This is a genomic window from Luteimonas campi, assembly GCF_051162505.1.
GTDB lineage: Bacteria > Pseudomonadota > Gammaproteobacteria > Xanthomonadales > Xanthomonadaceae > Luteimonas.
The window spans coordinates 910,445-965,642 of the sequence record NZ_JBNWEM010000001.1 but is presented as its reverse complement, the minus strand read 5'-3'; the positions used below and the strand labels follow the sequence as shown (position 1 = coordinate 965,642).

Annotated in this window: 52 protein-coding genes, 2 pseudogenes and 1 riboswitch (2 of these 55 cut by a window edge); of the genes and pseudogenes, 33 read left to right on the top strand and 21 right to left on the bottom strand. The window is 70.2% G+C overall.

Translation table 11 applies throughout. The features are described 5' to 3' along the window. Positions 1-414, bottom strand: partial view of a transglycosylase SLT domain-containing protein gene (locus tag ACQYVW_RS04355; protein ID WP_434946150.1) — the 5' portion only. 63 nt of this gene lie to the left of the window's left edge; only the first 414 of its 477 coding nucleotides appear in the window; its start codon is at positions 412-414; its stop codon lies beyond the left edge, outside the window. A gap of 174 nt (positions 415-588) precedes the next feature. Here ACQYVW_RS04355 and ACQYVW_RS04350 point away from each other — a divergent pair, with 174 nt between their 5' ends. The 4 genes from ACQYVW_RS04350 to ACQYVW_RS04335 all read left to right on the top strand — a co-directional run bounded on the left by ACQYVW_RS04350 (position 589) and on the right by ACQYVW_RS04335 (position 5,726). After that, complete coding sequence (locus tag ACQYVW_RS04350) at positions 589-897, top strand: hypothetical protein (protein WP_434946149.1); 309 nt, start codon at positions 589-591, stop codon at positions 895-897. Positions 898-1,075: 178 nt separating this feature from the next. Beyond that, on the top strand, positions 1,076-2,593 hold the full coding sequence (locus tag ACQYVW_RS04345) for an ATPase domain-containing protein (RefSeq protein WP_434946148.1): 1,518 nt from the start codon (positions 1,076-1,078) through the stop codon (positions 2,591-2,593). Beyond that, positions 2,580-4,253: an ATP-binding protein gene (locus ACQYVW_RS04340; RefSeq protein WP_434946147.1), complete on the top strand. Its 1,674-nt coding sequence runs from the start codon at positions 2,580-2,582 to the stop codon at positions 4,251-4,253. Before ACQYVW_RS04345 ends, ACQYVW_RS04340 begins: the two co-directional genes overlap by 14 nt. Positions 4,254-4,421: 168 nt before the next feature. Next, the gene (locus tag ACQYVW_RS04335) at positions 4,422-5,726 is read left to right on the top strand and encodes an MATE family efflux transporter (protein ID WP_434946146.1); all 1,305 of its coding nucleotides are present in this window, start codon (positions 4,422-4,424) and stop codon (positions 5,724-5,726) included. Here ACQYVW_RS04335 and ACQYVW_RS04330 read toward each other — a convergent pair. Next, complete coding sequence (locus ACQYVW_RS04330) at positions 5,716-5,907, bottom strand: hypothetical protein (RefSeq protein WP_434935427.1); 192 nt, start codon at positions 5,905-5,907, stop codon at positions 5,716-5,718. The genes ACQYVW_RS04335 and ACQYVW_RS04330 overlap by 11 nt on opposite strands. A gap of 174 nt (positions 5,908-6,081) precedes the next feature. Between ACQYVW_RS04330 and ACQYVW_RS04325 the strand changes: the two genes are divergently transcribed. Both ACQYVW_RS04325 and ACQYVW_RS04320 read left to right on the top strand, forming a co-directional pair. Then, positions 6,082-6,270 carry a hypothetical protein gene (locus ACQYVW_RS04325; RefSeq protein WP_434946145.1) on the top strand — a complete coding sequence of 63 codons (189 nt, stop codon included), beginning with the start codon at positions 6,082-6,084 and terminating at the stop codon, positions 6,268-6,270. Between the two features lie 63 nt (positions 6,271-6,333). Further along, positions 6,334-7,224, top strand: coding sequence for a DUF72 domain-containing protein (locus tag ACQYVW_RS04320; protein WP_434946144.1), 891 nt, complete (start codon positions 6,334-6,336; stop codon positions 7,222-7,224). A gap of 144 nt (positions 7,225-7,368) precedes the next feature. Here ACQYVW_RS04320 and ACQYVW_RS04315 read toward each other — a convergent pair whose 3' ends face one another. From ACQYVW_RS04315 to ACQYVW_RS04305, 3 genes and pseudogenes are all read right to left on the bottom strand, one after another. Then, entirely contained in the window at positions 7,369-7,734 is a 366-nt protein-coding gene (locus tag ACQYVW_RS04315; protein WP_434936396.1) for a response regulator, read from the bottom strand. Further along, a complete protein-coding gene (locus tag ACQYVW_RS04310) occupies positions 7,731-8,711 on the bottom strand; it encodes a sensor histidine kinase (RefSeq protein WP_434946261.1) in 981 nt (326 codons plus the stop codon). Before ACQYVW_RS04310 ends, ACQYVW_RS04315 begins: the two co-directional genes overlap by 4 nt. Next, a pseudogene (locus ACQYVW_RS04305) lies at positions 8,708-9,086 on the bottom strand (PAS domain-containing protein); the annotation flags it as partial. The gene ACQYVW_RS04310 and the pseudogene ACQYVW_RS04305, both read right to left, overlap by 4 nt. 217 nt (positions 9,087-9,303) lie before the next feature. On the opposite strand from ACQYVW_RS04305, the gene ACQYVW_RS04300 reads away from it, so the two are divergent. From ACQYVW_RS04300 to ACQYVW_RS04270, 7 genes are all read left to right on the top strand, one after another. Further along, positions 9,304-10,734 carry an MFS transporter gene (locus ACQYVW_RS04300; RefSeq protein WP_434946143.1) on the top strand — a complete coding sequence of 477 codons (1,431 nt, stop codon included), beginning with the start codon at positions 9,304-9,306 and terminating at the stop codon, positions 10,732-10,734. A gap of 76 nt (positions 10,735-10,810) precedes the next feature. Further along, on the top strand, positions 10,811-10,984 hold the full coding sequence (locus ACQYVW_RS04295) for a hypothetical protein (protein ID WP_434946142.1): 174 nt from the start codon (positions 10,811-10,813) through the stop codon (positions 10,982-10,984). Positions 10,985-11,013: 29 nt separating this feature from the next. Then, complete coding sequence (locus ACQYVW_RS04290) at positions 11,014-11,223, top strand: hypothetical protein (protein WP_434946141.1); 210 nt, start codon at positions 11,014-11,016, stop codon at positions 11,221-11,223. Between the two features lie 70 nt (positions 11,224-11,293). Next, positions 11,294-11,698: a host attachment family protein gene (locus tag ACQYVW_RS04285; protein ID WP_434936388.1), complete on the top strand. Its 405-nt coding sequence runs from the start codon at positions 11,294-11,296 to the stop codon at positions 11,696-11,698. After that, on the top strand, positions 11,695-12,033 hold the full coding sequence (locus ACQYVW_RS04280; protein ID WP_434946140.1) for a thioredoxin family protein: 339 nt from the start codon (positions 11,695-11,697) through the stop codon (positions 12,031-12,033). Before ACQYVW_RS04285 ends, ACQYVW_RS04280 begins: the two co-directional genes overlap by 4 nt. A 74-nt stretch (positions 12,034-12,107) precedes the next feature. Then, positions 12,108-12,875, top strand: a complete 768-nt coding sequence (locus tag ACQYVW_RS04275; RefSeq protein WP_434946139.1) for a histidine phosphatase family protein — start codon at positions 12,108-12,110, stop codon at positions 12,873-12,875. A gap of 50 nt (positions 12,876-12,925) precedes the next feature. Beyond that, complete coding sequence (locus ACQYVW_RS04270; protein ID WP_434946138.1) at positions 12,926-13,786, top strand: NAD(P)H-hydrate dehydratase; 861 nt, start codon at positions 12,926-12,928, stop codon at positions 13,784-13,786. Between the two features lie 123 nt (positions 13,787-13,909). On the opposite strand, the gene ACQYVW_RS04265 is transcribed toward ACQYVW_RS04270, so the two are convergent. Both ACQYVW_RS04265 and ACQYVW_RS04260 read right to left on the bottom strand, forming a co-directional pair. Beyond that, positions 13,910-16,084 carry a catalase gene (locus ACQYVW_RS04265; RefSeq protein WP_434946137.1) on the bottom strand — a complete coding sequence of 725 codons (2,175 nt, stop codon included), beginning with the start codon at positions 16,082-16,084 and terminating at the stop codon, positions 13,910-13,912. Between the two features lie 165 nt (positions 16,085-16,249). Then, positions 16,250-16,981: a TorF family putative porin gene (locus ACQYVW_RS04260; RefSeq protein WP_434946136.1), complete on the bottom strand. Its 732-nt coding sequence runs from the start codon at positions 16,979-16,981 to the stop codon at positions 16,250-16,252. Positions 16,982-17,132: 151 nt separating this feature from the next. Between ACQYVW_RS04260 and ACQYVW_RS04255 the strand changes: the two genes are divergently transcribed. From ACQYVW_RS04255 to ACQYVW_RS04235, 5 genes are all read left to right on the top strand, one after another. Next, positions 17,133-18,281: a polyamine ABC transporter substrate-binding protein gene (locus ACQYVW_RS04255; RefSeq protein WP_434946135.1), complete on the top strand. Its 1,149-nt coding sequence runs from the start codon at positions 17,133-17,135 to the stop codon at positions 18,279-18,281. 261 nt (positions 18,282-18,542) lie between these two features. Next, on the top strand, positions 18,543-19,688 hold the full coding sequence (locus ACQYVW_RS04250; protein WP_434946134.1) for an ABC transporter ATP-binding protein: 1,146 nt from the start codon (positions 18,543-18,545) through the stop codon (positions 19,686-19,688). 128 nt (positions 19,689-19,816) lie between these two features. After that, positions 19,817-20,674, top strand: coding sequence for an ABC transporter permease subunit (locus ACQYVW_RS04245; RefSeq protein ID WP_434946260.1), 858 nt, complete (start codon positions 19,817-19,819; stop codon positions 20,672-20,674). Beyond that, positions 20,671-21,480 carry an ABC transporter permease subunit gene (locus tag ACQYVW_RS04240; RefSeq protein WP_434946133.1) on the top strand — a complete coding sequence of 270 codons (810 nt, stop codon included), beginning with the start codon at positions 20,671-20,673 and terminating at the stop codon, positions 21,478-21,480. The genes ACQYVW_RS04245 and ACQYVW_RS04240 overlap by 4 nt, the downstream gene beginning before the upstream one ends. A gap of 210 nt (positions 21,481-21,690) precedes the next feature. Further along, positions 21,691-22,248 (top strand): cupin domain-containing protein, encoded by a 558-nt coding sequence (locus tag ACQYVW_RS04235; RefSeq protein ID WP_434946132.1) that lies wholly within the window; start codon positions 21,691-21,693, stop codon positions 22,246-22,248. A gap of 31 nt (positions 22,249-22,279) precedes the next feature. Here ACQYVW_RS04235 and ACQYVW_RS04230 read toward each other — a convergent pair whose 3' ends face one another. Together ACQYVW_RS04230 and ACQYVW_RS04225 are read right to left on the bottom strand one after the other, a co-directional pair. Next, on the bottom strand, positions 22,280-22,705 hold the full coding sequence (locus ACQYVW_RS04230) for a type II toxin-antitoxin system death-on-curing family toxin (RefSeq protein ID WP_434946131.1): 426 nt from the start codon (positions 22,703-22,705) through the stop codon (positions 22,280-22,282). A 7-nt stretch (positions 22,706-22,712) separates the two neighbouring features. After that, positions 22,713-22,934 (bottom strand): AbrB/MazE/SpoVT family DNA-binding domain-containing protein, encoded by a 222-nt coding sequence (locus ACQYVW_RS04225; RefSeq protein ID WP_434946130.1) that lies wholly within the window; start codon positions 22,932-22,934, stop codon positions 22,713-22,715. Between the two features lie 121 nt (positions 22,935-23,055). Between ACQYVW_RS04225 and lexA the strand changes: the two genes are divergently transcribed. From lexA to ACQYVW_RS04200, 5 genes and pseudogenes are all read left to right on the top strand, one after another. After that, complete coding sequence (lexA, locus tag ACQYVW_RS04220; RefSeq protein ID WP_434935847.1) at positions 23,056-23,661, top strand: transcriptional repressor LexA; 606 nt, start codon at positions 23,056-23,058, stop codon at positions 23,659-23,661. Next, positions 23,637-24,266: pseudogene (gene imuA, locus ACQYVW_RS04215) on the top strand (translesion DNA synthesis-associated protein ImuA); the annotation flags it as partial. The gene lexA and the pseudogene imuA, both read left to right, overlap by 25 nt. A 539-nt stretch (positions 24,267-24,805) precedes the next feature. Further along, positions 24,806-26,224, top strand: coding sequence for a Y-family DNA polymerase (locus tag ACQYVW_RS04210; protein WP_434934530.1), 1,419 nt, complete (start codon positions 24,806-24,808; stop codon positions 26,222-26,224). A gap of 273 nt (positions 26,225-26,497) precedes the next feature. After that, positions 26,498-29,743 (top strand): error-prone DNA polymerase, encoded by a 3,246-nt coding sequence (locus ACQYVW_RS04205; RefSeq protein ID WP_434946129.1) that lies wholly within the window; start codon positions 26,498-26,500, stop codon positions 29,741-29,743. Then, the gene (locus ACQYVW_RS04200; protein WP_434934534.1) at positions 29,743-30,342 is read left to right on the top strand and encodes an alpha-ketoglutarate-dependent dioxygenase AlkB; all 600 of its coding nucleotides are present in this window, start codon (positions 29,743-29,745) and stop codon (positions 30,340-30,342) included. Before ACQYVW_RS04205 ends, ACQYVW_RS04200 begins: the two co-directional genes overlap by 1 nt. 316 nt (positions 30,343-30,658) lie before the next feature. Here ACQYVW_RS04200 and ACQYVW_RS04195 read toward each other — a convergent pair whose 3' ends face one another. Beyond that, positions 30,659-31,294 carry a glutathione S-transferase family protein gene (locus tag ACQYVW_RS04195; RefSeq protein ID WP_434934536.1) on the bottom strand — a complete coding sequence of 212 codons (636 nt, stop codon included), beginning with the start codon at positions 31,292-31,294 and terminating at the stop codon, positions 30,659-30,661. A gap of 111 nt (positions 31,295-31,405) precedes the next feature. Here ACQYVW_RS04195 and ACQYVW_RS04190 point away from each other — a divergent pair, with 111 nt between their 5' ends. Continuing rightward, entirely contained in the window at positions 31,406-32,416 is a 1,011-nt protein-coding gene (locus ACQYVW_RS04190) for a helix-turn-helix transcriptional regulator (protein WP_434946128.1), read from the top strand. 11 nt (positions 32,417-32,427) lie between these two features. Here the strand turns inward: ACQYVW_RS04190 and ACQYVW_RS04185 are convergent, their stop codons facing one another. Next, positions 32,428-32,970, bottom strand: coding sequence for an NADPH-dependent FMN reductase (locus tag ACQYVW_RS04185; RefSeq protein WP_434934540.1), 543 nt, complete (start codon positions 32,968-32,970; stop codon positions 32,428-32,430). Between the two features lie 159 nt (positions 32,971-33,129). Between ACQYVW_RS04185 and ACQYVW_RS04180 the strand changes: the two genes are divergently transcribed. Together ACQYVW_RS04180 and ACQYVW_RS04175 are read left to right on the top strand one after the other, a co-directional pair. Continuing rightward, complete coding sequence (locus ACQYVW_RS04180) at positions 33,130-33,495, top strand: cupin domain-containing protein (protein ID WP_434946127.1); 366 nt, start codon at positions 33,130-33,132, stop codon at positions 33,493-33,495. Positions 33,496-33,693: 198 nt separating this feature from the next. Next, entirely contained in the window at positions 33,694-36,660 is a 2,967-nt protein-coding gene (locus ACQYVW_RS04175; protein ID WP_434946126.1) for a bifunctional diguanylate cyclase/phosphodiesterase, read from the top strand. A gap of 185 nt (positions 36,661-36,845) precedes the next feature. On the opposite strand, the gene ACQYVW_RS04170 is transcribed toward ACQYVW_RS04175, so the two are convergent. Both ACQYVW_RS04170 and gcvP read right to left on the bottom strand, forming a co-directional pair. Continuing rightward, a complete protein-coding gene (locus ACQYVW_RS04170; protein WP_434946125.1) occupies positions 36,846-37,016 on the bottom strand; it encodes a hypothetical protein in 171 nt (56 codons plus the stop codon). A gap of 401 nt (positions 37,017-37,417) precedes the next feature. After that, positions 37,418-40,315, bottom strand: coding sequence for an aminomethyl-transferring glycine dehydrogenase (gene gcvP, locus ACQYVW_RS04165; protein WP_434946124.1), 2,898 nt, complete (start codon positions 40,313-40,315; stop codon positions 37,418-37,420). Positions 40,316-40,452: 137 nt separating this feature from the next. Continuing rightward, positions 40,453-40,570, bottom strand: a riboswitch (glycine riboswitch). 204 nt (positions 40,571-40,774) lie between these two features. Here gcvP and ACQYVW_RS04160 point away from each other — a divergent pair. Both ACQYVW_RS04160 and ACQYVW_RS04155 read left to right on the top strand, forming a co-directional pair. Beyond that, positions 40,775-41,524 (top strand): hypothetical protein, encoded by a 750-nt coding sequence (locus ACQYVW_RS04160; protein ID WP_434934548.1) that lies wholly within the window; start codon positions 40,775-40,777, stop codon positions 41,522-41,524. Between the two features lie 14 nt (positions 41,525-41,538). Continuing rightward, positions 41,539-42,786: a multidrug effflux MFS transporter gene (locus tag ACQYVW_RS04155; protein WP_434934550.1), complete on the top strand. Its 1,248-nt coding sequence runs from the start codon at positions 41,539-41,541 to the stop codon at positions 42,784-42,786. Positions 42,787-42,795: 9 nt separating this feature from the next. On the opposite strand, the gene ACQYVW_RS04150 is transcribed toward ACQYVW_RS04155, so the two are convergent. From ACQYVW_RS04150 to ACQYVW_RS04120, 7 genes are all read right to left on the bottom strand, one after another. Beyond that, on the bottom strand, positions 42,796-44,280 hold the full coding sequence (locus ACQYVW_RS04150) for a trypsin-like serine peptidase (RefSeq protein ID WP_434946123.1): 1,485 nt from the start codon (positions 44,278-44,280) through the stop codon (positions 42,796-42,798). A gap of 80 nt (positions 44,281-44,360) precedes the next feature. Further along, entirely contained in the window at positions 44,361-46,385 is a 2,025-nt protein-coding gene (locus tag ACQYVW_RS04145) for a M2 family metallopeptidase (RefSeq protein WP_434946122.1), read from the bottom strand. An 83-nt stretch (positions 46,386-46,468) separates the two neighbouring features. Then, positions 46,469-46,975: a hypothetical protein gene (locus tag ACQYVW_RS04140; RefSeq protein ID WP_434934339.1), complete on the bottom strand. Its 507-nt coding sequence runs from the start codon at positions 46,973-46,975 to the stop codon at positions 46,469-46,471. A gap of 666 nt (positions 46,976-47,641) precedes the next feature. After that, the gene (minE, locus tag ACQYVW_RS04135) at positions 47,642-47,905 is read right to left on the bottom strand and encodes a cell division topological specificity factor MinE (protein WP_434934338.1); all 264 of its coding nucleotides are present in this window, start codon (positions 47,903-47,905) and stop codon (positions 47,642-47,644) included. A 3-nt stretch (positions 47,906-47,908) separates the two neighbouring features. Further along, a complete protein-coding gene (gene minD, locus ACQYVW_RS04130; RefSeq protein WP_434934337.1) occupies positions 47,909-48,718 on the bottom strand; it encodes a septum site-determining protein MinD in 810 nt (269 codons plus the stop codon). A gap of 25 nt (positions 48,719-48,743) precedes the next feature. Further along, positions 48,744-49,517, bottom strand: a complete 774-nt coding sequence (minC, locus tag ACQYVW_RS04125) for a septum site-determining protein MinC (RefSeq protein ID WP_434946121.1) — start codon at positions 49,515-49,517, stop codon at positions 48,744-48,746. Continuing rightward, positions 49,514-50,101 carry a GNAT family N-acetyltransferase gene (locus tag ACQYVW_RS04120; RefSeq protein ID WP_434934335.1) on the bottom strand — a complete coding sequence of 196 codons (588 nt, stop codon included), beginning with the start codon at positions 50,099-50,101 and terminating at the stop codon, positions 49,514-49,516. The genes minC and ACQYVW_RS04120 overlap by 4 nt, the downstream gene beginning before the upstream one ends. A gap of 178 nt (positions 50,102-50,279) precedes the next feature. On the opposite strand from ACQYVW_RS04120, the gene ACQYVW_RS04115 reads away from it, so the two are divergent. The 5 genes from ACQYVW_RS04115 (at position 50,280) to ACQYVW_RS04095 (ending at position 54,858) form a co-directional block, all read left to right on the top strand. After that, positions 50,280-51,521 carry a sensor histidine kinase gene (locus ACQYVW_RS04115; protein ID WP_434934334.1) on the top strand — a complete coding sequence of 414 codons (1,242 nt, stop codon included), beginning with the start codon at positions 50,280-50,282 and terminating at the stop codon, positions 51,519-51,521. After that, the gene (locus tag ACQYVW_RS04110; RefSeq protein ID WP_434934333.1) at positions 51,518-52,159 is read left to right on the top strand and encodes a response regulator; all 642 of its coding nucleotides are present in this window, start codon (positions 51,518-51,520) and stop codon (positions 52,157-52,159) included. Before ACQYVW_RS04115 ends, ACQYVW_RS04110 begins: the two co-directional genes overlap by 4 nt. Before the next feature lie 418 nt (positions 52,160-52,577). Then, positions 52,578-53,729 (top strand): polyketide cyclase, encoded by a 1,152-nt coding sequence (locus tag ACQYVW_RS04105; RefSeq protein WP_434946120.1) that lies wholly within the window; start codon positions 52,578-52,580, stop codon positions 53,727-53,729. Between the two features lie 82 nt (positions 53,730-53,811). After that, positions 53,812-54,177 carry a DUF423 domain-containing protein gene (locus ACQYVW_RS04100; protein ID WP_434934331.1) on the top strand — a complete coding sequence of 122 codons (366 nt, stop codon included), beginning with the start codon at positions 53,812-53,814 and terminating at the stop codon, positions 54,175-54,177. A 6-nt stretch (positions 54,178-54,183) separates the two neighbouring features. Continuing rightward, complete coding sequence (locus ACQYVW_RS04095) at positions 54,184-54,858, top strand: DNA-3-methyladenine glycosylase family protein (RefSeq protein WP_434934330.1); 675 nt, start codon at positions 54,184-54,186, stop codon at positions 54,856-54,858. 80 nt (positions 54,859-54,938) lie between these two features. On the opposite strand, the gene ACQYVW_RS04090 is transcribed toward ACQYVW_RS04095, so the two are convergent. Continuing rightward, positions 54,939-55,198: the end of a M15 family metallopeptidase gene (locus ACQYVW_RS04090; protein WP_434934329.1), read on the bottom strand. 538 nt of this gene lie beyond the right edge of the window; 260 of the gene's 798 nt are visible here — the last part of the coding sequence; the start codon falls outside the window, past its right edge; it ends in the stop codon at positions 54,939-54,941.

The following is a 55,198-nucleotide window of genomic DNA, read 5'->3' as shown; positions in this document are numbered from 1 at the left end:
CGGCGGCAGCGCGACGCGGCGCTCGGGCATCGGGCCATCGGCCGAGGCGCGCAGCGCCAGTGGCCGCGACCAGCCGACCTTCGGCTTCCAGGGCGAGTCGGGATGATGTCCACCGATCACCGCATGCAGGCGCGCCCGTTCCAGGTCGCCCATCAGCGCGTCGTGGTTGCCGGGCAGCCAGGTGAGCCGGTAGCCGTGGGCGTCGGCATAGCGCCTGATCAGGTCCGCCTCCGGGCCGCGCACCTCGCCATCGACCACGCGCACCCAGGGCGGATCGTGGCTGGCGCCCACGCGCATGCCCTGCTGCGCGGCTTGCCCGGTCAATCCGTCGGCATCGCGCGGATAGTCGCTGCAACCCGGGAGGGCGAGCAGGGCGGCCAGTGCAGCGGCGAGGGTGGGCGGGACCTTGGACATGGCGGCCTTATGGACGCTGGCGGGTGAACGGGCTGTCACCTCGCCATGCGATGGCGCGCCGGTGTGCGCTTCAGGCCCGCCGACGGCGACGGCACCGGGTGGTCACAACCGGCTGCGACGTGGCGGCCACGCCCGGTGTGGGATGCTGCCTGCACACCGCCACCGGTCTCCCGCATGCATCTGGTCCAGCTGTTCCTGCCGCTGCGCGACAACGAGGGCCAGGCCTTCGACCGGTCGCTGTTCGCGGCCGTGCGCGACGAGCTCACCGACCAGTTCGGCGGGGTGACCGCATTCGTGCGCGCCCCGGCGGTGGGGGCCTGGGAGGACGACGCCGGACGGGTCCAGCGCGACGAGGTCGTGCTGGTCGAGGTGATGGCCACCCAGCTCGACCACGGCTGGTGGGCGGCCTACCGCCTCCAGCTGCAGCGCCGCTTCCGCCAGGACGAGGTGCTGGTGCGGGCGATGGGGATGGAACGCTTGTAGGCGCGCGTCGGGGACCGTAGCGGACACCTGCGCGTGGTGGCGGAACGGGCGTCCGCCGCCATCTCGTCTTCACATTCGCCCGTTCATAGTTTTCTACACAAACCTGTACAGGCGGGCTGAAGCGGATGCCCGTCCCACTCAAACGACGATCGCCACAAGACACTGGAAGGTAGGCCAGATGCCAGCCCAGCAAGTTCCGAACGACCCCGATCCGCGGCGTGTGTCCACCGGCAACGCCGGCCTGGACGACATCCTCGGCGGCGGGCTGGATGCCGACCGCATGTATCTCTACGAAGGCCGCCCCGGCGCCGGCAAGACCACGCTGGCGCTGGAATTCCTGCTCGAGGGCGCGCGCCGCGGCGAGCCGGTGCTCTACGTCACCCTGTCGGAGACCAAGCGCGAACTCGAACTGGTGGCGCAGCGCCACGGCTGGGACCTCACCGGGGTGGAGATCGTGGAACTGGTGCCGGCCGAAACCCTGCTCGACCAGGCCCAGGAGATCACCCTGCTGCATCCCGCTGAACTGGAGCTCGGCGAAACCACGCGCATGATCCTGGAGCGCGTCAGCAGCCTCAATCCCAGCCGGTTGGTGATCGACAGCCTGTCGGAGCTGCGCCTGCTGGCGCAGAATCCGCTGCGCTACCGTCGCCAGGTGCTGGCGCTCAAGCAGTTCTTCGCCAGCCGCAGCTGCACGGTGGTGCTGCTGGACGACATGACCTCGCACCAGAACGACCTGCAGTTGCATTCGATCTCGCACGGGGTGGTGATGCTGGAGCAGCTGGTGATCGACTACGGCGCCGAGCGCCGCCGGCTGCGCGTGATCAAGATGCGCGGCATGGAGTTCCGCGCCGGCTTCCACGACATGAAGATCGTGCGCGGCGGGATCGAGGTCTATCCGCGCCTGGTCGCATCGGAACACCACACCCGGTTCTCCGGCGACTACACGCCCAGCGGCAACGCCGAACTGGACCGGCTGCTGGGTGGCGGGCTGGAACGTGGCACCAATGCGCTGCTGATCGGCGCCGCGGGCGTGGGCAAGTCCTCGCTGGCGCTGACCTATGCCATCGCAGCCGCCGGCCGCGGCGAGCGCAGCGCGATCTTCGCCTTCGACGAGGGCCGCGGCACCATCGACGCACGCGCCAGGGCGCTGGGCCTGGACCTGCCCAGCGCGATCGACGACGGGCTGGTGGTGTTCCAGCAGATCGACCCGGCCGAGATGTCGCCGGGGGAGTTCGCCGCGATCGTGCGCAGGCGCGTGGAGCAGGACGGCGCGCGGGTGGTGGTGATCGACAGCCTCAACGGCTATCTCAACGCCATGCCGGACGGACGCTTCCTGATCCTGCAGATGCACGAGCTGCTGACCTACCTGGCGCAGCAGGGCGTGGTGACCATCCTGGTGCTGGCACAGCACGGCATGGTCGGCCCGGCCGAAACCCCGCTGGACATCAGCTACCTGAGCGACGCGGTGCTGATGCTGCGCTACTTCGAGCATGCCGGCATGGTGCGACGCGCGCTGTCGGTGGTGAAGAAGCGCAGCGGATACCACGAGCAGACCATCCGCGAGTTCAAGCTGGGGCCGCGCGGCCTGGTGCTGGGCCCGCCGCTGCAGGAGTTCAGCGGCGTGCTCGCCGGTCATCCCGTCTATACCGGCAGCGGCGAGCCGCTGTTGCGCGACGCCACCCGTGACGGCCCCTGAGGCCGCGCCGCCGCTGGTGCTGGTGTTCGCGCCCACCGGGCGCGACGCGAGCGCGGCCTGCATCCTGCTGCAGCAGGCCGGCATCGCCACGCGCGTGTGCGGCGGCTATGCCGACCTCGTCGCGGGACTGGGCGACGCGGCGGCGGTGTTCGTGGCCGAAGAGGGCCTGATCGGCCAGTCTTCCGACGAACTGGCTGCGTGGGTGGCACGGCAACCGCCCTGGTCGGACCTGCCTTTCGTGATGCTCACCAGCGGGCGCGACCATCCCCGCCTGGCCGCCTGGCGCGAACGGCAGGTCCAGCGCATGGGCAACGTGGCCCTGATCGAGCGGCCGGTACAGCCGATCACCCTGGTCAGCGTGCTGCGCGCCGCGCTGCGCGCGCGTGGCCGACAGCTGGAAGTGCGCGACCTGCTGGAGGCGCTCGAGTCCGCGGCCAGCACGCTCGAGGGCCAGGTCCAGAGCCGCACGGTGCAGCTGCGCGATGTGAACATGCGCCTGCGCGACGAGATGGCCGAGCGCGCGCGGGTGGAGGAGTCGTTGCGGCACGCGCAGAAGATGGAGGCGCTGGGCCAGCTGACCGGCGGCGTCGCGCACGACTTCAACAACCTGCTGATGGTCATCAACGCGGGCGTGGACATGCTCGAACGGCAGGAAGACCCGGTACGCCGCGCGCGCTACATGGCCGCGATGCGCCAGGCCTCCGAGCGCGGCGCGGCGCTCACCCGCCAGCTGCTGACCTTCTCGCGCAGCCATGCGGTACGCGCCGAAGTGGTGTCGCTGCCGCGGCTGATCGGCAACATGAGCGAGCTGCTCGACCGCAGCCTGCGCGGCGATGTGCAGGTGGACGTGAGCCTGTCCCCGGACCTGTGGCCGGTGTTCGTGGATGCCGGCGAGTGCGAGCTGGCCATCCTCAATCTGGCGGTCAACGCGCGCGATGCGATGGACGGCAGCGGCAGGATCACCATCGCCGCGGAGAACAAGACCGAAGCCCCCGACGAGCACGGCCGCGAGATGGTGCGGCTGACGGTGCGCGATACAGGCTCGGGCATGTCCGACGAGGTCAAGGCGCGCGTGTTCGAACCGTTCTTCACCACCAAGGACGTGGGCAAGGGGTCGGGCCTGGGCCTGGCGCAGGTCTACGGTTTCGCCAAGCAGTCCGGTGGCCAGGTGCTGATCGACTCGGTGGTGGGCAAGGGCACGGCGATCAGCCTGCTGCTGCCGCGTTCGCACCAGGCGCTGGATGCGCCCGCACCGGCGGCGCAGCGCGCTGAGGCGGCGGTCGCCGTGTCGGGCCATTGCGTGCTGCTGGTGGAAGACGATCTCGAGGTGGCGACCCTGGTCGAGGAGATGCTGCGCGACATCGGCTGCGAGGTGGTGCATGCGCGCAACGCGAAATCCGCGCTGGGCGCCCTGGCCGATGGCCGCAGGATCGACCTGGTGTTCTCCGACGTGATGATGCCCGGCGGCACCAACGGGATCGAGCTGGCGAAAGAGGTGCGCCGCCGCCGGCCGGGCATGCCGATCGTGCTGAGCAGCGGATTCGCCGAGTCGGTGGCCGGGGAGGCGCATGCGCTGGCCATCCCCCTGCTGCGCAAGCCCTACCAGGTCGAGGAGCTGCGGCAGGTGGTGCAGTCGCAGCTGGCGGTGTCGGCCGACTGAGGCTACCCGCCGGGTCGCGTTCTGTCCCTGCGGCCCGGCGGCCCCGTCCCCGGAGCGACGACGCGCACCCGCGTTCGCGACAGGCGTCGCGCGCCCTGCGGCATCATGGTGCCGATGCAGTCATCCACGGCCCAGTTCCCTTCCCTCACCCGGACCGGCATCGCTCGCATGGCCTGGCCGGTCATCCTGGCCAATGCCTCGGTGCCCCTGCTGGGCCTGGTCGACACTGCGGTGATCGGCCATTACGGCGGTGCCTCCGACCTGGGCGCGCTCGCGCTCGGTGCGCTGCTGTTCAATTTCATCTACTGGAGCTTCGGCTTCCTGCGCATGAGCACCACCGGCTTCGTGGCCCAGGCCGACGGTGCCGGCGACGAGGCGGAGGTGCGCGCCACGCTGGCGCGGGCCCTGCTGCTGGGGCTGGCGCTGGGCGCAGGCACGATGCTGCTGCAATGGCCGCTGGGCGCTGCCTACTTCGCGCTGATGGACGCGAGCGCCGCGGTCGACGAGGCGGGCAGCGCCTATTTCCAGGCGCGGATCTGGGGTGCGCCGGCGGCGCTGGCGCTGTATGCCTTCAGCGGGGCGTTGATCGGGCTCGGCCACAGTCGCAGCCTGCTGCTGGTGCAGCTGCTGCTCAACGGGCTCAATGCGGTGCTCGATGTCTATTTCGCCGGCACTTTGGGCCTGGGCGCGCGCGGCATCGGCCTGGGCACCGCGATCGCCGAATGGACCACGTGCCTGGTGGCCGCGCTGCTGCTGTGGCGGGTGCTGCGCGCGCGCCATGCCGATGCGGGGCCGTTCCTGTCGTGGACGCGCCTGGTCGACCGCGCGCGGCTGCGCAGGATGCTGGCGGCCAATGGCGACATCATGCTGCGCACGCTGTGCCTGCTGGGCGGCTTCGGCTGGTTCGCCAGCCAGGGCGCCCGGTTCGGCGACGTTGCCCTGGCTGCCAACCATCTGCTGCTGCAGCTGGTGTCGTTCAGCGCGTTCTTCCTGGATGGCTATGCCTTCGTCGCCGAGGCCCTGGTCGGCGGCGCGGTGGGTGCGCGCGACCCGGTGCGGTTCCGGCGCGTGGTGCGGCTGTCGAGCGAGCTGGCGCTGGCCACCGCGGCGGCGCTGGCGCTGGCGATCGCGTTGCTGGGCGCCGCGGTGCTGGCGCTGCTGACCACGCTGCCGGAGGTGGGCGAGGCGGCGCGCGCGCACCTGTCGTGGGCGGCGCTGTACGTGCTGCTGTCGGTGGCCGCGTTCCAGCTCGACGGCGTATTCATCGGGGCCACGCGCACGCGCGAGATGCGCAATGCCGCGCTGCTGTCGTTGGCCACGTTCCTGCTCTGCGCCTGGCCGGCGGTGGCGCTCTGGGGCAACCACGGTTTGTGGGCGGCGTTCGTGGTGTTCGTGGTGGCGCGGGCGGCGGCGCTGCTGCCTGCCTACCGGCGGCTGCAGCGGGACGTCGCGCCGGCGACGCTCAGGCCTTGACCGACGCCTGCAGCGCGGCCGCGAGCGCGGCATCGCCGTTGAGCAGATCCTGCCAGCGCAGCACCAGGCCCTTGCGCCGGCCCTTCTCCACCAGCTTCAGGCCTTCCGGGTCGAGGGTCAGCGTGTAGGCGACGCCGTCGACCTCGAGTTCGCGGCGCAGGGGTTTGTCGAGTGGCGTCATGGCGGACTTCGCAGGAAACGGCACACGTGGCCGGCCGTGCATCTTCGCCCGTCGTACCCGCCGGGGGAACCGTGGCGGATGCGCGCGTTGGTGCCGCGGCCGGCCCGTGCGCGCGTGGCCGGGGTCTTCACGGACCGGGGGATAGCTTCGGCGCTCCAGAGCGAGGAGCGCGACATGCCAGAGGACAAGCGCAGGACGGACGGGACGCCGGACGACGAGCGGCAACGGCAGGATGACGCCCCGGCGCCGGCGCCCGATCCGGCGGCCGGCCTGGATCGCGAGGTCGGGGATCTCGAGGATCCGGATGCGGAGGACGGCGGTGCCCTGCCCGGACGCGTGGGCGGGGGGCTGGCCGGCGGCTGAGGTGGCCGTGGCCGGTCTCCGGCGGCGCGCATGCGGATGGCGCGGCCGAGCGCGGTGGCGGGCATGACCGCCGAAGGCCGGATCCGGATCGGCATCTCCGGCTGGCGCTATCCGCGCTGGCGCGGCAACTTCTATCCCGCCGGGCTCGCGCAGCGGCGCGAGCTCGAATACGCCTCGCGCTGCTTCTCCACCATCGAGCTCAACGGCAGTTTCTACTCGCTGCAGCACCCGGACAGCTTCCGACGCTGGCATGACGAGACGCCGGACGGCTTCCAGTTCGCCATCAAGGGCAGCCGCTACATCACCCACATGCTGCAGTTGCGCGGCGTCGAGCAGGCGCTGGCCACCTTCTTCGCCCAGGGCGTGCTCGCGCTGGGGCACAAGCTCGGGCCGTTCCTGTGGCAGTTCCCGGAACGCATGCGTTTCGATGCTGCGCGCATGCAGGCCTTCCTCGACCTGCTGCCGGCCGACACCGGGGCCGCGGCGCGGCTGGCGCGTGGGCGCGATGCCGGTCGCCTGAAGGGACGGGCGGTGCTGACGCCACGCGAACACGGGCCGCTGCGCCACGCCTTCGAGGTGCGCCACGACAGCTTCATCGACACGCAGTTCCTGGACATGCTGCGCGCGCGGGGCATGGCCCTGGTGGTGGCCGATACCGCCGGGCGCTGGCCGCGGGTGGAGGAGGCAACCGCGGACTTCATGTACCTGCGCCTGCACGGCGATGCGGAACTCTACGTCAGCGGCTACGGCGAGGATGCGCTGGACGACTGGGCGCGCCGCATGCGCGCCTGGCGGCGCGGCGGCCAGCCGCGCGGCGCGCACCGCGCCTCCCGCACGCCGGTGCCGCGCACCCCGCGCGACGTGTACTGCTACTTCGACAACGACGCCAAGGTGCATGCGCCGTTCGACGCGCGGGCGCTGGCGGCGCGGCCGGGCATGGATGGGAGCGCGTGAGGATTCGCACGAGGCGAACCAGGCACGGCGGGTGCGCCGTGAGAGAGGCACCGGTGTACCGGCCCGGCTCCCGCGCGTCGCGGGGGCTGCGGGATCGAACCTGCGACGAGATCGCGCGGGTCGGCCCGGCGGCGGCTTGCGCCTTCAGCCGTCGATGGCGCGACGCGGTGGCAGCTGCGCAAGCGCGGTCGCTAGCTCGTGGCGACCGTAGGGCTTGGGCACCAGCGGCGCGTGCGAGTGCCGGTCGGGCAGGATCGATTCGCCATAGCCGGAGGCGAACACGAAGGGAATGCCGCGGATGGCGAGCGCGTCGGCGACCGGGAAGGACCGCGTGCCGCCCAGGTTGACGTCGAGGATGGCCATGTCCGGCTCGTCCGCCTCCAGCGCTTCCAGCGCGGAGGCCACCGAGTGGGCGGAGGCGACGACCTCGTAACCGAGCTCGGGCAGCATGTCCTCCAGCACCATCACCAGCAGCGATTCGTCCTCGACCAGCAATACCCGGCGCGTCATGTGGGGTCCTGTGCGTTGGGGAGGGGCGCGTCGATACGGCAGCGCAGGCCCTCCGGGTTGAAATCGAGTATGACCTTTCCGCCCAGATCGTGCTGCAGGCCGCGCTGCAGCAGGCGGGTGCCGAATCCCCCGCGCTCCGGCGGACGGGTCGGCGGCCCGCCGCTCTCGCGCCACTCCAGCAGCAGCCGCGCGCCAGCGGCCTCGTCCTCCAGGCTCCAGTGGATGCGGACCCTGCCTTCGGCCACGGACAGGGCGCCGTACTTGGTGGCGTTGGTGCACAGCTCGTGCAGCGCCATCGACAGCGCGACCGCGCGCCGGGGGTCCAGCTGCACCGTCGGTCCTTGCGCGTCGAGGCGGGGCGAGCCGGCCTCCAGGCACTGGCCCATCGCCACCCGCACGATCTCCTCGACCGAGGCGCCGGCCCACTTCTCGCGCGTCAGCATGTCGTGGGTGGTGGCGAGGGTGCGCAGCCGCGATTCGATCAGCGCGGTGGCCTGGGCGCCGTCGGCGCAGTTGCGCAGCGTCTGCGCCACCAGGGACTGCACGATCGCCAGGGTGTTCTTCACCCGGTGGTTGAGTTCGTCGACCATCAGCCGCAGGTGTTCTTCGTGGCGCACGCGCTGGGTGACGTCGGTGGCCGCGCCGAACCACTCGACCACGTTCCCGTCGTCGCCGTGCACCGGCACCGCGCGCGACTCGATCCAGGTCCATTCGCCGGCGCGCAGGGTCACGCGATGCTGCGACTGGTAGGGCGTGAGCGTCTGGCGCGCGCGCTGCATGGCCTCGAGGGCGCGATCGCGGTCGTCGGGATGGATGCGGTCGGCCGACCACGCGATGGCGCGGCCGCGCGGCAGGTCGGTGACCGCGCGGCCGCCGACGATCTCCAGTTCCTGCCAGCCCGGACACAGCCGGTAGATCAGGTCCGAACTGGCGTCGACGATGGCGCTGAGTCTCTGTTCGCTACGGCGCAATGCCACTTCCTGCTGTTTGCGTTCGGTGATGTCGCGGGTGGTTCCGGCCACGGCCTCGACCTCGCCATCGGGCCCCAGCACCGGGATGAAGATGTAGTCGTAGACGCGCCAGCCCAGCGTGCTGTGATGGAACGGCACATCGTTGCGGATCGGCTTGCGGGTCGCCACGACGCGATCGATCTCCTCGTCGTGCATGGCCGCATGCCAGGGCGCGTAGCCGAGTTCCAGGCAGGTTTTCCCTCGCGCCTGCTCCCATTCCAGGCCCCACATCGTGAGCAGGGCATCGTTGGCATAGATGAAGCGGTGCTGCAGATCGAACACGTACAGCAGGTCGGGAACGGCCCGCAGCACGGTTTCGTAGAGGCGCAGCGTGGCGCCCAAGGCGTCGTCGCGCGGCGCTTCTCGCGGAGTGTCCAATCGCGCTCCGCGCAGTGGGGGTGGACCCGCAAATCTACGTTTCCGCCGTGGCGATGCCGTGAAGGCGGCCGACGAATGCGGGCCGATGCCCGTGGTGCCCGTCTACGCGGCGCAGCAGCGCTCACGCCACGCCACCCGCCGGTGAGGGCACACTAGCGCGCCGTGCCATCGTCTTCGAGTCTTGTCGCCACAACGCCTGCTTCCGCTGATCATCGCCACCGCCCTGTTCATCGAGAACATGGATTCCACGGCGATCTCCACCTCCCTGCCGCAGATCGCGGCGGACCTCGGCGTGGAGCCGGTGGCGCTGAAGCTGGCGCTGACCACCTACATGCTGGCGCTGGCGATCTTCATCCCGGTCAGCGGCTGGGTGGCCGACCGCTTCGGCGCCAAGCCGGTGTTCATGGGCGCGATCGGCGTGTTCCTGCTCGGCTCCCTGGGCTGCGCGGCCAGCGACGGGCTGGGCGAGCTGGTGGCGGGGCGCTTCGTGCAGGGCGTGGGTGGGGCGATGATGGTGCCGGTCGGGCGGCTGGTGCTGCTGCGCAGCGTGGAAAAGTCCGAACTGGTGCGGGCGCTCAGCTGGCTGACCGTGCCGGCGATGCTCGGGCCGATGCTGGGCCCGGTGCTGGGCGGCGCGATCACCACCTACACGCACTGGCGATTCATCTTCCTGATCAATATCCCGATGGGCCTGCTGGGCATGTGGCTGGCCTGGCGGCACATCCCGATGTTGCGCCAGCCGGTGGGGCCGCTGGACTGGCGCGGCTTCCTGCTTTCCGCGAGCGGCCTGGCGTTGGCGATGTTCGGATTGTCGGCGATCGGCCGGGGGCTGGTGCCGGGCTTGGCGCTGGCCGCATCGATGCTGCTGGGCGCCGGCCTGCTCGCGCTCTATGTGCGCCACGCAGCCGGGCATCCGCACCCGCTGCTGCGGTTGGACCTGCTGCGCGTGCCGACCTACCGCGCCGGCGTGCTGGGCGGTTCGCTGTTCCGCATCGGCATCGGGGCCACGCCGTTCCTGCTGCCGCTGATGCTGCAACTGGGCTTCGGCCTCGATCCGCTGGAGTCGGGCCTGGTGACCTTCACTTCGACCGCCGGCGCGATGCTGATGAAGGTGGTGGCGCCGCGCATCCTGCGGATCTTCGGCTTCCGGCCGGTGCTGGTGTGGAACGGCCTGTTGGCATCGCTGATGCTGTGCGGCTTCGGCCTGTTCCGCGCGGATACGCCTTATCCGCTGATGGTGGGCGTGCTGCTGACCAGCGGCTTCCTGCGTTCGCTGCAGTTCACCAGTATCAATGCCATCGCCTACGCCGACATCGACCCGTCGCGCCTGAGCCAGGCCAGCAGCCTGGCCGCGATGATGCAGCAGCTGTCGCTGGCCCTGGGCGTGACCCTGGGCGGCTTCGCGCTGAGCGTCGCCGGCAGCCTGACCGGAGCCGGCGACGATGCGCCGATCAACTTCACGTTCGCGTTCCTGACCGTGGGGCTGGTCTCGCTGGTGTCGGTGCTGCAGATGCGCAAGCTGGCGCCGGACGCGGGTGCGGAGATGTCCGGTCGCGCCGAGGCCGGCCAGGAAGTCGCCGAACCCAAGGCCGAGTCGCGGCCGCAGGCCTGAGCGGCGCCGTGCCGTCACGTGCCCTGCATGGCGGGCAGCGCAACGTGCGGCGCATCGAGTCCGCAGGAAGACGCGCATGAGGCCCCGACACGACGACAACGGCCTGGAGCAGGAACCGCCGCGGCGGGAGGATCCGCATCCGGCCAATCCCGAACGCCAGGCGCCGGGACAGCAGCCCGGCCAGCAGCCGCGACAGGATCCGGGCAGCGGTCCCGATCGCGCACCGGACCGGCGGCCACGGCAGGACTGACAGCGGCCGTACGCGGCCAGGAGTTGGCGATGAACCGCAAGCACGATGACGCATCCTCGGCCGGGCAGGGCGACCTGCCGGAGCGCGAGCAGCGCGAGTACCCGCACGGCAGCGGCGATCGCAACAGTTTTTCTCCGTTCGGCAAGGACCGCATGCCGAGGCACGAAGGCGGCGCCCAGCGGCACGCGCCGCCCGATGCGGACGCCGAAGGCGTGGAGGACGGAAAGCAGGGCGACTGAAGGCCCGGGTCACGCGGCCTTGATGGCGACTCGGAGATGGTGGCTGTCCGATCCGCATCATGGAGACAGCATGGCCCTGATTCCTTCCGACACCCTGGTGGTCGTGGCCGACGGCGGCGGCGCGCGCCTGTTCCGCAACCGGGGCGACGAGCGCGCGCTCGCCCTGCACCAGGTGGAACTGCGCGAACTGATGAACATGGACGACGATGGCCCGGCCGGCAGCATGCCGGGCGAATCGACGGGGCAGCAGATCGACGAGGCGACCTTCGCCAAGCAGCTGGCGCTGGCGCTCAACGAGGGCGCGCTCAAGCACCAGTACCAGCACCTGGTGGTGGCGGCCGACCCCACCACGCTCGGACGCATGCGCCCCCTGCTGCACAAGGAGGTGCAGGCGCGACTGCTGCTCGAGGTGTCCAAGACCCTGACCAATGCGCCGCTGGAGGACATCGAGCGTGCGCTGCGGGCGCCGTCGTGAGCTACCGCTCCGACTATGAAGTGGTCGAGCCGGCGCGGACGGACATCGACGCGGCGCCCGACCTGGTGCTGCTGGAGTTCGGGGCGCCCTGGTGCGGACACTGCCAGGCCGCGCAGCCCGCGCTGCGCGCATTGCTGGACGGCGCCGGTGACGTGATCCACGTCAAGGTCGAGGACGGGCGCGGCAAGCCGCTAGGCCGCTCGTTCGGAGTGAAGCTGTGGCCTACCGTGCTGGTGCTGCGCCAGGGCGAGGAACTTGCGCGCGCGGTACGTCCGGTGTCGGCTGCCGACCTCGCCCCGCTGCGGCAGGTGCTGCAGGGCGATGGCGGGCAATGAGCGTGGCGGCATGCCGATTCGCACGCTTTTGACGCCCCGGCGGTAACGCTGGCGCGCCCGGTTCGCGAGGCAGCATGGCCCGACTCCGCCACACCGACTGGCCCGACCGGCTCTGGATCGTGCGGCACGGCCAGAGCGCCGGCAATGTCGCGCGCGATCGCGCCGAGCTGGCGGCGCACCACCTGATCGACCTGGAAACCCGCGACGCGGACACGCCGCTGTCCGACCTTGGGCGCGAGCAGGCCCGGGCGCTGGGCGACTGGTTCGCGCGCCTGCCGCGCGGGATGCAACCGACCACGCTGATGAGTTCGCCCTTCGTGCGCTCGCGCCAGACCATGGAGGCGGTGGCGCGGGCGCTGGGCACGCCCGGCGACGAGGTGCTGGTGGACGAGCGCCTGCGCGAGAAGGAGTTCGGCGTGCTCGACGGCTACACCACCGCCGGCATCCGCGCGACCTTCCCGGAACTGGCCGCGCAGCGCGCCAGCGTGGGCAAGTTCTATTTCCGCCCGCCCGGTGGCGAAAGCTGGTGCGATGTGATCCTGCGCCTGCGCAGCCTGACCGAAGTGCTGCGCCGCGATTACGTGGGCGAACGGGTGCTGATCGTGGCGCACCAGGTGATCGTGAACTGCTTCCGCTACCTGCTCGAGTGCATGGACGAGGCCGAGATCCTGGGCATCGACCGCCAGGCCGACGTGCCCAACTGTTCGGTCACCACCTACGCCATCGACCGTGGCGCGCCCGACGCGCGATTCCGTCTCGAAGTGGCGAACATGGAACTTCCGCTGCTCGAAGCCGGTGCAGCGGTGACCGAGGCCGCCGATGTGCCGGCAGGCCCGAGGTGAGGCGGCGAGGGCCGCGCGGTGCGGCGGGGGCGCAGACGATCGGCGCCGCGATGCTGCGTGCCTGGCCGCTGCCCGACCAGCCGCAGGGTGGCGGCAAGGAGCAGCGCGGCCGCGTGCTGGTCGTGGGCGGCCAGCGCGATCTCGCCGGCGCGGTCCGGCTGGCCGGTGAAGCGGCGCTGCGCGCGGGTGCGGGCAAGCTGCAGCTGGCGGTCGCCGCCGGTGCCGCACCCGCGCTCGCCATCGCCGTGCCGGAAGCGCGCGTGCTCGGCCTGTCCGAGGCAGCCGACGGCGGCCTCGCCAGCGGGGGCCGGTGGCTGGCCACGGTCGCGGCGCGCGCGGATGCGCTGGTGCTGGGGCCGGGAACGGAAAAGAGCGTGGCGCTGCACGCGCTTGCCGGGCGCCTGCTGCCGCGTCTGGCGGGTACCGTCGTGCTGGATGCGGGCGCGCTCGATCTGCCGTTGCTGCGCGCCTGGCATCGCCTGCGCGGACGCCCGGCCGCCATCGTCACGCCCCACCATGGCGAGATGGCCGCGCTGCTCGGCTGCGACGAGGCCAGCGTCGCCGCGCACGCGCCGCGGCTGGCGGCGGCGTTCGCACGCGCGTGGAATCTCGTGGTCGTCCTGAAGTCGGCCGACACCTGGATCGCGGATGCGTCGGGCGGCGTGTGGCTGCACCGCAACGGTCCGCCCGGGCTTGGCACCTCGGGATCCGGCGACGTACTGGCCGGGCTGATCGGCGGGCTGTGCGCGCGCGGTGCCGCGCCGGCGCAGGCGGCCTGCTGGGGCGTGTGGCTGCACGCGCGCGCGGCGGCGAAGCTCCCGGGCCGGGGCGGCCCCGGTTTCCTAGCGCGGGAGATCGCGGCCGGCGTGCCCGCGCTGCTGGCGAGGGCGCAGGCGGCAGGCGTGAGCTGACGCGCGCCGCGTGCCAGAGGGCGCGACCGCATGCGGCGTGCACGGGGGACACGTGCGCAGTTCACGCAGGCGCACCCAACCGGCACGCCGGTTGCCCGGGCGTGCCGTCGGCCTGCGGCGTGGTCAGGCGAGCATGCGCACGGCGGGCTCGCGCGCCCACTGCCGGGTCCTGGCCTGGGCGATGAAGCCATCGCGGTCGCCCGCGTCGACGATGCCGGCGTCGCGGCCGACGTTGCCGGCCTCGAGCAGCGGCGTGGCCCCGTCGTCGAAGGCGATCGCCTTCAGGTGCGCCCAGGCGAACGCGACGAAGTCCAGCGCCGCCGATTCCTTGGCCAGCCTCGCGCCGGCTTGCGCGGAGAGCAGCACCGCGACCGCATCGAACAGGACCGACGGCGCGCCGGCCAGCTGCGCGTCCGCCGGCTGCCGGCGCCCGTCCGAGAGCGTCGCGCCGCCGAGCTTCGGCGCCACGATCTTCACCGTCGCGCCTTCGGCCTGCGCGGCGGCGATCAGCGCATCGAGGGTGGGCGCGTCGCTGCCGTCGTCGACAAGAATGCCGATGCTGCGGCCCTCCAGCGTTTCCCGCATGCGGCCGATCACGCGCACTTCCGGTGCCGGCGGCATGTCGCGCACCGGCACCGCGGGTGCGGGCGCGTCGGGCAGCGCCCCCAGGCCGAGGCCCTCGGCCACGCGCTGCGCCAGTGATGCGTCGATGTTGCGCAGCTGCCCGACCATGCGTTCGCGCACCTTCGGCGTCTCCACCTTCGACAGCTCGAACACCAGGGCCGAGGCCAGGTGCGCCTGCTCGGGCGCCTCCAGGCTGCGGAAGAACATCCGCGCCTGGCTGTAGTGGTCGGCGAAGCTTTCCGGCCGCAGGCGGCCTTTCACCCCATCGTCGACGCGCGAGGCATGGCTGCGGAAGCCGCTGCGCGCATCGGCGCGCGGGCTGTCCTCCTGCAGCGAACTGGGTTCGTAGTTCACCCGGCCCTTCGGGATCTGCATCTGCATGTGCCCGTCGCGCTGGTGGTTGGCGAAGGGGCAGCGCGGCTGGTTGATCGGGATCTGGTGGAAGTTGGGCCCGCCCAGGCGGATCAGCTGGGTGTCGAGGTAGGAAAACAGGCGTCCGTGCAGCAGCGGGTCGTTGGAAAAATCGATGCCGGGCACGAGATTGGCCGGGCAGAACGCGACCTGTTCGGTCTCGGCGAAGAAGTTGTCGGGCCAGCGGTCGAGCACCATGCGGCCGATGACCTGAAGCGGCACCAGCGACTCGGGAACGATCTTGGTGGGGTCGAGGTGGTCGAAGTCGAAGGCATCGGCCTCCTCCTCGGTGAACAGCTGCACGGCCAGTTCCCACTCCGGGTAGTGGCCGGCCTGGATCGCCTCGAACAGGTCGCGCCGGTGGTAGTCGTTGTCGGCGCCCTGCAGCTTGGCCGCTTCGTCCCACACCGTGGACTGGACGCCGAGCTTCGGCCGCCAGTGGAACTTGACGAAGGTGCTGGTGCCGTCCTCGGTGAGCAGGCGGAAGCTGTGCACGCCGAAGCCTTCCATCATCCGCAGCGAGCGCGGGATGGTGCGGTCGCTCATCGCCCACATGATCATGTGCATCGATTCGGGCGTGAGCGAGATGAAGTCCCAGAACGTATCGTGCGCGGCGGTGGCCTGCGGGAAACCGCGGTCGGGCTCGGGCTTGACCGCGTGCACCAGGTCGGGGAACTTCATCGCGTCCTGGATGAAGAAGACCGGGATGTTGTTGCCGACCAGGTCGTAATTGCCCTCGTCGGTATAGAACTTCACCGCGAAGCCGCGCGCGTCGCGCGGCGTGTCGACCGAACCCTTGCTGCCGGCGACGGTGGAAAAGCGGGCGAACACGGGCGTGCGCTTGCCGACTTCGGTGAACAGCTTCGCGCGAGTGTACTGCGCCAGCGAATGGGTGAGTTCGAAGAATCCATGCGCGGCCGCGCCGCGCGCGTGCACGATGCGCTCGGGGATGCGCTCGTGGTCGAAATGGGTGAGCTTCTCGCGGAGGATGAAATCCTCCAGCAGGTTGGGGCCGCGCGGCCCCTGGCGCAGCGAATTCTGGTTGTCGGCGATCACCACGCCCTGGTTGGTGGTGAGTCGCGGGCGTCCCGCGGCAGCCTGCTGGTGGTACTCGCCGGCATTTCCGCGTGGCGCGTCCGCATCCGGGTCAGGGCCTTCGGTGCGCCTGCCCACGTGGCCGGGCGGCGTGTCTTCGGCTGGCCGCGCGCCGCGCTCGGGCGGGTGTCCGGGTGGGGTGGCGGTCGGGGTGCGGGAATCGGCCATGCGCTGCGCTCCAGGATCGGGTCATCCCGCCGATCCTGCACAGCCGGGCGTGAGCGCGGCGCATGGAGGCGCGGAGGCATGGGGGCCACGTCAGCCGCAGGTGGTCGAAGGCGCGCGGTCGTGCTGCCAGCGGAGGCGATCGCACGCCGCTGCGTACAGCCCCGGTCAGAAACTCCAGCCCAGCCGCAGCGCGACGCGGCCGTTGGCCTTGTCGGCGTCGTCGAGGTTCTCCGACAGCACCTCGCCGTAGCTGACGGTATTGGTGTAGTGCAGCTCCGCGTCGATCGGTCCGAACGTGCGCGTCACTCCCACCAGATAGTCGCCATAGCTGTCGCCGGCGGCATCGTCGAGGTCGTACCAGCCGGCGGAGAGCTTGAGCCCGAAGCCGCTCTCGCCCAGCGGATATTCGGCCGCGGCGCTGTAGTAGATGCCCGACTCGCCGAGCTGGAAGATGTCGGGCGAATACGCCACGCCCAGCGTGTAGGTCTCGCCCAGCGACAGCGCGGCGGCGAACTCGGTGTAGTCCATCTCGTAACCGGCGTTGGTGCCCGGGTACTTGGCGCGCATCACCGAGAGGTCCATCGCGACGCTGTCGGTCAGATCGCCCGCCCAGCCCAGGTAGGCGTCGATCTCGTGGTCGACGCCGGATTCCGAATCGCCGGTATCCGCGCGTCCCACCCAGGCGCCCGCGTAGAAGCCGCTGTCGTGGGACAGGGTGACCTCGCCCATCCAGGCGGGCTTGCCGTCGGTCTGGGTGACACCGCGCCAGACGTAGTCGCTGGCGACCGCGAGTTCTCCCTCCACGGACCAGGCGCTGGCGCCGTCGGCCTCCTGGGCGAGGGCGAAGTCGGGCAGGGCGGCGAGGGCGAGCAGGAGGCTGGTCTGGGCGAGGCGCATGGGACGTCGAACCACGGTGCGAGGGGGCGCATACGATACACGCGTGGCGCCGCGGGCCGGGCCCGGTCCATGCAGCGGCAGGCGCCAGGGCTTACCATTTCGGCCTGCCGGGCCGTCCGCGCCCGCGTCCACCCCCTACAGGATCCCTGCAATGCGCCCACGCCCCCTCCGACTCGCCCCGCTCGCCTGCGCCCTGATGCTTGCCGCCTGCGGCGGCGGTTCCGGCGATGGCGCGGCCGGCGATGCGGCCGGTGGCGCCAAGGAACTCAACGTCTACAACTGGTCGGACTACGTCGCCGAGGACACCATCGCCGGCTTCGAGCAGGCGACCGGGATCAAGGTCAACTACGACGTGTACTCGGAGAACGAGACGCTCGAGACCAAGCTCACCACCGGCAGCTCGGGCTACGACGTGGTATTCCCGTCCGCGCGCCCGTTCGCCCAGCGCCAGATCGGCGCCGGCCTGTACGCGCCGCTGGACAAGGCCCGCCTGCCGCACTGGTCGCATCTGGACGCCGACGTGCTGGCCGGGCTGACCGACATCGATCCGGGCAATGCCCACGTGGTGCCGTACATGTGGGGCACCACCGGCCTGGGCGTCAACGTGGACAAGGTGCGGGCCGCGCTTGGGCCAGATGCGCCGCTGGATTCCTGGGCGCTGCTGTTCGACCCGGCCAACGCCGAAAAGCTCGCGTCCTGCGGCATCCACGTGCTCGACGACGACCAGGAGGCCTTCGGCGCCGCCCTGATCTGGCTGGGCAAGGATCCCAATGCCGGCAGCGTGGAAGACATCGAGCTGGTGAAGCAGGCCTATGCGGGGATCCGTCCGCACGTGCGCACCTTCAACAACGCCGCCTACAAGGACGCGCTGGCCAATGGCGATGCCTGCCTGGTGATGGGCTATTCGGGCGATATCGGGCAGGCGCGCGACGTCGCGGCCGAGGCGGCCGAGGCCACCGGCAAGGCCGCACCGGACATCCGCTACGTGATCCCGAAGGAGGGCGCGATCCGCTGGATGGACGTGATCGCGATTCCTAAGGACGCGCCGCATGCCGACAACGCGCACGCGTTCATCGACTACCTGCTGCAGCCCGAGGTGATCGCCAAGGTCACCGACTACGTGGCCTATGCGAACGCCAACAAGGACGCCACCGCGCTGGTGGATCCTGAAATCGCCGCCGATGCGGGCGTGTATCCGCCCGAGGACGTGCGCGCCAAGCTGGTCGACCCGGTGTCGCTGCCCGAGGACGTGCAGCGCCAGCGCGTGCGCGCCTGGACGGCGATCAAGAGCGGCCGGTGATGGCAGCGGGATGGCGCTGCGGTCCTGGCACGCCATCCCGCCCCTCCGTTCAGCCACGCCGGCGCGCGCGACCGGGGGTCGATCGGTCCTGCGCGTGGTGACGCATGCACGTCGCGGGCGCCGCGCGGTGCACAGGCGCGGCGCGAGGACGTACCATGCGCGCTTCGCGCGAATGCGTTGCTGGACGCGCGCCGTTTCCACCGGTCATGCCCGATGCGCGCGCCGCGCACGGCGCAAGGGCCAGCCCCGGAGATCCCATCCATGGCAGCACCCGCACGCGCCACGCCGCCGGTCGAACCCTGGCGCGACGCCGCCGCGCAGCCGTTCGTGCGCATCGAGGGCGTCACCAAGACCTTCGGCAAGTTCTACGCCTGCGACGACATCTCGCTGGACATCTATCGCGGCGAGTTCTTCGCCCTGCTGGGCGGCTCGGGCTCGGGCAAGAGCACCCTGCTGCGGGTGATGGCGGGATTCGAGACGCCCGACAAGGGGCGGGTGCTGATCGACGGCGTCGACGTGACCGCGCTGCCGCCCTACCAGCGGCCGGTGAACATGATGTTCCAGAGCTACGCGCTGTTCCCGCACATGACCGTGGCGCAGAACATCGCCTTCGGCCTCAAGCAGGATCGCCTGCCGGCGGGCGAGATCCGCGACCGCGTGCAGGCCATGCTCGAGCTGGTGCAGATGCCGCAGCTGGGCAACCGCAAGCCCGACCAGCTCTCCGGCGGCCAGCGCCAGCGCGCCGCCCTGGCCCGCGCGCTGGCGCGCCAGCCCAAGCTGCTGCTGCTGGACGAGCCGCTGGGCGCGCTCGACAAGCGCCTGCGCGAGCGCACCCAGTTCCAGCTGGTCAACATCCAGGAAAAGGTCGGCACCACCTTCATCATGGTCACGCACGACCAGGAGGAGGCGATGACGATGTCCTCGCGCATCGCGGTGATGGATGCCGGGCGCATCGTGCAGGTGTCCACGCCGGCGGCGCTGTATGAATTCCCGGCGACGCGCTTCGTGGCCGAGTTCATCGGCGGCATCAACCTGTTCGAGGGCCGCGTGTTGTCGCACGACGCCGGGGATGGGCTGGTGCGGGTGCAGTGCGAGCAGCTGGAAGAACCGGTGCTGGCGCGGCATACCGACTACATCCCCGAGGGCACCGCGGTGAGCGTGGCGGTGCGGCCCGAGAAGATCGACGTGCACGAGCAGCGCCCGGATGCGGACAATGTTGCGGTGGGCAAGGTGCGCGACATCGCCTACCTGGGCGATGTGTCGATCTACCACGTGCAGACCGAGGCCGGGGCGACCATCCGCGTGCAGGAAACCCACGTCGAGCGCAGTTCCGAGCCGCACTACGACTGGGACGACACGCTGTGGCTGAGCTGGCCGGCCACCGGCGCGGTGGTGCTGGCCTCGTGAGCGCGCGCGGCGACCAGGCGACGTGGAGCTTCTGGGCGGACGTCGTCCGCAACCTGTTCGGCTTTTTCCGGGTGGTGCGCGACGAGTTCCGCACCCGGCGCGGCCGGCTGCTGGTGAAGCTGATCCCGATGCTGTGGCTGGGGCTGTTCTTCGCGGTGCCCTTCCTGATCGTGGCCCGGATCAGCTTCGCCGAGGCGGTGTTCGGACAGGTGCCGCCGTATACCGCGTTGATCGAGCAGGCGGGCAATGGTGCGGTGTCGCTGCGCGTGCACATCTCCAGCTACGCGCTGCTGCTGCAGGATCCGCTGTACGTGGCGGCCTACCTGCGATCCTTGCTGTTCGCGGGCGTCTCGACCCTGTTCTGCCTGCTGATCGGCTATCCCATGGCCTATGGCATCGCGCGGGCGAACCCGGTGACGCGACTGCTGCTGATGATGCTGGTGATCCTGCCGTTCTGGACCAGCTCGCTGCTGCGCACCTACGCGATGATCGGCATCTTCAAGGCCAACGGCTGGCTGTCCGCCGCGCTGGCCGCCATCGGCGTGCTCGAGCCGGGCGAGGCGGTGCTGCACACCAACCTCGCGGTCTACATCGGCATCGTCTACAACTACCTGCCCTTCATGGTGCTGCCGCTGGCGGCCACGTTGATGCGGCTGGATTTCACCCTGCTCGACGCGGCGGCCGATCTGGGCGCGAAACCGGCGCAGTCGTTCCTGCGCATCACCCTGCCGCTGTCGATGCCCGGCATCATCGCCGGCTGCCTGCTGGTGTTCATCCCGGCGGTGGGCGAGTTCGTGATCCCGGACCTGCTGGGCGGCCCGGACGCGCTGACCATCGGCCGCGTGCTGTGGACGGAATTCTTCACCAACCGCGACTGGCCGCTGGCCTCGGCGGTGGCGGTGGCGATGCTGCTGTTGATCGTGATCCCGACCCTGGTGTTCGAGTACTTCGAAAACCGGCGCGAACAGCGCGAGGCCGAGGCATGAAGGGCCGGCCGTGGTGGCTGTGGGCGGTGATCGCGGGCGGCTATGCCTTCCTCTACATCCCGATCCTCTCGGTGATCGTGTACTCCTTCAGCGCCTCGCGCCTGGCGACGGTCTGGGGCGGGTTCTCGCTGCGCTGGTATGGCGAGCTGTTCGGCAACCAGCAGATCCTCGACGCGCTCGGGCGCAGCCTGCTGATCTCGGCCACGGCCGCCACCGCGGCGGTGTTCCTCGGCACGGCCAGCGGCATGGCGCTGTCGCGCTTCGGCCGTTTCCCCGGGCGCGGCGTGCTGAGCCTGATGAACTCCGCGCCGATGGTGATGCCCGACGTGATGCTGGGCCTGTCCTCGCTGCTGCTGTTCGTGGCGCTGCAGCAGATGACCGGCTGGCCGCAGCGCGGCATGACCACGATCATGCTGGCGCATATCACGCTCACCACCTGCTACGTCACCGTGGTGGTGCGCTCGCGCCTGACCTCGCTCGACCGCAGCCTGGAAGAGGCGGCGATGGATCTGGGCGCGCGCCCGTGGCGGGTGTTCTTCCTGATCACCCTGCCGCTGATCGCGCCGGCGCTGCTGGCCGGCTGGCTGCTGGCCTTCACCCTGTCGCTGGACGACCTGGTGATCGCCAGCTTCACGTCCGGGCCGGGCTCGAGCACCCTGCCGATGCTGATCTATTCCAAGGTCAAGCTGGGCGTGACCCCGGAGATCAACGCGCTGGCGACCCTGATCATCACCGTGGTGGCGATCGGCGTGGCGGTGGCGGGCGTGTTCATGCACCGGCTCGACGCGCGCCGCGGCCACGGCTGAGCCGCCGCAGCGCCTGCAGTCTCGGAGGAGGGGGTCGGCCAGGTCTGCAGCACGCTGCGGCGGGGGGGGCTCGGCCTGTGCACAGGTGTCGATGCGGTGCGCACGTTTCCCGGCGGTTGGCTGCTGCCGGTGCCTATGGTGGATGGCCGCCAAGGGATACGGGCGCCGTTTGCTGAACGACAACGACCTGCCGCCACAGGAGTGTCTGCCATGCCATGTCTCCGAGCCTGCTTGCTGGTCCTGCTGGCGAGCTGCGCGCTGCCCGTGATAGCGGCGCCGCCGGTGCCGTCCGATCCCGTGCAGGCGCTGGTGGTAGGCGCTGATGAGGCAGCCGAGCAACGCTACGACGCAGGGCGCCTGCGGCTGCTGGTGCCTTCGGCCCGCAGCGGCGGCACCTATGCCCTGATCGAACTGCACGAGGACGCGCCGTATCGCACGCCGGCCCATGTGCATCCCGGGCTGGACGAGAGCTTCTACGTGCTCGAGGGCACGCTGGCGCTGGAGATGGACGGGCGCAGCCTTACCCTGCCGGCCGGTTCCTACGTGCATATCCCGCGCGGCACCGTGCATGCCCAAGGCAGTGCCGACGACCGGCCGGTAAAGCTGCTGACGCGGCTGTCGCCGGGCGGGTTCGAACAGTTCTTTCTCGACCGGGTCGAGCTGGCGAAGACGGTGGGCCGGGAGGATCCGGGCTTCCAGGACCGGATGATGGAGATCGTGCGGCGCTACCCGCAGTGGCTGGGACCTGCGCCGACCGCGGAGGAATGAGTCGCGCAATGGTTCGCGGCGGGCGGGAAGCTCAGCCCGCGCTTCCTGCAGCCTCCTGCACCCTGCCGCGTGGCTTGACGGTGATGCGCGGCCGCAGCCAGTCGGCGAAGGCGGATTCTTCGAGAGAGCCTTCGGCGAGGCTCAGCATGTTGATGTACTTGTCCTCATCGGTTGCGACGAATTCACCGCCGTTGAGGGCGATGAAGACGCGATAGCAGACGTGCGCCGTGCGCTTGTTGCCGTCGACGAAGGGATGGTTGCGTGCCAGTCCGAAAGCGAGACTGGCAGCGAGATCGGCAAGATCCGGCGGAGGATGGCCGTAGGCGTAAAGCTGCTGGGGCCGGGCCAGGGCGGAATCGAGCAGGGCGTGGTCGCGAACGCCGCTGCCGCCCCCGTGTTCAGCCAACTGGCGGTCGTGGATGGCCAGCGCCAGTGCCTTGGTGATCCAGGTGATCATGGACTCCTCACTGGGCGAGCTTGTGCAGGACCTGCCGGTCTTCGCGCATGACCTCTTCGGCCACCTCCATCTGCGCCGCCAGCTCGGGATCGAAAGCCGTCAGGCGGATGCCGTCGGGCGTTTCCAGCGCATATAGCGCGTCGCCCTTGCCCAGGCGCAGGCGGGCCAACAACTCCTTGGGCAGGATGACGCCGGCGGAGTTGCCGATGGTGGTGATCTTGAGCTTCATGGGCGCACTCGATTGTTATAACGAAAGTTATATTGTCGCTGACGGACCTTGCCCGCAAGTGAAAGCGTGCGCTTTGTCCAGTCTCGCCTCCTGAGCCCGGGGGGTGTACAAATGTACACCCATGAGCCCCGTCGACACCCTCCCGCCCCAACGCGCCGCCGTGCTGGCCTTCCTGCGCCAGGAACTGGCCGCGGGCCGCGCCCCGAGCCTTGCCGAGATCGCCCACGCCTTCGGCTTCGCCTCGCGCAATGCCGCGCAGAAGCACGTCCAGGCGCTCGTTGCCGACGGGCTGGTCGAACTGGAAGCGGGGCGCAAGCGTGGCCTGCGCCTGCCTGGCCGGCCCGACCAGCTGCCGCTGCCGGTGCTGGGCCAGGTGGCCGCGGGCCAGCCGATCGGCGCGGATATCGGCAGCGATGAACTGCTGCTGCTCGACCGCGCGCTGTTTTCCGAAAGGCCCGACTACCTGCTCCGGGTGAAGGGCGAGTCGATGCGCGACGACGGCATCTTCGACGGCGATCTGGTGGCGGTGAAGCGCGCCAGCGAGGCGCGCAACGGCCAGGTGGTGGTGGCGCGCATCGACGGCGAGATCACCATCAAGCGGCTGGAGCGGGGCCGGGCGCGCATCCGCCTGTTGCCGCGCAATCCCGACCACCAGCCGATCGAGGTCCGCGCCGGCCAGGACTTCGCCATCGAAGGCGTGTACTGCGGCCTGGTGCGGCGGGGCTAGTCGTGTCGGCCGTGGTTCAACTCGATACTCTTCTGGCCGCGCGCACGCTGTGGCACGCGGGCCGCAGCGCGGCGATCGCCGCCGATGGAGAGCCGACCGGGCATGCCGCGCTCGACGCGCTGCTGCCGCAGGGCGGCTGGCCGCGACGCGCGCTGACCGAACTGCTGCTGCCGGCCGACGGCGTGGGCGAGCTGTCGCTGCTGCTGCCCACGCTGGCGCGCTGCACGCGCGAAGGCGAGCGCGTGGTGCTGGTGGCGCCGCCCTATCTGCCGTATGCGCCGGCCTGGCAGGCGGCGGGGGTGGACCTAGCGCAGCTGCGCATTGTCGAGGCTGCGCCGCGCGATGCGCTCTGGGCCTTCGAGCAGTGCCTGCGCAGCGGCACCTGCGCCGCGGTGATCGGCTGGCCGCAGCAGGCGGATGCGCGCGCGCTGCGCCGCCTGCAGGTGGCGGCGGACACGGGCCAGTGCCTGGGCTTCGCCTTGCGCGATCGCCGCCACCTGGCCAATCCCTCGCCGGCAGCGCTGCGGCTGGAAGCGGTACGGGCCGGGCGCGGCATGGCCTGGCAGGTGCGCAAGTGCCGCGGCGGCCCGGTGCCGGCGCAGCCGTTCCTGCCCGAAGCTGCGGTTCCGTCGCAGTTCGGGGCCGTTCCTCGCGAAGAGGAAAAGACAGGGCCTGCGCCCGTTCCCGTGCAGGCGCCTGTCCGCGAGGTGGCAACCCTCTCCGAACTCCGTCTCGCCAACGTTGCCGTGTCTGCAGGCAAGGGTGGGGCGGGTTGGAGCGCGACAGGTGCCGAGGTGGCCAGCCGCGCCTTTGGTGCACCTGCCTCTACCGGCTTCGCCCGCGAATCGGGAACGAGGCAGCCGGTGCGCGATACCGCGCAAGCGCAGGCCGGCGTGGCCGCCGATTCCCCGATGCGTCGCCTGGTCGCTACCCCCGGTTCCGCAAGCGGGAGCGGGCTGGCGTGGAGCCAAGCCGATCGCGATGCAGCCGCCCGCGCCGGCGGCGCGCGTCCATCCGCCTTCGGTACGTCCCTCCGCGGACGAGGGATGGAGGCGCCGGTGCGCGGCTCGGCGCCTTCCGCCGCTCCCCATCCGCAGCACGAACTGCAGTTCGCCCCTGCGGCGCTTGTGCGTGACTGACGCCGATGCTCTGGGCCTGCGTACTGCTGCCGCAACTGGCGCTGGATGGCGTCCTCCGCCGTCTGCCTGACCCCGGGGCGCCGCTGGCGCTGGTGACCGGGCCTGCGCAGCTGCGCAGTCTGTATGCGGTGAATGCCGCCGCCGCGGAGGCGGGCCTGCGTCCTGGCATGCGCCTGACCGCCGCGCACGCGCTGCTGCCGGATTTCGCGATGGTCGAGCACGATCCGCAGGCCGAAGCGCGCTGGCAGCGTTTTCTCGCGGCCTGGGCCTATCGCCACAGTTCGCTGGTGAGCGCGCAGTGGCCCGGTTGCATCCTGCTGGAGGTGCGCGGCAGCTTCCGCCTGCTGGGGCCCTGGCCGCGGATCGAACGACGCTTGCGCGAGGAGCTGGCGGCGCTGGGCTTCGAACACCGCATCGCGCTGGCGCCGACGCCGCGCGCCGCGCACGTGCTGGCGGGATTGCGCGATGGCCTGGCGCTGATGCACGGCGACGCGATGGCCGCCACCCTGGACCGCGTGCCGGTGCGGCGCGCGCGGCTGCCCGACGACAGCGGCGAGCGCCTGCAGCGCATGGGCGTACGCGACCTGCGCGCCTTGCGCGCGCTGCCGCGCGATGCGCTGCGACGACGCTTCGGATTGCCCCTGCTCGAGCACCTCGACCGCCTCTATGGCGAGGCCGACGATCCGCTCCACTGCTATGCGCCCCCCGACCATTTCGATGCGCGCGTCGAACTCGGTTACGAGGTCGAGAGCCACATGGCCCTGCTGTTCCCGCTGCGGCGCCTGGTAGGCGACCTGTGCACCTTCCTGTCGATGCGCGACGGCGGCGTGCAGCGCTTCGTGCTGCGCCTCGAACACGAAAGCGGGCACAGCGATGTCGAGGTCGGGCTGCTCTCGGCCGAGCGCGATGCGGCGATGCTGTTCGAAGTCACCCGCAGCCGGCTGGAAAAGGTGCGCATCGAGCGGCCGGTGGTAGGCGTGCGCCTGCTGGCGCGCGAGCTGCCGCCGTTCGCCCCGGCCTCGCGCGACCTGTTCGACACGCGCAGCCAGCAGCAGTTGCCCTGGCCGCAGCTGCGCGAGCGGCTGCGCGCGCGCCTGGGCGACGAGGCGGTGTATGCGGTGGTGCCCTCGGGCGATCCGCGTCCTGAGCGCGCCTGGCGGCGCGTGCAGGATGACCAGACACGCATCGACGAGGCCCCCGTGCGCCCGCCGCGCCCGTGCTGGCTGCTGCCGCGGCCGGTTCCATTGCGCGACCCGCGGCCACGCATCGTGTCCGGTCCTGAGCGCCTGGAAAGCGGCTGGTGGGACGGCGACGACGCGCGTCGCGACTACTACGTCATCGAAACCTCGCAGGGACAGCGCGCCTGGGCGTTCGCTCCGGCCGGCGAGCAGCAGGGTTGGATGCTGCAGGGGTGGTTCGCGTGAGCGGCAACGACGGTGTCGATCGCATGGGCATGGCCTCCGCCGTGTGTTCGACGCGCTTCCATCCCGGCCTTCCTTCGCAAGCGGGAAGGAACAGGACGGCGCGGTGTATGCCCTTCCTCATCTCGGGGGAGGAGAAAGTCGGCGCGTGTGTTCTCCCTCTTCCGCTTGCGAGGGAAGAGGGGAGCCCGCTTGCGCCGCACCGCAGTGCGGGCCTGCCGGGCGCCGGCCGCGCTGCGCCTGGCCGGGATCGGGACATGCCGGAGCCTTGGCGCCATGAGTGACGACGACGGCGTCGATCGCGACACCCCCGGCGGCCGACCGCCGCGTGCCTGGGAAACCGCGCAGCGCCTGCGCGGGCTTTCCAATGCCGCCAACGACGATGCGCCGGTGGAGGATGGGCTCCCGGCCTATGCCGAACTGCATTGCCTGTCCGATTTTTCCTTCCTGCGCGGCGCCGCCAGCGCCGAGGAGCTGTTCGCACGCGCGGCTCAGTGTGGCTACGAAGCGCTGGCGATCACCGACGAATGCTCGCTGGCGGGCATCGTGCGCGGGCTGGAGGCGTCGCGTGCCACCAGGGTCAAGCTCATCGTCGGCAGCGAGTTCACGCTCGACTGCGGCCTCAAGTGCGTACTGCTGGTGGAAACGCCGGCCGGCTACACGCGGCTGTGCGAACTGATCACCACCGCGCGGCGCGCGGTCACAGGCAAAGGCTACCGGCTTACGCGCAGGGACATGGCCCAGCGCCTCGGCGACGTGGATCCAGCCGTCTGTGGGCTGTTCGCGCTGTGGATTCCCGGGCAGGCGGTCGACCACGAACAGGGCCGCTGGCTGCGCAGCGTGTTCGGCGAACGTGCCTTCCTGGCGGTGGAGCTGCATCGCGAACAGGACGATGCCGCGCGCCTGGCCCAGCTGCTGGAGGTCGCCGCACACCTTGATATGCAGCCGCTGGCCGCCGGCGACGTGCACATGGACGTGCGCCGCCGCCGCGCGCTGCAGGACACCATGACCGCGATCCGTCACAACCTGCCATTGTCCGAATGCGGCGCGCAGCTGTTCCGCAACGGCGAGCGCCACCTGCGCACGCGTCGCGCGCTGGGCAATATCTACGGCGCGGCGCTGATGGACAGGGCGGTGCAGCTCGCGCGGCGCTGCACGTTCGACCTGGAAACGGACATCAAGTACGACTATCCGGTGGAACTGGTGCCGGAAGGCCATACCCCCACCACCTGGTTGCGCGAGCTCACCCGTCGCGGCCTGCATGAGCGCTGGCCCGAAGGTGCGCCGGTGGAGGTGATCGCCCAGATCGACGACGAACTCGCGCTGATCGCCAAGCTCAAGTACGAGGCCTTCTTCCTCACCGTCGAGGACATCGTCAGTTTCGCGAAGTCGCGGGAGATCCTGTGCCAGGGTCGGGGCTCTTCGGCCAATTCGGCGGTGTGTTTCGCGCTCGGGATCACCGTGGTGAATCCGGCCGAGAGCCGGTTGCTGATGGCGCGCTTCCTGTCCGAGGAGCGCGATGAGCCGCCCGACATCGACGTCGATTTCGAGCACGAACGCCGCGAGGAGGTGCTGCAGTACGTCTACGCCAAGTACGGGCGGCACCGCGCCGCGCTGGCCGCCACCGTGATCCGCTATCGCGGCAAGAGCGCCGTGCGCGACGTGGCCAAGGCTTTCGGCCTGCCGGCCGACCAGGTGTCGCTGCTGGCCGACTGCTTCGGCTGGGGCAACGGCGAGTCGCCGATGGAGCAGCGCCTGCGCGAGGCCGGCTTCGATCCGGACAACCCGCTGATCCAGCGGGTGCTGGTGCTGACGATGCAGCTGCGCGGGCACCCGCGCCATCTTTCCCAGCACGTGGGCGGTTTCGTGATCAGCGATGCGCCGCTGTCGACCGTGGTGCCGGTCGAGAATGCCTCGATGCCCGAACGCAGCATCATCCAATGGGACAAGGATGACCTGGAGACGATGAAGCTGCTCAAGGTCGACTGCCTGGCGCTCGGCATGCTCACCTGCATCCGCAAGGCGGTGCAGCTGGTGGAGCGGCATCGCGGCTACAAGATGGATCTGGCGCGGATTCCGCACGACAATCCCACTTTCGAAATGATCCAGGCCGCCGACACCGTCGGCGTGTTCCAGATCGAGTCGCGCGCGCAGATGAGCATGTTGCCGCGGCTCAGGCCGGAGAAGTACTACGACTTGGTGGTGGAGGTGGCGATCGTGCGCCCGGGGCCGATCCAGGGCGACATGGTGCATCCCTACCTGCGGCGTCGGCAGAACAAGGAAAAGGTGACCTATCCATCCGAAGGGGTGGAGGAAATCCTGGGACCGACTCTCGGCATTCCCCTGTTCCAGGAACAGGTGATGGAACTGGTGATCCACGCCGGCTATTCGGCGAGCGAGGCCGACAACCTGCGCCGCTCGATGGCGGCCTGGGGCCGCGGCGGCGACATGGAGCCGCATCGGATCCGCATCCGCGAGAAGATGCTCGAGAAGAACTACGCTCCCGAATTCATCGACCAGATCTTCGAGCAGATCAAGGGCTTCGGCTCCTACGGCTTTCCGCAAAGCCATGCCGCGTCGTTCGCCAAGCTGGTCTACATCAGCAGCTGGCTCAAGCGCCACGAGCCGGCCGCGTTCGCCTGCGCCCTGCTCAACTCGCAGCCCATGGGCTTCTATTCGCCCAGCGAGATCGTGCAGGACGCGCGCCGAAGCCGCAGCGGCCGCGCCAGCGTGGAGGTACTGCCGGTCGATGTGAGCTGCAGCGAATGGGACTGCACACTGGAAGGCGGCGATGTCCATCGCGGCGACGACAGCGGACAGGCGGCGATCCGCCTGGGCTTCCGCCAGATCAAGGGCATGTTCGAAGGGATGGCCAAGGCGATCGTCGCGGCGCGTGCGCAGCGGCCGTTCTCCGACGTGCGCGACCTATGCCTGCGCGCGGGCCTCGACGAAAAGGCCCGTAGCGCGCTGGCCGAAGCTGACGCGCTGTCCTCGCTGGCAGGACATCGCCATGCCGCGCGCTGGGCCGTGGCCGGGATCGAACGCCAGCGTCCGCTGCTGCCGGGCAGTCCCGACGAGGACGAGATCATGCTGCCCGCACCTTCGCCCGGCGAGGAGGTGGTGTCCGACTACCGCAGCACCGGGCTGACGCTCGGAGCGCACCCGCTGTCGCTGATCCGCGAGCGCCTGCGCGCGCAGCGCGTGCTCGACTCGCGCCAGCTGCTGGAACTGCCGCATGGGCGCGGCGCCTTCGCCGCGGGCATCGTCACCCAGCGCCAGCGTCCGGGGACCGCCAAGGGCACGGTCTTCGTCACCATCGAGGACGAACACGGCATGGTCAACGTGGTGGTCTGGCCGCATCTGGCGCTGCGCCGGCGCAAGGCGCTTCTCGGTGCGCGGCTGCTGGGCGTGCGCGGTCGCTGGGAGCAGGTCGATGGCGTGCGCCACCTGATCGCGCGCGACCTGCAGGACCTGACGCCCATGCTGGGCCAGGTGCACACCAGTTCCAGGGACTTCCGCTGATGGGCGCGCTGCGCACCGTTTCGCTTGGTGGCGACTTGTTCGCGCCATCCATGCTGCAACTGGTGGACGACGCGCAGGGCGGGGCGCGCTACTGGCCGGACATCATCGATCCTGACACCGCGCAACGCTGGTTCGAGCAACTCGTCGACGGCGCGCAGTGGCGCCACCTGCGCCGGCCGATGTACGACCGCATGGTCGACGTGCCGCGCCTGCTGGCCTCGTACGCGGCGGACGAACTGCCCGGCGAACTGCCGCTGGCCGACATGCTCGCCCGCGTGCGGCGGCGCGTGCCGGCGCCGTTCACCTCGATCGGCATGAACTTCTATCGCGACGGCCACGACAGCGTGGCCATGCACGGCGACAAGTTGCACCTGCTGGGCGATGGCCATCCGATCGCCATCCTGTCGCTCGGTGCACCGCGGCGCATGCTGATCCGCGCGGCCGGCGACCATGCCGACCGCATCGCCGTCGACCTCATGCCGGGCAGCCTGCTGGCGATGAGCCATGCGATGCAGACCACGCATGAGCACGGCATCCCCAAGGTGCGGGAGGCGGGACCACGCATCAGCGTAGTGTTCCGCGCGAGGCCCCACGTTTGAATTGGCTGTCGCCCTTCGCGCGCGAGCGCGCTCCCACAGGTGGCGCTGAGGTCTCCGCCCTTGTGGGAGCGGCCTTGGTCGCGAACACCCTTCGCGCGCGAGCGCGCTCCCACAGGCGGCTCTGGAGGTCTCCGCCCCCTTGTGGGAGCGACCTTGGTCTTCGAACGCCCTTTGCGCGCGGGCGCGCTCCCACACAGTGGCGCTGGACGCCTTCGACCCTGTGGAACGACCCTGGTCGCGAACGCTTTTCGCGCGAACCGACTGCCGGGCAAAGGGGGGCGACATCCGAAGATGCCTCCCTCTGGGCCCGTCCGGCTCACGCCGCCTGCATATCCGTCGCCCAGGTCTTCCGGTACGCCTCGCGCGCCTGGAACGCCTCGAGCCAGCGCTGCACGTGGGCATGGCCGCGCGTCTCGACTCCGCAGTAGGTGCTGTAGGCCACGACGCTGGCGACCACCAGATCGGCAAGGGAGAACGCATCGCCCAGCAGCCACGCCGACCTCGCAAGCTGCGCGTCAAGACGGCCCAGCGCCGCATCGAGTCGAGCCAGCGCCTCGGTCGCCAGCGGCGCATGGTGCAGGCCGGCATCGACATTGGGGCTCTGCGCGAAGTTCAGCACGTTGAGCAGGGCGCCGTAGCTGACATAGGCCCAGCTCGTCCAGGAGAGGGCCGCGAGCCGCTGTGGCGTGCCTGCGGCCGGCCACAGTCCCCGCTCGACGCCGTGCTGCTCGCCCAGCCACTGCAGGATCGCCACGGACTCGAACAAGGGCGTGCCATCGACGACCAGGGTCGGCACGACGCCATGCGGGTTGATGGCCAGATAGGCCGGGGCCTTCTGCTGGCCCTTGGCGAGGTCCAGCATCACGATGTCGCAGTCCAGGCCGAGCTCGGCGATGGCATGCACGACGGGCGTGGCGCTGGACATGGGGGCGGCGAAGAGTTTCAGGGACATGGCGGGGCTCCGGTTCGTGGATCGGGAAGCCGGGCGGGGTCGTCCGGCGAAGCGCAGGGTGGACCCCGATCGCGGACAGGACCGGTCCGCAATCCATGGCATCCTGCCGCCATGCTCGATACCTCCGCACGCCTGCTCCGGCTGTTGTCCCTGTTGCAGTCGCGGCCGTTCTGGCGGGGACGCGAACTGGCCGCGCGCATGGAAGTGACCGATCGCACCGTGAGACGCGACGTCGACCGGCTGCGCAGCCTGGGATATCCCGTGGCTGCCAGCGCAGGAACCGCCGGCGGTTACCAGCTCGCTGCCGGCAACAACCTGCCGCCGCTGCTGCTCGAGGACGACGAAGCGCTTGCCGTGTCGCTGGGCTTGCGCCTGGCCACCGGCGGAACCGTACAGGGCATGGAGGAGGCGGCGTTGCGCGCTTTCGCCAAGCTCGAGCAGGTGATGCCTTCGCGACTGCGCACGCGGGTGCGCAACCTTCACGCGGCAGTCCTGCCGTTGGGGCCGGACGGTCCGGGCGTGCCGTACGATCGCCTGGTTGCACTGGCCCAGGCGTGCCGCTCGCCGCACCGCCTGCGGTTCGACTATGCGGACCAGGAAGGGCGTGCCAGTGTGCGCGAGATCGAGCCGCACGCCCTGGTGTCCACCGAGGCGCGCTGGTACCTGCTGGCCTGGGATCTGGTGCGCGGCGACTGGCGTACCTTCCGCGTCGATCGCATCAGCGGCAGCCCCCGCGCCGGCGAGCGCTTCCTGCCGCGCAAGGTGCCCGGCGGAGATGCGGCTGCCTTCGTGTCGCGCGCGATCTCGGTGCAGCCCTATGCGCTCAAGGCGAGAATCGAACTGCACGCGCCACTGGCGCACATGCGCGAGCGTATTCCGCCGTCGGTGGGGCATCTGTCCGCGTTGGATGAGCGGCGCTGCGTGCTGGAAACGGGCGCGCAGCGTCCCGACGTCCTCGGCTATCACCTGGCGCTGCTCGGCGTGGACTTCGTCGTGCTCGAACCGGCCGGACTGCGCGAACAGCTGCGCGTCCTGGCCCGGCGGCTGCAGCGCGCGGGCCGCGCGACCCCGCAGGGCGGCGCCCAACGGCCAGCGGAGAAGCGCGTCAGGACGCGGGCCTGAGCGCCCGCGCCTCAGGCGTGACGGCGCACCCAGTCCAGGTAGGCGTCCATCCAGCCCTGCAGGAACTTGCGGCTGCCGTCGGCGATTCCACCCTGGTCGTCCAGCACATCGTCGGCCTTGAGGAAGGCTTCCGGCTGGCCGAGCGTCGGCATGTCCAGGTAGGCCAGGATGGTGCGCAGATGCTGCTGCGCCGCGGCCGTGCCGATCGCGCCGATCGACACCCCGATGATGCCGGCCGGCTTGTCGGGAAATGCGCTGTCGCCGTAAGGCCGCGAGGCGTGGTCGAGCGCGTTCTTGAGCACGCCGGGGATCGAGCGGTTGTATTCGGGCGTGACGAACAGCAGGCCGTCGGCCTCGCGGATCGCCTCCTTCAGGCGCGTCACCGGCGGGGGCGGCGAGGCATCGTCGTCCTGATTGTAGAGCGGCAGGTCGTCGATGCGCAGGCGGCGGAATTCGATGTCGTCCGGCGCCAGCGTGGCGAGCGCGTCGGCGAGCCGCGCATTGAACGAATCGGCACGCAGGCTGCCGACGATCACGGCGATGGTCAGGGACATGGACGGCTCCGGATTGCCGCACGCGGTCCCTGGCGGCGATCGCAGGGCCGGCGGCGCGGACACGATGGTCCGGGCGGCGTGAACGCGGCGTCGCCCTCGCATCGTCGTTCGCAAGGCATTGACGGGCAATGCACCAGGGTGGCCATCGAGGAGGGCACGATGCAGTCCAGACATCTGCGGTTCGGCAAGGGCTTTCGGCCGGTCTTCGTGGTCGGCAAGGTGCAGGCGGCCGAGATGGTGATCGCGCCTGGCGACAGCGAGGGCGGCCCGGACAATGCCCACCGCGGCGCCGACCAGTGGGTCTTCGTCGTCGCCGGCACCGGCCTGGCGATCGTCGACGGCGCCAGGCGCAAGCTGCGCGAAGGCAGCCTGCTGGTGATCGAGCGCGGTGAGCACCACGAGATCCGCAATACCGGCCGCGGCCTGCTGCGCACGCTCAACTTCTACTCGCCGCCGGCCTATACCCCGCAGGGGAACCCACTGCCCCGCGCCCGTCGTGCTCCGCCCCGGCGTGCAGGCAGCTGATCACCGGCACGTTCTAGCTGCGCGCACTGCGGGCGTTCGACACCTGCGTATGCGGGAGGGCGCCGGCAGGGGCCCGGGTCCTGGTGCGATCGCCGGGCTGATGGAGGATCGCGCGTCCGCCGATGGCTTCTGCGCCTTGCGTGCTGGCGCGACGGTTGGCATGGTGCGGCAGGCCCCGCGCGGAACGTAACCGGTCCCATGTCTCTCCCCCAGCGCAAGCGACTCCCCGGTTCGGTCAGGAAGGTGCTGGCCGTAGGGGTCGTGCTGGGCTTGCTGATGATGCTCGGGCTGGCATTGCTGCTGCAGCAGGACCGCAACACGCGGCTCGCCTCGGCGCAGCGGCAGGCGCTGGCGCTGTCGGCAGGCGTGGACAGGCTGCTGCGGCAGGAACTCGGCAGTCTCGAGCGCGCGATGGCCGGCATCGCCGCCGACGCGCACGCCTATTCCATCTCGACGCCCGAACGCGCAGACGCCATGTTGCAGCAGGCCATCGCCGGCGTGGTGGGCCGGCGGGCGGAACTGGACTCCATCGTGGTGGTCGACGGCCAGGGGCACGCGTCCGCAGGCGCCGGGGACGGCGATGCGGGACTGCCGGGCTGGCTGGCCCGTGCGAAGCCCGGCCGGCTTGCCGTGGGCACGATCGAAGCCGACGGTGACGGCGGCTGGTGGCTGCGCGTGGGGATGCCCTTCGACGAAGGCCGCTGGCTGCTGGCCAGGCTGCGCACGGTCGCCATCGAACGCATGATCGGTGACCTCGACATCGGCCGCGAGGGCAACGTGACGGTGCTCGACCGCGACGGCGTGGTGCTGGCGCGCCAGCCCAAGGACGGCGATGAGCAGTTCGTCGGTCGGCGCACCCGGCTGCCTCCGGAACTTGCCGACGCCAGTGGCACCGCCACCGGCCTGCGCGTCAGCCAGATCGACGGGGTCGCGCGCCTGGCCGGCTTCAGCGCGACGAGCGGCTACGACCTGATCGTGGTCGCGGGCCTGGGTTTCCGCGAAGCACTGTTGCCCTGGTACCGCAGCGTATCGATCGCGGGCGGTTTCGCGCTGCTGTACTGGCTGGGACTGGCCTACTTCGTCTACAGGTTGTCCGGCGGCGAGCGGCTGCGCGAAGCCCTGCTCGACGAGCTGGAGGAGCAGGCCGACTGGCTGGACCAGGCGCAACGCGCATCGCGTACCGGCGTGTGGCGGATCGAACCGGATGGCGAGCGCGTCAAGGTGTCCGCGCATACCGCGGCGATATTCGGTTTTCCGGTCGAAGCGGCCGTGCTGCCGGTCGCGCAGTTCTTCGAGCGCGTGCATCCGGACGACCGCGAGCGCGTGGAGAAGCTGTTCGCCCAGACCGTGGTGGCCGGCGGGCCGTCCTATGCCACCGAGTACCGGGTGTTGCCGCAGCCCGGGGTGGAGCGCTGGATCCGGAGCAGCGGCGGGCGGGTGGCCGACAGCCGTGGCCAGGTCAGGATCACCGGCACGGTCGCCGACGTCACCGCCGACCACGAGGCCCAGGAGCGCGTCGAGCGGGCCGAGGCGCAGTTCCGCGCCCTGTTCGAGCGCAATCCGCTGCCGTTCTGGGTGTTCGATGCCCAGACCTTGCGCTTCCTGGCGGTCAACGATGCGGCGATCGCTGCCTATGGCTACAGCCAGGATGAATTCCGTTCCATGACCATCCTCGACATCCGCCCGGCGTCGGAGCGTCGCGAGGTGGAGGCGGCCATGCAGCGGCGCGACTACCAGCAGGACGTGGATGGCGTGTGGGCGCACCTGCGGCGCGACGGCAGCCGGCTGGATGCGCGCGTGTTCAGCAGCGCCATCGAATTCGGCGGCAGGCCGGCGCGGCTGGTGCTCGCCGAGGACGTGAGCGACCGCATGGCCTATGAGCGCGACCTGACCTGGCGCGCCACCCACGACGACCTGACCGGGCTGCTGCGCCTGCCTGCAATGATCGAGCAGATCGACACGCGACACGTGCCGGGCACGCGTTACGCGGCGGCCTTCGTACGGCTCCGGGATCTCGAACTGGTGGCGCCCACGCTCGGTGCGACCACCAGCCAACTGCTGCTGCGCGAGGTCGCGGCCCGGCTGGCCGAGGTCGGCCGTGAATTCGGGATGGTGGCGTTCTGGCCGGGCGAATCCTTCGTGGTGGTGACCCAGGATCCTGCCCGCCAGCAGCAACTGCTGGCGGCGCTGCAGGAGGCCATCGCCATGCCCGTCCCGACCGAGGCCGGGGCGCACCCGGTGGAAGCCTGGATCGGGATCGCCGAAGGTCCCGATCCGGGCGAGGGCGCGGGGCAGGTGGTCAGCCATGCGGCCCTGGCGGCGCTGCAGGCCGGGCGCGAGCAGGTGCCGGTCCTGCCGTACGACCGCAGCATGGCCGACCAGGCCGCCGAGCGCATCGAGATGGCGCGACGCCTGCGCAATGCCCTGGCCAACGACGAGTTCGAGCTGCATTACCAGCCGATCATGCGCCTCTCGGATGGCCAGCCGGTGGCGCTCGAGGCGCTGCTGCGCTGGCGCCAGGACGGCAGGCTGGTCTCGCCGGCGGTCTTCATGCCGCTGGCCGAGGCCTCGGGCCTGATCGTGCCGATCGGCCGCTGGGTGCTCGGACAGGCCGCGCGCTGCCACCGCAGTCTGGCCGAGCGCGGCCTGGGCGAGGTGGCCATCGCGGTGAACATCTCGGCGGTGCAACTGCTCGGCGACAGCATCGCCGATGCGGTCCGCGAGGAGCAGCGCAGGCACGACCTGCCGAACGGTGCACTGCACGTCGAACTCACCGAAAGCGTGGTGCTGCGCCAGCCCCAGGCCGCGCGCGCGCGCATGCTGGAGCTGCGCGACGCCGGCGTGCCGATCTCGATCGACGATTTCGGCACCGGCTTTTCCAGCATGGCCTACCTGCGCGACCTGCCGCTGGACTACCTCAAGATCGACCGCAGCTTCGTGCAGGATGTGCACAAGGACGAGCGCAACGCGTCGATCTGCCGGGCGCTGATCGCGCTCGCCCAGGGCCTGGGACTCGGCACGATCGCCGAGGGCGTGGAACAGGAGGGCGAACGCGACTGGCTGCGCGCCCATGGCTGCGACCAGGTGCAGGGCTTCCTGCTGGGCCGGCCGGCGCCGCTGGATGTCGTGCTCGAATCGATCCGGACGCGCGACCTGCGCGGATAGACGCCGGATCGAGCAGAGCAAGGGCGGAGCCAGCTGCTGGGGTCCGTGCCGGTCGCGACCGCGACGGTCCCGCGCTCAACGAAGCCATCGGCGACATCAGGGCGACGGCTGGCGGCGGCCCCGGACGCGAATTTCCCACAAGGCAAAGGGCCCTGTCGGGCCCTTTGCAAAGCTACCGCACGGGATCAGCGGCGCTGTTCCTGGCGCTGCTGCTCCTGGTTCCGCTGTTCCTGGTTGCGGTTCTGCTCCTGGTTCCGCTGCTCGTCCTGGTCGCGGTTCTGCTCCTGGTTGCGCTGCTGTTCCTGATTGCGCTGCTGTTCCTGGTCACGCTCGTTCTGATTGTTGTTGTTGGTCATGATCTGCTCCTTGGATACTCGCTCCCGACACCCTGTCGGGTGCGGTGATGCTTCCCGAAAAGCGGTGAAAACACCGTGTTTTTCAGCCCGTTTCGTATTTAGATTCATGAATCTTCGGCGGTGCCACGGTGCAAGCGCGCGGACGCGCCGGGCGGTCTTGTCAAGTCCGTCAACGCGGCGCTTGCATTGCGCATCGTGGGCTGAAACGCCCCGCCGACGGTGCCGCGAGTTATCCACGCGGCTTGTGGACAACGTTGTGGAAGGGCGATTGAACAAACGTCGCCAGCCCGCATGGCGCCATAGCCGGAGACTGTTTGGCGAAAACAGCGCCAATGCCCCGAACGCGAACCGCCCCTTGCGGGGCGGTTGCGTGTGTGCTTGTTGCGGTGGCGAAAGTTTGATCAGGCCTCCGCGGTTTCCTCCTTGAACGCGTCCACCGGAATGCAGGCGCAGAACACGTTCTTGTCGCCGTGCACGTTGTCCACGCGCGCGACCGGCGGCCAGTATTTCTGCTGCCGCAGGACCGCCAGCGGAAACACCGCCAGTTCGCGCGGGTAGGCGTGCGTCCACTCGCTCGCGGCCACCATGTCGGCCGTATGCGGCGCGTTCTTCAGCGGGTTGTCCGCGCGATCGAGCTTGCCTTCATCGATCGCACGGATCTCGTCGCGGATCTGGATCATCGCGTCGATGAAGCGGTCGAGTTCATGCAGCGATTCGCTCTCGGTCGGTTCCACCATCAGCGTGCCGGCCACCGGGAAGCTCAGCGTGGGCGCGTGGAAGCCGAAGTCGATCAGGCGCTTGGCCACGTCCTCCGCGGTCACGCCGGTGGACTTCTCCAGCGGGCGCAGGTCGAGGATGCACTCGTGCGCGACCAGGTCGTTGCGGCCGGTGTAGAGCGTGGGATAGTGCGATGCCAGACGCCTGGACACGTAGTTGGCGTTGAGCAGGGCGACCTGGGTGGCGCGGCGCAGGCCGCCCGCGCCCATCATCGCGATGTACATCCAGCTGATCGGCAGGATCGATGCGCTGCCGTAGGCCGCCGCCGACACCATGCCCACGCTGCCGTCGGCGTCCTTGTGGCCACGCGGCAGGAACGGCGCCAGGTGCGACTTGACCGCGCACGGGCCCACGCCCGGGCCGCCGCCGCCGTGCGGAATGCAGAAGGTCTTGTGCAGGTTGAGGTGCGAAACGTCCGAACCCCACTTGCCGGGCTTGGCCAGGCCGACCAGGGCGTTCATGTTGGCGCCGTCGGTGTACACCTGTCCGCCGTGGCGGTGGACGATCTCGCAGATCTCGACCACGTCCTCCTCGAACACGCCGTGCGTGGACGGGTAGGTCATCATGATCGCGGCGAGGTTGGCCGAATGCTTTTCCGCCGCGCGGCGGATGTCCTCGACGTCGACGTTTCCGTTCGCGTCGCAGCGGGTCACCACCACCTTCATGCCGCACATCTGCGCCGACGCGGGATTGGTGCCGTGCGCAGACTCGGGGATCAGGCAGATGTCGCGATGGCCTTCGCCACGCGCGGCGTGATAGGCGCGGATCGCCAGCAGGCCGGCGTATTCGCCCTGCGCGCCGGAGTTGGGCTGGAAGCTCACCGCGTCGTAGCCGGTGATCTCCACCAGCATCGCCTCCAGCGAGTCGATCAGCTCGCGATAGCCGCGGGTCTGCGAGGCCGGCGCCAGCGGATGCACCTGGGCGAACTCCGGCCAGGTGATCGGGATCATCTCGGCAGTGGCGTTGAGCTTCATCGTGCACGAACCCAGCGGGATCATGGTGCGGTCCATGGCCAGGTCCTTGTCCGCCAGCGCGCGCAGGTAGCGCAGCATCTCGTGTTCGCTGTGGTGGGTATTGAACACCGGATGCTGCAGGAACTTCGACTCGCGCAGCAGCGCGGCGGGCAGGGCATCGGCGACTTCCGAATCGAGCGCGTCGATCGCCCCGCCATCCAGCTCGGCACCGAAGATCCCGGCCAACGCGGCCAGATCGGCGCGGGTCGCGGTCTCGTCCAGGCTGATGCCGACGCTGCCCGCGTCGATCTTGCGCAGGTTGATGCGCTGGTGGCTGGCGTAGGTGTGGACCTGCTCGGCATCCACGCCGGTGATGTGCAGGGTGTCGAAGAAGCCCTCGCCCACCTGCACGCCCGCGCGCCGCAGCGCCGCGGCCAGGATCGCGGCCTGGCGGTGCACGCGGCGCGCGATGCGCACCAGGCCCTCCGGCCCGTGGTAGACCGCGTACATCGAGGCCATCACCGCCAGCAGCACCTGCGCGGTGCAGATGTTGCTGGTCGCCTTCTCGCGGCGGATGTGCTGCTCGCGCGTCTGCAGGGTCAGGCGGTAGGCGGGCTTGCCCTGGGCGTCGACCGACACGCCGATCAGGCGTCCGGGCATCGAGCGCTTGAACGCGTCGCGGCAGGCCATGAAGCCTGCGTGCGGGCCGCCGAAGCCGAACGGCACGCCGAAACGCTGGCTGTTGCCCACCACGATGTCGGCGCCCCATTCGCCGGGGGCCTTGACCAGGGTGAGGGCGAGCAGGTCGCTGGCCACCGCGACCAGCGCGCCGCGTGCGTGGACCGCCTCGGCGAGCGCGGCATGGTCGTCGATCCGGCCATAGGTGTTCGGGTACTGCAGCAGCACGCCGAAACTGTCGACGCCGGCGGCGTCCGGGGCGGGACCCACCTGCAGGTCGATGCCGAGACCGTCTGCGCGGGTGCGTACGACTTCCAGCGTCTGCGGGTGCACGTCGTCGGCGACATAGAACAGGTTGGACTTCGATTTCGCGGAGCGCTTGGCGAGCGTCATCGCTTCGGCGGCGGCGGTGGCCTCGTCCAGCAGCGAGGCGTTGGCGATGTCCATGCCGGTCAGGTCGGCGCACATCTGCTGGAAGTTGATCAGGGCCTCCATGCGCCCCTGCGAGATCTCCGCCTGGTAGGGCGTGTAGGCCGTGTACCAGGCCGGGTTCTCGAGGATGTTGCGCAGGATGACGTTCGGCGTGTGGGTGCCGTAGTAGCCCTGGCCGATGAAGCTGCGGAAGACGTCGTTCTTCTGCGCGATGGCGCGGATCTTCGCCAGCGCTTCGACTTCGGTCAGCGAGCCGGGGAGGGCCAGGCCGGGGCTGGAGGCGGGGTCGAGGCGGGCGGTCGGCTTGATGCTGGCCGGGACGATGGCGTCGGTCATCGACTCCAGCGAATCGTGGCCGACCTCGCGCAGCATGTGCGCGACCTCGGCATCGTTGGGGCCGATATGGCGTTCGACGAAGGCGTCGTGGTGTTCGAGTTCGCGCAGGCTGGGCTTGGACATGGCAGGCACCGGGAAGTGGAGGGCGCCGCTGGAGGGCCGTCGTTCCGGGACCGGGTCTGCGCCGCCGTGGAATCGGCCGGCAACCCCGGGAATGCGCTGCAGCTTGCGCTGCATCGACGACGGGCATTCCGTGGCGGTGGTGCCCCTCTGTCCTTTTGCCTGAGAGTTTGGAAGCGCGCGGACGAGGATCGCGCGCTTCGTGCCCCTTCGGCGCCGGTTCCGGCGGTGCCGGTCGGTCTCTCCAGAGTGTTTGCCGCGTCCGGTGGTATCGGGCCTGAGCGATTACGGGCGTTTGCGCCTTCGGCAGCACGGGCGCGCGGCCCTGTGCTTCTCCCACCATTGCCGGGCGATTATAGCCCTTGCTCCGACCACCCCGGGCGGGAAGCCGTCGGCCGGAACGCGCCCCGGCCGGCGGGAGTTGCTAACCTGAACCACTTTCCGCAGCCACGCCCCGATCCCATGCCGGACGCCCTCCACCCGCCCGTGCCCGCCCCGGCCGCGACCTCGCGGCCCGCCACGGCCGAGTGGTCCCTCGTCCGGCGGGTCTCGAACGTGTTCCGGCGCGAACCGGTGCTGCTGGTGACCTGCGGTTACCTGTTCATCTCCGTCTACGGGCTGTGGGACAACTACTGGTTCTATCGCCGCTTCGATATTCCGATCCTGGAGTTCATGCAGAGCAGCGATTACTTCGTGGCCGGGCTGCGGCGGCCCGAATACCTCTGGCTGCTGGCCTGGACGCTGTTCGCCTCGTGGCTGGCGCTGCTGCCCGAGCGCTTGCGCCAGCGCCACCCCGAGCGGGTGGCGGGCATCGAACGGCGCTGGTGGGGCCGCATCCTGCTGCCCCGTCGCGGCGACTGGTGGATGTACCTGGGCCTGCATCCGGAAACCATGGCGACGCTCTCGGCCCTGATCGTGATGGCCTTGGGCCTGTACGTATTGGGGGATGCGCGCGGCCAGCGCATCTACGATGGCGGCGGATATTCGGTCTCGGTGCGGTTGGCCGGCCAGCCGCGGTCGCTGCCGGGCGACTGGCGCATGCTGGGCACCAGCAGCGCCTTCGTCTTCGTCTGGGACGCCGACGGACGCCGGGCGGAGGTGCTGCCGATCGACTCGGTGGAGGCGGTCCAACTGTTGGGCTGGCGGCCGCGCACGCAGCAGCCGCAGCCGTCACCGGCGGCGGCGCCGGCACAGCAGGCGCCGCAGCGATGACAGGGGGTGTCCCGATGAGTCCACACCGTGCCGGCCTGCGCCGCCTCGCGCTGCTGCTGGCGGGGCTGGCGATGTTCGGCCCGTTCTCGATCGACACGATCTTCCCGGCCTTCCCGGCCATGGGCGCCGACCTTGGCGCCGACAAGCTGGCGATGCAGCAGACCATCAGTGTCTACCTGATCGCCTACGCGCTGATGAGCCTGGTGCATGGGCCGCTGTCGGACATGCTCGGCCGGCGGCGGGTGATCCTGGGCGGGCTGGTGGTGTTCACGGGCGCGTCGGTGGGCTGCGCGCTGGCCGGCGACCTGTTCACCCTGCTGGTGTTCCGTGCGCTGCAGGGGCTGTCGGCGGGCGTCGGCCTGATCGTCGGACGCGCCGTCATCCGCGACGTGTTGCACGGCGACGACGCGCAGCGGCTGATGAGCCAGGTTTCGATGATCTTCGGCGTGGCCCCGGCCATCGCACCGGTGTTCGGCGGCTGGCTGCTGGGCTGGGGCCGCTGGCCCCTGATCTTCTGGTTCCTGGTGGGGTTCTCGCTGCTGCTGCTGGCGGCGACCTGGCGCTGGTTGCCCGAGACGCTGCCGCCCCAGGCGCGCCTGCTGGCGTCGCCGCGCAGGCTGCTGCGCGACTACGCCTGGATCGCGCTCAATCCGCGCTTCCTGCGCCTGTCGCTGGCCGGCGCGCTCAACTTCTCCGCGCTGTTCCTGTACATCGCCTCCGCGCCGGCCTTCGTGCTGGACCTGCTGCGCCTGGACGAACGCCAGTTCGGCTGGTTCTTCATTCCGATGATCAGCGGGATGATGCTCGGCGCCTTCGTCTCGGGACGGGCGGCAGGGCGCATCGACGGGATGCGGCTGGCCGGCATCGGCTTCGCGATCAGTGCGGTGGCCGTGATCGCCAACCTCGGCTACAGCGCGCTGGTCGAGGCCCCGACCTTGCCCTGGGCGGTGCTGCCGATGGTCTTCAATGCCTTCGGCATCGCACTGGTGTTCCCGATCGTGACCCTGGCCGTTCTGGACATGTATCCGCGCCAGCGCGGATCGGCCTCGTCGCTGCAGGCCTTCGTCGGGCTGGTGCTCAACGCGGTGATCGCCGGCGTGCTGTCGCCGCTGGTGAGCCACGACCCGCTGTATCTGGCCTCGCTGGGCGCGATCTTCATGCTGGCCGGCTGGGTGCTGTGGACCTGGGAAGCGCGTCGCGGCCGGACCCCGCCCACTTCCCCCGCGGCGCCGGAAACGCTGGAGCCGGCCGCGCAGCTGTAGCGGCGCCGGTCAGCGGGGCCGCAGCGGCTGCGCGCCGTTGCGGCGGATCAGGCCTGCCGGCACCGGCGACAGCCATTGCCGCAGCTGCGGATAGACCACGTCCAGCCGCGAGTACCAGTCGATGTTGTTCGCATTGCCCAGGTTGCCGCTGTTGGCGCACGAGGCATGGCCGCCGTACAGGCCGCCTCGCAACCGGTACTGCCCGTCGCCACCCACGGTGAACAGGCCCGATCCGCTGCTGCCGCCCTCGGTGGTGCCCGCCAGCCAGGCCGCGGCATGGCTCTCGCCATCGCTGCGTGCGGGCAGGTGCACGCCGAACGAGACCTTCTTCGCATCGCCCGCCGGATGGTGGATCGCGACGACATCCGAACCCGGGTTCAGCGCGGAGGCGTCCCAGCCGGCGAAGGTGGCCATGGCCGGTGCGGGATTGCGCAGGCGCAGCAGCATGGCGTCGGTGTCCTCGTCGTAGAACAGCAGATCGGCGCCGCCGCTCACGGTGGTCCGGGAGGTGGGGGCGCCGCTGCCGCAGGCAGTGGCCTCGTAGTTCCAGTGGGTCACGAGCGTGGCGGCGACCTTGCCGCGGTCCTGCGCGGGCACGCCACTGGAACCGCCGGCGAAGCAGTGGTCGGCAGTGAAGAACAGCGGAACCTGGGTGGCCGGATCGGTGTCGTTGAGCAGGGTGCCGGTGCAGATGTAGCTGCCCAGCGAATTGCCATTGGTCGCGAAGACGTTGAATACCATGTGCGCGACGGCATTCTTCGCCTCGACGAACGGCTGCCCCAGCGTGGCGACGCGGCAGGCGGTGTCGATGTTGCAGGACCCGGACTCGCCGATCTTTTCCAGGATCTTGAAATCGCGCCGGCTGTTGGTGACCAGGTGGGACAGCTCCGGCGCGGCCAGGCGGATGCCGTCGACGGGCGTACTGGCCGGCACGTGGACCTCGATCGTCTGGGTCTCGCCGTCGGTCGCCGGCGTCCAGTACAGGCCGTTGGCGCGCGACGCGACGATCTCGGCCGCAGTGACCAGCAGGATCTCGCCCAGCGGAAGCTCCGAACCCCTGACGCGGAGTTCCGCGCCCGCCGGCAGGCCGCTGATCCGCAGGCCGACCCGCAGCCCCATTGCGACAGGGGAGGTCACGGCGACGACTGCTGCGTGCCCGCCGTCGGCGCGCGCCTCCCAGCGCAGGGGAAGCTGGCCGAGGTCGGGCGCCACGCGGCCCACGCCGATCTGCAGTGGCGAGCGCAAGCGGGCGTCGCGCGCGGCGTTCGACTTCTCCATCGCCGCGAGACGCTGCGCCGGGACCTCCGGGTAACGAAGGTGGCTGACGGCCGGCGCATCGGCAACGCGGCCGCGCCACTGCACCTTCGCGGGCGCCGGCGAGCGGCTGCGTTCGCTGCCCACGCGGGGTGCATCGGCGGCTGCCGCGGCTGCCGCGGCTGTCGCGGCCGCGGTCGCAGCCGCGCAGAGGCACAGCGAAAGCATGGTTTTGCGCATGATGGCGTCCGGTCGTCCCCTGTCGCCGCGCATCATAGGCGGGCCGGGCTGCCGCGGGGCAGCCCGGCCCGCCGCGGCCGTCAGCCCTTGTTCGGGCCGGGCTCCGCCCCGGCGGCGGTCGCCGCAGCGGCGGCGGGGACCTGCCAGCCGCAGCTGCGGCCCTCGTTCTGCTGCTTCAGCCACTCCTGCAACGGCGAGAAGTACTCCAGCACGGCCGACGCATCCATCTGCTCGGTGCCGGTCAGTTCCTTCATGGTCTGCTGCCAGGGCTGGCTGTTGCCGCGCGAGAGCATCGCCCAGAACTTGCCGCCGCCGGCCTTGTTGCCGGCGAAGCTGCACTCGTACAGCGGCCCCTGGTGGCCGGCCGCGTCGCACAGCGCCTTGTAGAACTGGAACTGCAGCACATGCGACAGGAAGTAGCGCGTGTACGGCGTATTGCCGGGCACGTGGTACTTCGCGCCGGCATCGAAGAACTCCTCGCCACGCGCGGTCACGGGCGCCACGCCCTGGTACTTCGCCTTCAGCTCCCACCACGCGGCGTTGTAGTTCTCCGGCGTGATCGAGCCGTCGAACACGCCCCAGCGCCAGCGGTCGATCATCAGCCCGAACGGCATGAACGCCACCTTGGCCAGCGCCATGCGCATCTGCGCATTGATCAGCGCCTCCTGGCTGGGCTGCTGCTCGCCCACCAGGCCGATCGACTTCAGGTACGCCGGGGTCATCGACAGCTCGATGGTGTCGCCGATGGCCTCGTGGAAGCCGTCGTGCGCACCGCCCTGGAACAGCGGCGGCAGCTTGTTGTAGGCCAGGTAGTAATACACGTGGCCCAGCTCGTGGTAGATGGTGAAGAAGTCTTCCTCGCTGGGCTTGATGCACATCTTGGTGCGCACATCCGGCGAGTTGCCGTCGGCACCGCCCATGTTCATGTCCCAGGCGCTGGCGTGGCAGACCACGTCGCGGTCGCGCGGCTTGATGAACTGGGTCTTCTTCCAGTAGCTCTCGGGAAGCGCCGGCATGCCCAGCGAGATGTAGAACTGCTCGGCCTGCCGGGTCATCTGCTGGGCGTGTTCGAGCTGCGCCTTGCGCACCACGTCGACGCGGCGATCGGTGTCGATCAGCGCATTCTCGCGGGCGAGGTGATCGTTGAGCAGGGCCTGGTACTGGCGCTCCAGCGCGCCGTTGACGTCGAGGCTGCCGGCCTGCTGGTCGCTGTAGGGTGCGAGCACGTCCCAGAGGTTGCCCCAGTCCTGCTGCCACATGTTGCCCATCAGGTGGGCCGGCAGCATTCCGTCGACCGAACCCTGGCCCGGGTACTGCGCGTCCAGGCGGGTGCGTGCATAGCAGTGCAGCTGCTCGTACAGCGGCTTGACCTGGCCCCAGAGCCGGTCGGTTTCGGCAGACAATTCCACCGGCGACATGTCGTAGCCGGCGCGCCACATCTCGCCGGCATCGGCGTAGCCGAGCTCGCGCGAGCCTTCGTTCACCAGCTCGACGAACCGCGCGTAGTCGCCCCGCATCGGCTGGGCAACGGTGTGCCAGCCCTGCCAGGCATCGAGCTGGGCGTTGTAGTCGCGGCTCTTGGCCAGCACCTCTTCCAGCTCTCCGAGCTGTCGGCAGCTCTGGCTGTCGCCGGCGGTCTTGCAGTACGAACCGGCGCCGTACATGCCTTCCATCTTGGTGGCGATGCGGGTCAGCTCGGCCAGCTTGACAGGATCCCTGGGGGCGGGCATCGCGGTACCGAGCTTGAGCAGGGTGATCGCGCGCGCGGTTTCGGGCGACATCTGCTGGCCCTCGAACTTCTTCGACTGCTCGATCCAGGTATTGAGTGCGGTCAGGAATTTCTCGTTCGACTTGGCCGCCAGCAGCTGGCTGTCGTCGTTGATGTAGGTGCTCGACAGCCACTGGGCCGCGGTCATCTCCGGGTACATCGCCTTGAGTTCCGCGTTGACGCGCGCGACGAAGGCGTCGGCGGTCTCGTCGGTGGCGGGGCCGGCGGCGACACCGGGAGCGGCCGCGTCGGGCGTCTCGGTCGGTTCGCGCTTGCAGGCGGACAGGACGAGGCTGGCGCCGATGGCCAGGGCGAGCAGGGCGTGGCGATGGTTCACGATGGGATCCGGATGCAGCGCAAGGTGCGGTGCCCGGCAGGCTAGAGCGCCGTCCGCCGCCGGGCAAGTGCGGGACGTCGGACTCAGGGTCCGTGCAGCCTGCGCTCCGCGTCGACCAGGCCGCGCGCCTGCAGCCATGCCCAGGCGGCGTCCGCGTCCTGCTCGAAGTAGGCGCGCGCGCTGCCGAGGCGGAAGGTATAGCCCCAGGCGTCCATGTCGGCGAACACGCGGTCGCGGCCCACGCCGGGCAGGGCGTCGCCGAGCAGGGCCTGCAACAGGCAGACCGCGTCCTCTTCCGCAACCGAATCGGTGGCGTCGGTGTGCACGGCCTGGCGGCGCTCGGGCGGCAGCACGATCAGGTGGCCGGCTTCGTGCAGCATCGAATGCACCGGCGTGTCGCCGCGCACGTACACGTCGCTGCCGATGATGCCGGCTTCGGACTCGCCCCAGTAGCTGCCCGGGATCGGCGCGCCGTCGTCGACGAGGCGCAGCTGCAGGCCGTAACGCTGGAGCAGAGCGTCCGCGTCCGCGAAGGCGATGTCGCGCAGCAGCAGGATGTCGTCTGGTGTGGGCGGGATTTGGGTGGTCACGTGGCGTCGTTCTGCGTCGAGTGATCTGCCTGGAGCGAGACATTTCCGGGAACAGCCAACAGCCGATTCGACAGAAGGCCATCCGCATGCTTCGGATGGACGCCGGGCGCTGCCGGCCCGGGATCGCTCTCCGCTCGGTCAGGGCATCCTGCCCTGACTCGCGCGCAAGACATCCATGTCTTGCTCGCCGCGATCCCGGACCGCCAGCCCCCGGCTCGTCGTCGTCCTGGCAGTGATGCTCCGGCACAGGACTTGGCACCACGCCATCGAGGTGGAGCGATTTCCCGGCTTGCTGAACGGTGGAATCTACAAGCGGGCAAGCAAGCTTGACCGACTCCGCTGTCGTGAAGCGGTCCAGTTGCGTCCGAAATGACAAGCGTCCGGTCGATCAATAGTTGTTGCCGCAAGCGAACTGGCCTGTGCCTCCCAGCAACAGGATCCGAAGCATCGACGCATCCGCAGCATCGAGCCGCGCCCTGGTGGCCGGGGATCGCGACAAGCAAAACATGGATGTTTTGCGCGCGAGTCAGGACAGGATGTCCTGACCGAGCGGAAAGCGATCCCCGGCCGCCAGGACGCGGCGTCCCACCGAAGTCCGGCACGGATCGCGGGTCGCGGGGCCTTGGCCCCAGCGGTCAGAAGGACCTCTTTGTGAGCGGGACGCGGTCAGGCCGTCGTCGGCCGGTCCTCGGGCAGCGCCACGGAGATGTCGAGGACATCGTGTTCGCCGTCCTTGACCAGGTCCACCTTGACCGCGTCCACGTCCACGCTCACGTACTTGCGGATCACCTCCAGCAGTTCGCGCTGCAGCAGCGGCAGGTAGTCGGGCGCGCCGCGGCTGGTGCGCTCCTGCGCGACGATGATGCGCAGCCGGTCCTTGGCGATCGCCGCGGTGTTCTGCTTCGGCTTGAGGAAATCGAACAGACCCATCACTCAGCTCCCAAAGAGCTTGCTGAAGAAGCCCTTCTTCTCGGCCTGGGTGAAGCGCATCGGCCGGTCTTCGCCGAGCAGGCGGGCAACCGCGTCGTCATAGGCCTGGCCGGCCATCGATTCGCTGGCCAGGATGACGGGCTCGCCCTTGTTGGATGCGTCGAGCACGTCGCTCGACTCGGGGATCACGCCAATGGTCTTGATGCCCAGCACCTCCTCCACGTCGCTGATCGACAGCATCTCGCCCTTCTCCACGCGCGCGGGGTTGTAGCGCGTGAGCAGCAGGTATTCCTGCACGCGCTCGCCGGCTTCTGCCTTGCGGGTCTTGGACGAAAGCAGGCCCAGGATGCGGTCGGAATCGCGCACCGAGGACACTTCCGGGTTGACCACCACGATCGCGCGGTCGGCGAAGTACATCGCCAGGAACGCGCCCTTCTCGATGCCGGCGGGCGAGTCGCACAGGATGTAGTCGAAACCGTCGTCCGACAGGTCCTTGAGCACCTTCTCCACGCCCTCGATGGTCAGCGCGTCCTTGTCGCGCGTCTGCGAGGCCGCCAGCACATAGAGGTTGTCGAAGCGCTTGTCCTTGATCAGCGCCTGCTTGAGCGAGGCCTCGCCCTGGACGACGTTGACGAAGTCGTACACCACGCGGCGCTCGCAGCCCATGATCAGGTCGAGGTTGCGCAGGCCGACGTCGAAGTCGATGACCGCGACCTTCTTGCCGCGCCGCGCCAGGCCGTTGGCCAGGCTGGCGCTGCTGGTGGTCTTGCCGACGCCTCCCTTGCCCGAGGTGACCACGATGATTTCTGCCAAAACACGTCTCCTGTGTGGGTCGCCGTCAATCGAGTGCGGCGATCTTGAGTTCTTCGTCGTCGAGCCAGACCTGGACGGCCTTGCCGTGCAGTTCCTTCGGAATATCTTCCAGCACTTTGTAGTGGCCGGCCACGGCGACCAGTTCGGCGTGGAAGGCGCGGCAGAAGATGCGCGCCTTCGCATTGCCCTGGGCGCCGGCGAGCGCGCGACCGCGCAGCGGGCCGTAGATATGGATCGAGCCGTCGGCAATGACCTCCGCGCCGGCGCCCACCTGGGACAGCACGGTCAGGTCGCGGTTCTCGGCGTAGAGCTGCTGGCCGGAGCGCACCGGCGCGGCCTGCATCAGGCCGGGCGCGGACGGATCCTGGCGCGGGGCGGCCGGTGCCGGTGCCGGGGCCGCCGCGCGCGGGGCCGGCGCTGGCTCCGCGGCGGCAGTTGTCTCACCGGAGCCTGCGACCGACTCGTACTGGGCCCGGAACCGGGCCAGGACCGGCAGCCCGATCTCGGCCGCCAGCTTCTCGTTGTCGCTGCTACCCCAGGCCAGCGCCACCGGCAGCACGCCCGCCTCGCGCAGTGCCTCCACCAGCGCGCGCGCGGTGGCGGCATCCGGAGTGGCGGCCAGGCCGCCGAAGTCCACGATCACCGCGGCACGGGCGAAGAGTTTGGGCGCGCGGGCCACGCGGTTGCGCATTTCCTCGGCCAGGCGTGCGATGTCCAGGGTGCGGATGCGCAGGTTGGCGATGCCCACCTGGCCGATCTTCAGCTCCCCGGCCTGTTCGAAATCCATCGCCGCGCTCATGCGGCGGAGGGCTCGGACACGGCCACGCGCGGACGCAGCAGCCAGGGCTGGTCCGGGAGCTCCTCGCCATAGGTCTCGCGCACCCAGGCGTGGCTGCACATGTCCTTGGCCATCATCGAGGCGCGGATGCCGTTCTCCGGCATCACGTGCTGCCCGATCTCGCGGAAGCCGAAGCTGCCGTGGAACAGCCGCACCGGGTCGGCGTCGTGTTCGAGGAAGACCTCGCAGGTCAGCAGCGGGTAGCGCAGTTCGGCATAGCTCTGCGCATCGGCATAGAAGGCGCGGCCCACGCCGCCGCCGCGGCGGCGGCTGGCCACCACGATGCGGTCGATGTAGAAGAAGCGGTCGCAGTGGGTGCGGAACCAGTGGAAGTTGCTGCTGTCGTGCTCCGCGTCCGAACCCAGGCCCACCAGGAAGCCGGTGAGGACCCCGTCGCGTTCGGCGACGCGGAAGTATTCGGCGGTGTCGTGGAACCTGCGGATGCGGGCGGCGTCCAGCGGCAGGATCGTCGGGCCAGCGGCGTTGTTGAGGGCGAGGATGGAATCCAGCTCGTGCTCGCGCACGTCGCGGATGACGATCGACATTCCTGACTCCAGAAGACTGCGGGTGCTGCACGGCCGCAGGTCGGCAAACGGCGGATGGGCCATGCGACGGCCACTGCGGATTATCGCATGGGCCACCAGCCGGGGGCGACCGCGCCTCGCGCAGGCCGCATGACTTCCGTGGGGGTCGCGGGGGCGTCGATTGCGCCTACCATGGGCCATGCTGTCCCGCCTCGACCATGCCCGCCTGCTGCGCTACGCCGGCCTGTTCACCTGGGCGGTGATGCTGTTGCCGCTCTGGGTGATCTCCGGGCCGGTGGACGAGGCCGAACCCCTGTCCAGCGTCGGGGCGGGCTGGAACGCCTGGTTCGCCTGGGGTCTGTTCGGGTTCAGTTTCGCCTGGCTGACCCGGGCCCTGGATTCGCGCCGGGTCAGCCTGCCCGACTACGTGCTGCTGGTGGTGATGATCGGCAGCGCGGTGGCGCTGAGCTACTACAGCAATACCGGTCTGGGCGTGCTGCTGCTGATGGTGGCGGCCTGCGTCCTGCCGTGGCTGCTGCCGCTGCCGGTAAGCATCGCCGCCCTGGTGGTCAGCGTGCTGCTGGTGGTGCCGGTGTACGTGCGCGCGATCGGCTTCTCGCTGCTCGAAGCGGTGATGCAGTCGATGCTGTACGTGGGTTTCAACTGCTTCGTGTTCGCCACCGGCTACGTGGCCCGCCAGCAGGTGCTGGCGCGGGACGAGCAACGGCGGCTGAACGCCGAGTTGCGGGCCACCCGCGCACTGCTGGCGGAAAGCGTGCGCGTGAACGAGCGCACCCGCATCTCGCGCGAGCTGCACGACCTGCTCGGCCACCACCTGACCGCGCTGAGCCTGAATCTCGAGGTCGCCAACCACCTGGTCAGCGGGCAGGCGCAGGAGCACGTGGGCCAGGCCCATACCCTGGCCAAGCTGCTGCTGAGCGACGTGCGCGAGGCGGTGAGCCGCCTGCGCGACGACGACGCCATCGACATGCGCGCCACCCTCCTGCCGCTGGCGGACAACGTGCCGGGGCTGCGCATCGACATCGACATGCCGCAGACCTTCCTGGTCGACGACCCCGAGCGCGCGCACGTGCTGCTGCGCTGCACCCAGGAGATCATCACCAACGCCGTGCGCCACGCCGAGGCGAGCCTGCTGCGCCTGCGCTACCGCCTCGATGGAGACGCGGTGCTGCTCGAGGCGCGCGACGACGGCCGCGGCGCCGAGGGTGCCACCGCCGGCAACGGCCTGCTGGGCATGCGCGAACGGCTGGCCGCACACGGCGGCAGCCTGCAGGTGGAAACCTCGCCCGGCCGCGGCTTCACCGTCCGCCTGCGCCTGCCCATGGACGGCGGCGTGGTGGTCATCGATCCCATCCGCCCGGCCATTGCGGCCGATGGCCACGACCCATCCAACCAGACCCGACCCCTGGAGGTCCCATGATCCGCGTCTGCCTGGTCGACGACCAGACCCTGGTACGACAGGGCATCCGCTCGCTGCTGGCGCTCGACGGCGGCATCGAGGTGATTGCCGAGGCCGGCGACGGCAAGCAGGCGGTCGAGCTGATCCCCGAGGTCAAGCCCGACGTGGTGCTGATGGACATGCGCATGCCGGCGATGTCGGGGCTGGAGGCGCTGCAGGCGCTGTCCCGCGCCGGCCAGCTCCCGCCCACCATCATCCTGACCACCTTCGACGACGACCAACTGGTCCTGGCTGGCATGAAGGCCGGGGCCAAGGGGTACCTGCTCAAGGACGTGTCGCTGGAGCAGCTGGTGGGCGCGATCCGCACCGTGGCTGAGGGCGGCTCGCTCGTGCAGCCGGCGGTGACCCAGCGGCTGCTGTCGGGGCTGGAGCACATGCGCAACGACTTCGTCAGCCTGGACCGGCCCGACCCGCTGACCGACCGCGAGACCGAGATCCTGCGGCTGATGGCCGGCGGCTTCTCCAACAAGGAGATCGCCAACTCGCTGGGCGTCGCCGAGGGCACGATCAAGAACCATGTGTCCAACATCCTGTCCAAGCTCGGCGTGCGCGACCGCACCCGCGCGGTGCTCAAGGCCTTCGAACTGCAGCTGGTCTGACGGCGGCGGGATGATCCGGGCCGGTGCTGCGCGCCGGCCGCTATTCCGCGAGGGCGGAGGCGGCGCTTCCCTGCCGGGCAGCGCCACGGGACGTCTAGGCCCGCGTGACCGGCTGACCCTGGCCGGCGTGCGTGAGCGTGTCCTGGGCGCCCGAGGGCAGGGGGCGCGGTCGACCCGGGTCGGCGTTGGACGCGGCCCAAGGCGGCGGTCCACCAGGCGTCCGGTCTGCGCGCTTGCGCCTGCCGCGCACCGGCCTGCCAGGGTGCGGCAGGGCACCCTCGCCGGACGGTCGGTTGCGTCGGCAACGGTGGCCCGACCTGCATTCCCGCGCATTTGTGACTCGCCGTGCGCGCGGGGTTCTTGATAGGATTGGCCACTTGCGCCTGCCACGGCAGGAAATGGTCCCGGAGAACCCTGAATGACCCGTTTGATCGAGATCCTGATTTCCACGGCGATCGTCGCCGCGCTGTTCGTGCTCGTCGCTCTGTTCCTGCCGTCGAGCCGCACGATCACCGAAAAGGTCGAGACCAACCGGCGTCAGGCCATCGTGTTCGACACGCTCAACAGCTTCAAGCGCTTCAAGGACTGGAACGCCCTGACCATGCGCGATCCGGCCACCAAGCTCGAGATCTCGGGCCCCGAGGCCGGCGTTGGCGCCCGCCTGGACTACAGCTCCGAGGCGCGCGCGCTGGGCGAGGGCAGCTGGGAAATCGTCGAGAGCGAAGCGGACAGCCGCGTCGCCTTCCGCCTGGAGAATCCGGACCGCGGCGACAACAAGCGCATGGAGTTCACCCTCAAGCCGACGGGACGCGGCGGGCGCAACATCGAGATCACCCAGCGCTACGACGTCGACTACGGCTGGAACCTGCTGGGGCGCTATGCCGGCCTGTACGTGCGTGGCCACGTGGGTGAGGACATGAAGCTCGGCCTGGCCAAGCTGTCCAGCGTGCTGGCGGGCGTGCCCAACGTCGACTACCGCGCCGATGGCGTGCGCCTGAGTGGCCTGGGCGTGGTCGACGTGCCGGCCGAGAACCTGCTGTCGGTTTCCGCCGGCGCCGTGGAGCGCAACAACGAGACGATCAAGCAGTCGATGAAGGCCAACAGCGAGTGGATCAAGCGCACCATGGATGCGAATGATCTGGAGCCGGCCGGCCCGCTGCGCATCGTCTCCACCGAGCTGGGTCGCGAGAACTACACCTTCGACGTGGTCCAGCCGGTGCGCCGCAAGGGTGCCGGGTCGGACGCTCCGGAAGCAGCCGAGGGCGAGGCCGACGAAGCGGCCGCGCAGCCGGTCGCCCAGGCGCCTGCGGTCGACGAGGGCCCGCTGGAAGTCACCATCCCCGATGGCGCTCCGGTCGAATACCTTCGCGTGGAAGCCGGCAAGGCCGCCAGCGGCGACTACCAGGGCTACATGGCCGAGCTCGAGAACGTGCGCAACGCGGTGCGTGCCTGGGCGATGACCCAGGGCTTCGAGGTCACCGACCGTCCGTATGAGATCTACAAGAACGGCATCGACGAGGCGTTCACCGAGAACGGCGAGTTCGAGGTGTTCTGGAAGCTCAAGCAGTAAGCAGTCTTCGCGCATCCATGCCGATGTCCGTCGCGCGCCGCATCCCGAGGATGCGGCGCGCTGCGTTTGGGAGTGCGGTCCGGTGAGTCGTGTCCGTGCAGCCGCGGCCCCGCGCTGGCTCCGCGCCTGCGGTGCGGTGCTGGCCGCGCTCGCCGTGGCGCTGGCGGCCTATGCCTCGCACGCGGCCGATCCGGCCACGCGAGGCCAGTTGCAGACGGCCGCGCTGTTCGCCTTCGGCCACGGCATCGCGTTGGCGGCCCTGGCCGGGAGCGCGGCATCGCGGCTGGCGCTGGGCGCGCTGGCGATGCTGCTGGCAGGCAGCCTCCTGTTCTGCGGCGCGCTGCTGGCCAGGTCGTTGTGGGGCCTGTCGTCCGCGCCCGCGCCGTTCGGCGGCATGCTGCTCATCGGCGGCTGGCTGCTGTACGCGTTCGCCGCGCTGCGCGACTGAGCGGCGATGCCGCGATACGCGAGAGGCTTCGACACGGCTGCGGCCTGGGAGCACCTGCAGCGCCGCGATCGTCGCCTCGGTACATGGATGAAGCGGATCGGCCCGATCGCGCCCGAGCCGCGCTGGCGGCTGCGTTTCGATCCGGTCGACGCGCTGGCGCGGGCGATCCTGTTCCAGCAGCTCAGCGGCAAGGCGGCCTCGACCATCGTCGGTCGGGTGGAGGCGGCGGTCGGCAGCACCCGCCTGCATGCCGCGACGCTGGCGCGGATCGATGACGCGGCGCTGCGCGCCTGCGGGGTGTCCGGCAACAAGGCCCTGGCGCTGCGCGATCTGGCTGCGCGGGAGACGCGGGGCGAACTGCCGACGCTGCGACAGATGGCCACGATGCACCACGACGAGATCGTCGCCGCGCTGGTGCAGGTGCGCGGCATCGGCCGCTGGACCGTGGAGATGATGCTGATGTTCCGGCTGGGCAGGCCCGACGTGCTGCCGGTCGACGACCTGGGCATCCGCAAGGGCCTGCAGCGGGTCGACCGGCTCGAGACGATGCCGACGCCCCGGGAACTGGCCGCGCGCGGCGAAACATGGGGGCCCTACCGCACCTACGCCGGCCTGTATCTCTGGCGCATCGCCGACCTGGCGACGACGTCGAAGGCGCCCACGAACCGCTCGCAGGACTAGCCAGGTCGCAGCGCCGCCCGCGGCCTGCCGGGCGAGGGGTCTCCTCCGCCGCCGCCCGACTGGTGGCAGCGCGCCTGCTGTCAGCGCTGCGCCGCTGCGCGCAGGTACCGCCAGTGCCAGGGTTCGTAGACGATGCCGTGCGGGTTGCCGCGCGGATAGCTCATCGCGAAGCCGAAGCCGCCAGCGTGCCGCTGCAGCCAGGCGAACGCCGGGGTCCGTTCGAACGAGGCTTCCGCCGGCGGTTCGCCAGTGGTGCCGATGTCGAGCGCCTCGCCCGAATGGTGTTCGCTGAATCCCGGCGCGGCATTGACCGCGAGGATGTCCGCCAGCGCGAATCCGC

Coding starts and splice junctions, on each gene's coding strand:
- ACQYVW_RS04180 (WP_434946127.1), top strand. CDS start 33,130: ATGCAGTCCAGACATCTGCGGTTCGGCAAGGGCTTTCGGCCGGTCTTC.
- ACQYVW_RS04150 (WP_434946123.1), bottom strand. CDS start 44,280: ATGCGCAAAACCATGCTTTCGCTGTGCCTCTGCGCGGCTGCGACCGCG.
- ACQYVW_RS04285 (WP_434936388.1), top strand. CDS start 11,294: ATGGCCCTGATTCCTTCCGACACCCTGGTGGTCGTGGCCGACGGCGGC.
- ACQYVW_RS04270 (WP_434946138.1), top strand. CDS start 12,926: ATGCTGCGTGCCTGGCCGCTGCCCGACCAGCCGCAGGGTGGCGGCAAG.
- ACQYVW_RS04155 (WP_434934550.1), top strand. CDS start 41,539: ATGAGTCCACACCGTGCCGGCCTGCGCCGCCTCGCGCTGCTGCTGGCG.
- ACQYVW_RS04245 (WP_434946260.1), top strand. CDS start 19,817: ATGCTGTGGCTGGGGCTGTTCTTCGCGGTGCCCTTCCTGATCGTGGCC.
- ACQYVW_RS04190 (WP_434946128.1), top strand. CDS start 31,406: ATGCTCGATACCTCCGCACGCCTGCTCCGGCTGTTGTCCCTGTTGCAG.
- ACQYVW_RS04290 (WP_434946141.1), top strand. CDS start 11,014: ATGAACCGCAAGCACGATGACGCATCCTCGGCCGGGCAGGGCGACCTG.
- ACQYVW_RS04315 (WP_434936396.1), bottom strand. CDS start 7,734: ATGACGCGCCGGGTATTGCTGGTCGAGGACGAATCGCTGCTGGTGATG.
- ACQYVW_RS04115 (WP_434934334.1), top strand. CDS start 50,280: ATGCTGTCCCGCCTCGACCATGCCCGCCTGCTGCGCTACGCCGGCCTG.
- ACQYVW_RS04110 (WP_434934333.1), top strand. CDS start 51,518: ATGATCCGCGTCTGCCTGGTCGACGACCAGACCCTGGTACGACAGGGC.
- ACQYVW_RS04225 (WP_434946130.1), bottom strand. CDS start 22,934: ATGAAGCTCAAGATCACCACCATCGGCAACTCCGCCGGCGTCATCCTG.
- ACQYVW_RS04350 (WP_434946149.1), top strand. CDS start 589: ATGCATCTGGTCCAGCTGTTCCTGCCGCTGCGCGACAACGAGGGCCAG.
- ACQYVW_RS04335 (WP_434946146.1), top strand. CDS start 4,422: ATGGCCTGGCCGGTCATCCTGGCCAATGCCTCGGTGCCCCTGCTGGGC.
- ACQYVW_RS04260 (WP_434946136.1), bottom strand. CDS start 16,981: ATGCGCCTCGCCCAGACCAGCCTCCTGCTCGCCCTCGCCGCCCTGCCC.
- ACQYVW_RS04210 (WP_434934530.1), top strand. CDS start 24,806: ATGCTCTGGGCCTGCGTACTGCTGCCGCAACTGGCGCTGGATGGCGTC.
- ACQYVW_RS04295 (WP_434946142.1), top strand. CDS start 10,811: ATGAGGCCCCGACACGACGACAACGGCCTGGAGCAGGAACCGCCGCGG.
- ACQYVW_RS04170 (WP_434946125.1), bottom strand. CDS start 37,016: ATGACCAACAACAACAATCAGAACGAGCGTGACCAGGAACAGCAGCGC.
- ACQYVW_RS04105 (WP_434946120.1), top strand. CDS start 52,578: ATGACCCGTTTGATCGAGATCCTGATTTCCACGGCGATCGTCGCCGCG.
- ACQYVW_RS04175 (WP_434946126.1), top strand. CDS start 33,694: ATGTCTCTCCCCCAGCGCAAGCGACTCCCCGGTTCGGTCAGGAAGGTG.
- lexA (WP_434935847.1), top strand. CDS start 23,056: ATGAGCCCCGTCGACACCCTCCCGCCCCAACGCGCCGCCGTGCTGGCC.
- ACQYVW_RS04195 (WP_434934536.1), bottom strand. CDS start 31,294: ATGTCCCTGAAACTCTTCGCCGCCCCCATGTCCAGCGCCACGCCCGTC.
- ACQYVW_RS04275 (WP_434946139.1), top strand. CDS start 12,108: ATGGCCCGACTCCGCCACACCGACTGGCCCGACCGGCTCTGGATCGTG.
- ACQYVW_RS04330 (WP_434935427.1), bottom strand. CDS start 5,907: ATGACGCCACTCGACAAACCCCTGCGCCGCGAACTCGAGGTCGACGGC.
- ACQYVW_RS04120 (WP_434934335.1), bottom strand. CDS start 50,101: ATGTCGATCGTCATCCGCGACGTGCGCGAGCACGAGCTGGATTCCATC.
- ACQYVW_RS04230 (WP_434946131.1), bottom strand. CDS start 22,705: ATGATCACCTGGATCACCAAGGCACTGGCGCTGGCCATCCACGACCGC.
- ACQYVW_RS04235 (WP_434946132.1), top strand. CDS start 21,691: ATGCCATGTCTCCGAGCCTGCTTGCTGGTCCTGCTGGCGAGCTGCGCG.
- gcvP (WP_434946124.1), bottom strand. CDS start 40,315: ATGTCCAAGCCCAGCCTGCGCGAACTCGAACACCACGACGCCTTCGTC.
- ACQYVW_RS04320 (WP_434946144.1), top strand. CDS start 6,334: ATGACCGCCGAAGGCCGGATCCGGATCGGCATCTCCGGCTGGCGCTAT.
- minE (WP_434934338.1), bottom strand. CDS start 47,905: ATGGGTCTGTTCGATTTCCTCAAGCCGAAGCAGAACACCGCGGCGATC.
- ACQYVW_RS04160 (WP_434934548.1), top strand. CDS start 40,775: ATGCCGGACGCCCTCCACCCGCCCGTGCCCGCCCCGGCCGCGACCTCG.
- minC (WP_434946121.1), bottom strand. CDS start 49,517: ATGAGCGCGGCGATGGATTTCGAACAGGCCGGGGAGCTGAAGATCGGC.
- ACQYVW_RS04250 (WP_434946134.1), top strand. CDS start 18,543: ATGGCAGCACCCGCACGCGCCACGCCGCCGGTCGAACCCTGGCGCGAC.
- ACQYVW_RS04240 (WP_434946133.1), top strand. CDS start 20,671: ATGAAGGGCCGGCCGTGGTGGCTGTGGGCGGTGATCGCGGGCGGCTAT.
- ACQYVW_RS04255 (WP_434946135.1), top strand. CDS start 17,133: ATGCGCCCACGCCCCCTCCGACTCGCCCCGCTCGCCTGCGCCCTGATG.
- ACQYVW_RS04345 (WP_434946148.1), top strand. CDS start 1,076: ATGCCAGCCCAGCAAGTTCCGAACGACCCCGATCCGCGGCGTGTGTCC.
- ACQYVW_RS04095 (WP_434934330.1), top strand. CDS start 54,184: ATGCCGCGATACGCGAGAGGCTTCGACACGGCTGCGGCCTGGGAGCAC.
- ACQYVW_RS04185 (WP_434934540.1), bottom strand. CDS start 32,970: ATGTCCCTGACCATCGCCGTGATCGTCGGCAGCCTGCGTGCCGATTCG.
- ACQYVW_RS04265 (WP_434946137.1), bottom strand. CDS start 16,084: ATGGCCGATTCCCGCACCCCGACCGCCACCCCACCCGGACACCCGCCC.
- ACQYVW_RS04205 (WP_434946129.1), top strand. CDS start 26,498: ATGAGTGACGACGACGGCGTCGATCGCGACACCCCCGGCGGCCGACCG.
- ACQYVW_RS04325 (WP_434946145.1), top strand. CDS start 6,082: ATGCCAGAGGACAAGCGCAGGACGGACGGGACGCCGGACGACGAGCGG.
- ACQYVW_RS04200 (WP_434934534.1), top strand. CDS start 29,743: ATGGGCGCGCTGCGCACCGTTTCGCTTGGTGGCGACTTGTTCGCGCCA.